The organism is Sorangium sp. So ce1335, from assembly GCF_051521615.1.
Lineage (GTDB): Bacteria > Myxococcota_A > Polyangia > Polyangiales > Polyangiaceae > Sorangium.
This window is the reverse complement of sequence record NZ_CP150363.1, coordinates 11729139-11786809: the sequence shown is the minus strand read 5'-3', so window position 1 is coordinate 11786809 and position 57671 is coordinate 11729139. Positions and strand designations below refer to the sequence as shown.

Here is a 57671-nt window from a genome sequence, read left to right as displayed (position 1 = left end):
CTCCGGTCGTGGAACGCCGGCGCGGGCCTGGACGCAGGGCCGCCGGCGGTGGGTTGGGGCGATCGACACCCGGGCGGGCCGGAGGTTCCTGCCGCGCGGCGCGCGGCGGCCGGTCGCGGCTCGCCGCCGGCGGCGCTGGGCGTGGGCGATGGAAGATGCGCCGTGCGAGACTGAGGCCCATGGAAGGCCTGCCACAGCCCGTGGGTCCGGCGCGCACGGCGCCGCTGATCATCGGCATGCAGAACGACTTCCTCGCGGAGGGGGGCGCGTTCTCGAAGCGGCACTGCGATCCGCACCAGCTCGCGCAGAGCGTGGCCTGGCTGGCGCGCGCCGCGCGCGCGCAGGGGCGCGCCGTCGTGTGGGTGACCGCGGCCTACGGCGAGTTCGACGCGGACCCGGATGCGCTCCGCGGGCAGACGCACACAGGCAGCGCGTGCTGCGCCCGCGGCACGTGGGGCGCCGAGCCGGTCGAGCGCGAGGTCGCGTGGACCACTCGAGCGCCCTCGTCGGTCCTCGACGCCTGAAGGCGAGGCGTCTCGGGCCCCCGGGCGGTTCACCGGCGCCCGACGGCCGCGCGCAGCTCGTCGAGCGACGCGCGGAGCGCGGCGTCGTTCACGGCGATCCCCGTGGCCGCGGGCAGCATCTCGGCGAACATCCGCCCGGCCTCCTCGATGCCGCACACCCTGTGCGGGAATCGCTGGCGGGCGACGAGCGAGAGCCCTGTCACGACGCTGCGCACCGCCGCCGCGCGGAACCCTGCCCCTTCGAGGACGACGGCAGAGCACCGGATGAACGCGCTCGCCTCCGCGAGGAAGCCCGCGAGCGCCTTGCGCGCGGGCGCCGGCGGCAACGAGGCCTCGCCCTCCACGATGGTCAGCAGCCCTATGCCGCGCGGATGTTGCCTTGCGAACGCCGCGCACGCGTCGCTCACGCGGCGCACGGACTCCTCGGTCGTCTCCCGGCGCCAGATCGTACAGAAGATCTGTTGCCAGCTCGCAATGACGTAGTCAGGGCGTCTGACGATCAGGCGCCATGGCTCGACAAGCGAGGTCGTGCTGGCGTTCGACGGCGGTGCGTCCATCTCCATCGTCTCGTCCCCTCCCCCGCCGTGCGAGGCGATCTGCGCGGGCCGCCGGTGCGTGTCGTCCGCGGCGTCGGTCCGTTGAAGCTTCGCCGCCCTCGTGGCGCAGGTCGCCTCGCCGACGGGGACCAGGTGCTCCTGTCGAAGGGCAAAGCCGTCGGGCAGGAGCGGGCGGATCGCGTCGAGCATCGCCGCCGCGGTGGGGAATCGCTCGGAGGGATGGAGCCTGAGCGCGCCGTGCACAACGGCCGCCGCCTCCGGCCCGACCCAGGGCGCGAGCGCCTGGACCGAGAGCGGCGTCTGCGAGCAGATCGCGATGATCAGATCGCCGAAGCCGGTGATGTGCTCGTGCGGGAGCCTCCCCGCCAAAGCGCGGTAGAGCACCAACCCGAGCGACCAGAGGTCGGCGCGGTAGTCGATGTCGCGGAGGTCTCGCGCCTGCTCCGGCGCCATGTAAAGCGGCGAGCCGAGGACCCCGCCGGAGCGGCCGAGGCCCGTTGTCGAGCCGCCCTGGTCTGGCTCTCGCTTGATCTTGGCGATGCCAAAATCGGGGATCTTGACGACGATCTCGCCCTGCCCGCGCCGCGCGAGGAACAGATTGGCCGGCTTGATGTCGCGATGGACGATGCGCGCTTCGTGAGCCTTCTGGAGCCCGAGGCAGACCTGCGCCGCGATGCGAAGGGCGATGTCGGGCTCGAGGCTCCCCACCCTGTCGAGCAGGTGCTGGAGGTCCTCCCCTTCCAGGAGCTCCATGACGATGTAAGGCGCGTCGGTCCCCGGATCCGTCCCTGCGTCGAGCACCCGGACCATGTGCTCGGTGTCGATCGCGCCCATCGCCTTCGCCTCGCGACGGAAGCGCGCCATGCCGCCCTTGTCCTGGTGCAGCAGGGCTCCGTCCATGCACTTCAGCGCGACGCGCTCACCGGTCTTGACGTGCTCGGCCTCGTGGACCGCGCCCATGCCCCCTCGCCCGAGCAAGCGGACGACCCGGTATTTCCCGTCGACGGTCTGCCCGATCAAAGCATCGATAGCGTAGTGGAGCCCGGCGCGCGGAGGCAACCGCCCTGGATCGGCGTGCATCTCCTTCGCGCTTCAGCCGTGCTCCGTGGTCGAGGTCGAACTCGGTGAGCTCCTGCGGCGAGGACCGCACGGAAGCCCCCGTTTGCGATGAACCAAGCTAACCGCCGTTCGTGCCGCGGGCGGCCCTGAGAATGGCGTCCCAGCTCCGGCCGCCGTTCGAGCGCAGGTCGACGCCGACGCCGAGCGACGCGTCGGTGGCCCCTGGATGGCGCCGCCCGAGCGACGCGAACCGCCTCGCGACGCGCCACGTCCGATCGATCCAGCGCAACGGGCCGGATGTCGCGCGGGCGAACCTCTCCCTGGCCTGCCTCAGGCCCGGCCCAGGCCGTGCTTGCGTCTGGAGCCGCGCTCGCGTCGACGAGGCGGGAGCCTCGGTCGCGCGATCCATCGCAGCCTCCGGCCTGTTCATCGGCCAGTGGGTTGGATCGGCGCTGTGCTTGAGCTCGAAGACCGCGTGGTCGATGTAGTTCTGGAGCCACCTCCTCAGGAACGAGCCCACTTTGCTGCGCCCGCGGGGCGCCTGCATGGGCTTGCTCAAGGTCCGGGGCCGCGCCAGCGCCGAGGAGCCCGTCGGCGACCGGGTCGCGAGGCCCGACTCGTCGATGAGGCTCATCGGATCGTGCGCCGCGTAGGCGTACGCGTTGCACTCGAGCAGGCGCGTCACGCAGAGCTCGGGATCCACGAGCGCGTACGGGTCCGGCGTCGCGAAGCTCGCGAGCGACGGGACGTACTCGCGCGCCCCCATGTGCACGAGCCCCGTGTCAGGATCGCGGAGCTGTCCCGTGAACCCGAACACCATCTCGGTGCTGTCGAGCCCGGACGACCTGTCCTCGATGCCCTGAGCGAGCGCGCCGAACGGCGTCGGATCGGCCGAGAGGACGACCTCGCCGCGCTCGTCGACCACCTGCCGCACCGCCCCGAGCTGGTCGTCGACGAGCCCGAAGACGCGCGCCTCGTTGACGAGGAGCGCGACGCGCCGGTCCTGGAGGCGCACGAGGCTCTGGCGCTCCACCCCGTCGTCGCGCGTGGTCCGCGTTGGATACACGACGAGCGACGCCGGGACCTCGCGGTCCCCTTCGCGACGGAGCGCGCGCCTGGAGATCCGCTCGCCGAACGCGTCGTACCCGTAAACGACCGCCCCGCCGTCGACCTCGACGCGCCGGAGGCGCCCCCAGGGGTCGTACGCGGCGCGACGGAGCGGCCCGAAGGAGACGAGCCGCCCGAGCTCGTCCAGCTCGCCCTGGCCCCCGTCTGGCAGCGGCAGCGCGTCGCGCCCCGCCTCACCGACGAAGGGGTGCGCCTCCGTCCCCTCGCCGAACGCGTCGACGTGGCCGGACGGCGTGTACGCGTAGGCGTGGGCCACGCCCGACGCGACCGCCCCGAGGAGCTCGCCGCGCGCGCTGTACATGATCGAGCTGACGCGGGGGGCCTGGCCGCCGGCGTGGCCCGCGGGGGGCGCGGCGTCCCGCGCCGTGACGATGCGCCCGTCCGCGCGGCGCTCGAAGGTGACGTCCTGCAGGGCCCCGCGGTCGCACGGGGCCGGACCGTCGCCGGCACACGCGCGGAGATGGGTGAGCTGCCCCGAGCTCAGGTCGTGGCCGATGTGACGGTGCAGGCGCGCGGGCGGGACGCGGTAGCCCGCGAGCTCGCCGCGGGCGTCGTGAGCGATGTCCGCGAGGAGCGTGACGGCCGCGCGCCCGCCGGCCGACCACGCGATCGACGAGGGGGCGCCGCCCGGCGTTCGCGCGAACTCGAGCGTGTTGCCGAACGGATCGCGGTACGAGGCGAGCGTGCCGTCGAGGCCGTACGAGAGCCGCTCGTCGTAGTCGCGGCGCGCGTCGTCGGCCTCGAAGGTCGTGCGCCGGCCCGTGACGCGACCGTCATGACCGTACTCGAACGCCGTGACCAGGCGGTGCCCGCCCACGCGATCGATCACCGTCGCGCCGACGAGGCGCCCCAGGAGCGCGGGCTCTTCCGGCTCGCCGTCGCGCGCGTCGTAGGCAAGCGTGATCTCGTCCCAGCCCTCCGGGCGCGAGGAGGACGACGCGAACAGGGTGCTCGTGCGATCGAGCGCGTCGTAGGTCGCCTCAATGCTCTCCCGGGCGGTGAACGCGCGATCCCAGGTGCGCTGCTCGGTCACGCGGCCGCGCGCGTCGCGGATCCACAGCCGCGTGACGCCGCCCGGCAGCGACGTCATCGCGACGTCGCCGGCCGAGTCGTACGCCACGCGGCGCGGCGCGGCGGCCCCCGCGAGCGCGATCGAGCGCAGGGCCCCGCGCTCGTCCCGCTCGTAGCGATGCACGTGCCCGAGCTCGTCGACGACGGCGTGGACCTCGTCCTCGTCGCGCGCGATCGTGAGGCGCGCCTCGACGCCCGCTCCCCGCCCTGCGCCGAGGTCCCTCTCGACGCGCTGGCCCCAGGGCTCGTGGGCGATGCGCGTCACGAGGCGGGCCGCGTCGGTGCTGGCGACGGCGCGCCCGAGCCCGTCGACCACGGTGCTCGTCCCGCGCGCCATGCCGTCGGGTGGCGAGGGGAAGCGCCCCTCGCCGAAGGCCGCGCCGATGCCCACCTCGCTGGAATACGGGAGCGCCTCGAAGACGCGGTCGCCGCGGCGACCGTGGCGGGCGAACGAGACGATGCGCGCGCCCCCGGCCTCGTGCGCCACCGCCTCGCCGACGAGCAGGCCGTCGGCGCGGAAGGCGACGAGGCGCTCGACGAGCGCGCCGTCTGCGTCTGCCGCCGCGCGCCGCTCCGTGAGGCGGAGGAGCGCGGGGCCGTCGGCGCGCGCGTCCCGGTACGCGACCCGGACCTCCGCGCCGCTGGAGCGCGCCGCGCGGACAGGGCGGTGGAGGGCGTCGCGCTCGGTGAGCTCCACGTCGCCCTGCGGCGTCCGGACATGCGTGGGCAAGATGCTCCGCGCCGGGACGACGCCCTCGGCGGGCGGGGCGAGCGCGGTCAGCGCGCAGCCCGCCGCGCCGTAGCAGTACTGGGTGGCATGGCCGAGGGCGTTCCGCGTCTCGACCAGCAAGACGCCGGTCGCGTCGTAAACGTTCGTGTCCAGGGGCCCGAGCGCGTCCGAGGTCTCCACCACATTGCCGAAGACGTCATGGCGATACGTCACGACCTGGGTGCGCGGCGCCTCCAGCGGAGCCCGCACCGCCGCGGGCAATGCGGCGAGCGCCTCTGCGTCGATGAGGAGGGGCCGGGTCGCGCGGATCGGCAGTGGAAGGTCGGGGCCATGGTCGTACGATGTCCTGTCCAGCACCCGCCCCGACGCCCCCGAGAGCAGCGACCGCTCCCGCACCGCCGTGAGCACGCCGCGCGCCTCCCAGCCCGCGTCGTAGGTGAAGGTGCTCACGTAGCGCCGCGCCGGCAGCTCCGTCCCGCTCGGCCCGGCGACCGCGGGCGCCGACTCCTCGTGGCGGACGAGCCGGTTGTAGGTCGTGTCGTACGTGAAGGTCTGCGTCACGGTCGCCGCCTCCGCGCACGACCCCGTGGCGCACGCGGGCGGGCAGCCCTTTCCGCTGCACTGCGCGTCCCGCGCGCTCGTCTGCCGCAGAAATGCCGGCGTCTTCGGCCCGGGCGCCGGTGGAACGAGAGCCCACGTCTCCTCGTGGAACCAGAGCAGCGCCTCGATCGCATACGGCTCCTCGCTCCAGGTCTCCGCCGTCTGCGACGCCCCCTCGATGCCGCTCGGCCACGCGCCCGCCGCGATCCGCGCCGCCTGCGCGCTCGTCAGCCGCGGTTCGAAGACCTCCTCCGTGCGCAGCTTGCCGGCGAAGAAGCGCCTCACCGGCGCGGCCACGGACGACACCTGGTAGACGCGCCGGCGAACGACGCTGGCAGAGCTGGCGTCACCCACGTCGAGCTCCTCGCATTGCCCGAAGCCGGCGAAGTCGCGCTCCCGCTCGTTGAAGTACGGCGCGTGGTACTGGAGCTCGCGCACCTGCGGCGCCTCGACGCCCACAGCCGTCAGGTGCCGCTTCACCACCGTCACCGGATACGGCAGCGCCCGCACCCGCGCGTCGTCCCGGCCGAAGCGGCGCGCGTCGCGGATCATCTCGTCCGTGCTCGTCGCGTACTGCACCGCGTGCTTCAGACCGGGGCCCTCCTCCACCTCCGACAGGAGGTCAGGGCCGATGAGGTTCTTCACCCCGTCTCGGTTGAAGTCGATGACCTTGATCCGGCCTCCGCCCGCGCTCGGCTCGTAGACGAGGATCTCCTCCAGGCCGTCGGCGTCGATGTCCAGGACACGGGTGTTCCACTTGTTGTCCGGATCGACCGACACCCCTTCGTCGAGCGGAATCCGCCGCTCCGCGGCGAAGCCTCTCTCCCCCTGCCCCAGCCACGCGCCGAGCTCGTTGGCGGCCGCCGTCACGTTGACAAGGTCCATGTCCCCGTCGCCGTTGACGTCGATCAGCCACATCGCGTTGATGTTCTGGCTCGCCGCGAGCCCGGGCACCGAAACGAACCGGCCCTGCGCGCACACCGGGTCCTTCGCGCTCGGGTCCCCGAACAGGAGCGCTCCCGCCTGGAGCCTCGCCACCGACGACGAGCCTGCCGGGTACGCCGCCACCTGGCCCCGGTTCTCGTACACGCAGATGCCCTTCTCGCCGGCTCCGCTCGACCGGATCACCGCGAAGTCGGTCAGCCCATCGCCGTTCGCGTCCAGGAAGCGATACGCCGGGTTGTCGAGCTCCGTCCCGGCGCCCTGCCGGAACGGGAACGTCAGCCCCACCAGCGGCTTGAACGACAGCGCGCTCGCGCCAGGCTCCGTCACGTTGATGAACGCCGTCCACGTGCTGTCCGTCGACCCGGCCACCGTCGTGAGCAGGTCCGCCTTGCCGTCGGCGTTCAGGTCCACCGCCTGCGTGCGGCCGCGCGCGAACCGCGAGAGCTCGACGTCGACCACCGTGGAGCTCGGCGCCGCGGCGAACGGTCGCTGTCGGTCCGCGCGGCCCGCATGGTGCGCGAGCTCCGTTCGCGTCCCCGATGCAGTCGCCTGCACGAGGTCCGTTCGACCGTCACCGTCGAAGTCGCCCGAGAGAAACACGCTCGTCGACTGCGCCGCCTCGTCGAACCGGGGAACCTCGCGGCGCGACACCCCGCCGATCGTCCGCTCCACCGTCAGCGGCGCGCTGCTCGGCGTGAACAGGCTCGCCTCGGCGAGATCCCCGCTGTTGTACGACGGCACGCTCGTCCCCTCGCGCGCCGAATAGCGCACGATGTCCGCGAGGCCGTCGGAGTTGATGTCGATGAGCTCCGAGCCGCCGCTCGGACCGAAGCCGGAGACGTCCGGCACGTCCATGTCATAGACCAGCTCGTGGCCGGAGACGTCGTCGGCCTCCCACGCCGTGTGCCGGAGCCGGATCAGCGGCTCGGCCGGCGTCAACCGGTCGAAGGGCGCCTGGCTGCGCCCGAACCGATACACGCCCAGAAGCTTGCTCTCGGCGCTGAGCGCGGCCGCCATGCGCCGCCGGTCCGGCTCGAAGTCTTCGCTCGCCAGGGACTGACAATCCGGGTGCGTCACGATCGCCGCGCCGGTCTCGCCGCGCACCGCGTGCACGAAGCACCACGTGTACATCGGCTCGCCGTCGAAGCTCGCCACGAGCTTCGTATACAGCTGCCCCGGCCCCTGCGGATAGCCCATCACGTGGCTCACCCGGCCGTCGGCCCGCGGCACCGACTCCAGCGTGTACACCGAGCGCCCGCCGGCAAACCGCACGCTCCTCAGGTACGAGCGGTCTGCCGCCTTCGTGTACTCGTACGACACCGCGTCGCCCGTCGGCGAGATGGCGTGTACGAGCGGCCACCGCGTCGGGAAGAACCCCGACGCCACCGCCACCCCCTCCGCGACGGTCGGCTCCTCGCTGTAGATCTCCCGCCGGCCGTCCGGATACACCACCTCGAACCCGGCGAACGCCACGCTCTCCAGCGCGCCCGACGCGCCGCGCATCGCCACGGTCCCGCCCTGCGGAACCCGGTAAAGTCGAACGGTCGTCTCCGAGGCGTCGAGCCGGTACTCGATCCTCGTCTTGCCGCTCACCGTCTCCGTCTTCACCCAGACCAGACGCTCGGCGCCGAGCGACAGGCGCGCCGTCACGTCCTGCGAGCTGCTCAGTCGAGCACGGTAGGGCACGCCCCAGTCGGTCGTCATCTCGATCGACGGCACGTCCAGGCTGAACCCCACGCCGAACCCTTGCGAAAGATCGACGGGCGCTTGCGCATACGACAGCGCCACCCCCGCATCGGAGGATGCGCGCGTCGGCAGCGCCGGGAATGGGAGGCTCGCCGAGAGCTCACCGCGATCCGGCGCGACCGCGACGCCGAGCCCCGGCTGCGGCGCAAGCGCCGAGACATCGCTGGGCGACGCGCCCGCCGACGGCGGCGGACGCGAGAGCTCCTCCTCCGAGCTCGTCACGTCGTCCGCGGGGACGTCGCCCCCGCACGCGGCCAGCGCGAAGGCGAGGCCCAACGACCACGAGATTCTTCTTTTCATCGTGCGTCCTCCATCGAGGTGCGCCCCCGCGCGCGCTCGGCACGAGGGGCAGGGAAGCACGAGGCGGATTCGAGTCACGGGGCTCGCCCGCACGGGCAGGCGCGTCCGGGTGACCCGATCCGCCGTCGTGCTCACGCTGTCGTCATCGCTTGCGACCAGGACCCGCGGTCGGCGCCGATGTCACCGGCACCAGCGCGGGTACCGTCGTACGAACCGCGCGATGGGGCGTGCCGGCCCCGGGGCCGGGGGAGCCCCTCGGCCCCCCTGGCGATACGACCGGGCCGGCGACGCGCTCACTCGAACGGATTTGTCGAGTCGACATCCGGCTCGGGGAGGCGCTGCGCGAACGCGTAGGACATCAGACCCCTGATCCTGGGATCGATATTCGCGATGGCCCGAGACAGCGAATCAAATTGATTCACCTCCCGCTGAAATATCTCGACCTCTGCGTGCTGCGCCTGAACGTGCTCACCCAGCGTGAACGTGTTCGACAGACGATTCCTGAAGTCCCTGTTGTCACGAATTTCACGCCTGAGTAGCGTAGCCGGCCGGTCGCTGAGCCCGGCATTGGTAAGCGTATCGAGCCATTGATTTACCTGCCTCACGGCCTCGGCATAGTTGCCATCCTGCGCCAGAGGCGCCAGCTCCGCGTCGAGCCTCTCTCGTTCGTGCGAGCTCCACCCGGACGATGAATCTTGCGAGCGCCGCTTGCCTGAACCATGCCCTCCCGAGCCCTTCTTCGAGCCGCCGCCCGAATTGTGCTTCGACGAGCTCGAGCCGTGGTGACCCGACGATGACGAGCCCTTCTTGTTGCTGCTGCTGTTATTGCCCATGAGGCCCGCTTCGTCGGTGAAGTTGACCGGATCGTGCCCCACGTACGTGTACGGGTGGCACTCCATCAGCCGGTCCACGCAGAACTCCGGTCGCGCGAGCGCATACGGATCCGGCGTCGCGAAGCTCGCCAGCGTCGAGACGTACTCGCGCGCGCCCATGTGCACGAGCCCCGTGTCAGGGTCGCGCAGCTGGCCGGTGAAGCCGAGGACGATCTCCGTGCTGGCGAGGCCCGAGGACGCGTCCCCGGCCCCCCCTGCGAGCGTCCCGAACGGCGTCGGATCGACCGAGAGGACCACCTCGCCACGCTCGTCGACCGCGCGCCGCACGGCCCCGAGCTGATCGTCGACGAGCGCGAGCACGCGCGCCTCGTTGACGACGAGCGCGACGCGCCGATCGCCGAGGCGCACGAGGCTCTGGCGCTCCACGCCGTCGTCGCTCGTCGTCCTCGTGGGATAGACGACGAGCGCCCCCGGCACCTCGCGCTCTCCCTCGCGGCGGAGCGAGCGCTTCGAGACCCGATCGCCGGCGACCTCATAGCCGTAGACGATGGCCCCGCCGTCGACCTCGACGCGCCGGAGGCGCCCCCAGGGGTCGTACTCGGCGTGGCGGAACGACCCGAACGCGACGAGGCGCCCGAACGCATCCAGCTCGCCAGAGCTCCCCTCCGGAAGCGGCAGCCCGCCGCCTGCCGCCTCGACGCCGAACGGGCGCGCCTCAGCCCCCTCGTTCAGCGCGGCGACCTGGCCGGACGGCGTGTACTCGTAGGTGTGGGTCACGCCTGCCACGACAGCCCTGGTCAGCTCGCCTCGGGCGCCGTACTCGTACGACGCGACATCTGATGCCTCTCGCGCGGCGATGATGCGCCCGTCCGCGCGACGGTCGTAGGCGACGTCCTGGAAGGCTCCGCCCGCGCACGACGCATCGCCCGCGCACGCCTTGAGCTGCACGAGCTCCCCCGTGCTCGCGTCATAGGTGAGCTGCCGGTGAAGCCCCGTTTGCGGGATACGGTAGCTCGCGAGATCGCCGCGCGTGCTGTACGTGATGTCCGCGAGGAGCGGGACAGCCGCGCGCCCGCCAGCGGACCACGCGATCGACGAGGGGGCCCCCGATGGATTGCGCGCGAAGGCGAACACGCTGCCAAACGGATCGCGGTAGGAGGCGAGCGTCCCGTCGAGATCGTACGTGAACCGCTCTTCATACTGGCGGCGCGCGTCCTCGGCCTCGAAGGTCACCCGCCGGCCCGTGACCCGACCGTCGCGATCGTAGGCGAACGCCTCGTGCACGCGGTGCCCGCCCACGCGGTCCAGGATCGTCGCCTCACCGAGGCGCCCGATGAGCTCGGGCTGCGCCGGATCCCCGTCGCGGCCGTCGTAGGTGAGCTCGATCTCGTCCCAGCCGCCCGGGCGCGACGACGACGACGTGAAGACGGAGATCGGGCGGTCGAGCGCGTCATAGGTCGTCTCGACGCTCTCCGAGACCTGGAACGCCCGGTCCCAGGTGCGCTGGTCGGTCACGCGCCCGCGCGCGTCACGGATCCACAGCCGCGTGAGGCCACCGGGGAGCGACGTCATCACGACGGTGCCCGTCGAGTCGTGGGCCACGCGGCGCGGCGCCTCGGCGCCCGCGAGCACGATGGCGCGCAGACGCCCGCTCTCGTCCCGCTCGTAACGATGCACCTGCCCGAGCTCGTCGACGATCGCGTAGATCTCGTTGTCGCGCGCGACCTCGCGCCGCGTCTCGCGGCCCGCCCCCTGCCCTGCGCCGAGGTCCCGCTCGATGAGGCGGCCCCAGGGTTCGACGGTGACGCGCGTCACAAGGCCCGTCGCGTCCGTGCGGATCGCTCGGCGCCCGAGCCCGTCGTAGACAGAGGTCTCCCCGCGCGCCGCGCCCTCGGGCGGCGAGGGGAAGCGACCCGCGTCGAACGCCTCATCGACGGACGTTTCGCTGGAGTACGGGAGCGCGTCGAAGATCAGCTCGCCGCGGCGGGCGTGGCGGGTGAACGAGACGATGCGTGTGCCCCCCGCCTCGTGCGCCACCGCCTCGCCGACGGCGAGGCCGTCGGCGCGGAAGGCGGCCAGGCGCTCGACGGGGGCGCGCCCCGCCTCCGCCCCCTTCACGACGATGTGAACCAGCGCGGGCGATTGCGCGCCAGCGTCGCGGTAAGCATAGCGGCTCTCTGCACCGCTGGCGTGCGCCACGCGCACGAGGCGATGGCGGGCGTCAACCTCGTTGAGCACCACGTCGCCCTGCGGCGTCCGGAGGTGCGTCGGCCAGGGGCTCCGCGCCGGGACGACGCCCTCGGCCGCCGGGGCGAGCGCCGTCAGCGCGCAGCCCGTCGTACCGTAGCAGTACTGCGTCGCGTGACCGAGCGCGTTTCGCGTCTCGACCACGAAAACGCCGGTCGGGTCATAGATGTTCGCGATCAGCGGCCCCAGCGCGTCCGAGGCCTCCACCACGTTGCCGAACACGTCGTAGCGGAACGCCTTCGCCTCCGTGCGCGGCGCCTCCAGCGGAGCCCGCACCGCCGCGGGCAGCGCGGCGAGCGCCTCTGCGTCGATGAGGAGAGGCCGGGTCGCGCGGATCGGCAGTGGAAGGTCGGGGCCGTAGTCGTACGATGTCCTGTCGAGCACCCGCCCCGACGCCCCCGAGAGCAGCGACCGCTCCCGCACCGCCGTGAGCACGCCGCGCGCCTCCCAGCCCGCGTCGTACGCGAAGGTGTTCACGTGGCGCCGCGCCGGCACCTGCGTCCCGCTCGGCCCGGCGACCGCGGTCGCCGACTCCTCCTGGCGGACGAGCCGGTTGTAGGTCGTGTCGTACGTGAAGGTCTGCGTCACGGTCGCCGCCTCCGCGCACGGCCCCGCGACGCACGCGGGCGGGCAGCCCGCCTCGCCGCAATGCGCGTCCCGGATGCTCGCCTGTTGCAGGAACGCCGGCGTCTTCGGCCCGGGCGCCGCCGGCACGAGGGCCCACTTCTCCTCGTGCACCGCGAGCAGCGACGCCACCTCGTAGGGCTCCTCGCTCCAGGTCTCCGCCGTCTGCGACACCTCGTCGATGCCGCTCGGCCCGAGGCTCGCGCTCGCCGCGATCCGCGCGGCCTGCGCGCCCGAGAGCCGCGGGTGGAACGACTCCTCGGTGCGCAGCTTGCCGGCGAAGAAGCGCCTCACCGGCGCGGCCGCCGACGCCACGTGATAGACGCGCCGGCGAACGACGCTGGCCGAGCTGTCGTCTCCGTAATCGAGCTCCTCGCTCTGCCCGAAGCCGGCGAAGTCGCGCTCCCGCTCGTTGAAGTACGGCGCGTGGTACTGGAGCTCGCGCACCTGCGGCGCCTCGGCGCCCACCGCCGTCAGGTGCCGCTTCACCACCGTCACCGGATACGGCAGCGCCCGCACCCGCGCGTCGTCCCGGCCGAAGCGGCGCGCGTCGCGGATCAGCTCGTCCGTGCTCGTCGCGTACTGCACCGCGTGCTTCAGGCCTGGGCCCTCCTCCACCTCCGACAGGAGGTCAGGGCCGATGAGGTTCTTCACCCCGTCTCGGTTGAAGTCGATGACCTTGATCCGGCCTCCGCCCGCGCTCGGCTCGTAGACGAGGATCTCCTCCAGGCCGTCGGCGTCGATGTCCAGGACACGGGTGTTCCACTTGTTGTCCGGATCGACCGACACCCCTTCGTCGAGCGGAATCCGCCGCTCCGCGGCGAAGCCCTTCTCCCCTCGTCCGAGCCAGACGCCGAGCTCGTTGGCCACCGCCGTCACGTTGACAAGGTCCATGTCCCCGTCGCCGTTGACGTCGATCAGCCACATCGCGTTGATGTTCTGGCTCGCCGAGAGCCCAGGCACCGACACGAACCGGCCCTGCGCGCACACCGGGTCCTTCGCGCTCGGGTCCCCGAACAGGAGCGCTCCCGCCTGGAGCCTCGCCACCGACGACGAGCCTGCCGGGTACGCCGCCACCTGGCCCCGGTTCTCGTACACGCAGATGCCCTTCTCGCCGGCTCCGCTCGACCGGATCACCGCGAAGTCGGTCAGCCCATCGCCGTTCGCGTCCAGGAAGCGATACGCCGGGTTGTCGAGCTCCGTCCCGGCGCCCTGCCGGAACGGGAACGTCAGCCCTACCAGCGGCTTGAACGACAGCGCGCTCGCGCCAGGCTCCGTCACGTTGATGAACGCCGTCCACGTGCTGTCCGTCGACCCGGCCACCGTCGTGAGCAGGTCCGCCTTGCCGTCGGCGTTCAGGTCCACCGCCTGCGTGCGGCCGCGCGCGAACCGCGAGAGCTCGACGTCGACCACCGTGGAGCTCGGCGCCGCGGCGAACGGTCGCTGTCGGTCCGCGCGGCCCGCATGGTGCGCGAGCTCCGTTCGCGTCCCCGATGCAGTCGCCTGCACGAGGTCCGTCCGACCGTCACCGTCGAAGTCGCCCGAGAGAAACACGCTCGTCGACTGCGCCGCCTCGTCGAACCGGGGAACCTCGCGGCGCGACACCCCGCCGATCGTCCGCTCCACCGTCAGCGGCGCGCTGCTCGGCGTGAACAGGCTCGCCTCGGCGAGATCCCCGCTGTTGTACGACGGAACGCTCGTCCCCTCGCGCGCCGAATAGCGCACGATGTCCGCGAGGCCGTCGGAGTTGATGTCGATGAGCTCCGAGCCGCCGCTCGGACCGAAGCCGGAGACGTCCGGCACGTCCATGTCATAGACCAGCTCGTGGCCGGAGAGGTCGTCGGCGCCCCACGCCGTGTACCGGAGCCGGATCAGCGGCTCGGCCGGCGTCGACCGATCGAAGGGCGCCTGGCTCCGCCCGAACCGGTACACGCCCAGAAGCTTGCTCTCGGCGCTGAGCGCGGCCGCCACGCGCTGCCGGTCCGACGCGAAGTCCTCGCTCGCGAGCGCCTGACAATCCGGGTGCGTCACGATCTCCGCGCCGCGCTCGCCGTGCGCCGCGTGCACGAAGCACCACGTGTGCATCGGCTCGCCGTCGAAGCTCGCCACGAGCTTCGTGTACAGCCGCCCCGGCCCCTGCGGATAGCCCATCACGTGGCTCACCCGGCCGTCGGTCCGCGGCACCGACTCCAGCGTGTACACCGAGCGCCCGCCGGCAAACCGCACGCTCCTGAGATACGAGCGCTCGCCCGCCTTCGTGTACTCGTACGACACCGCGTCGCCCGTCGGCGAGATGGCGTGCACGAGCGGCCACCGCGTCGGGAAGAACCCCGAGGTGACCACCCCCTCCGCGACGGTCGGCTCCTCGCTGTAGATCTCCCGCCGGCCGTCCGGATACACGACCTCGAACCCGGTGAACGCCACGCTCTCCAGCGCGCCCGACGCGCCGCGCATCGCCACGGTCCCGCCCTGCGGATACCGGTAAAGTCGAACGGTCGTCTCCGAGGCGTCGAGCCGGTACTCGATCCTCGTCTTGCCGCTCACCGTCTCCGTCTTCACCCAGACCAGACGCTCGGAGCCCAGGGACAGGCGCGCCGTCACGTCCTGCGAGCTGCTCAGGCGAGCGCGGTAGGGCACGCCCAGGTCGGTCGTCATCTCGATCGACGGCACGCTCAACCTGAACCCCACGCCGAACCCTTCCGAGAGGTCGGCGGCCGCTGCCCCATACGACAGCGCCACCCTCACATCGGAGGATGCGCGCGACGGCAGGGTGGGAAACGGAAGGCTCGCCGAGAGCTCACCGCGATCCGGCGCGACCGTGACGCCGAGCGCCGGCCGCGCCCCCAGCTCTGACAGATCGCTGGGCGACGCTGCCGCCGATGACGGCTGGCTCGAGAGCGCCTCTCCGGCGCTCGTCACGTCGTCCTCTGGGTTGTTGCCTCCGCACGCGATCAGCACGAAGGCCAATCCGCCGGACCATAATCTTCTTCGCTGCATTGCTCGTTCACTCCTTCGGTGAGGGAATCCCCAGAACCTTCTCGACCAGCGCGCGCGCGGCTCCTTCCGCGCCGATGCGCCCGTCGGCAAACTCCACCCAGAGCGGCGCGAGGGCGGCCTCCGTGGCGCGCACGCTCGCCCAGCCCACCGAGACCGCCGGCGCGCGCAGCGCGCCCTCCTGCTCCACCTGCGCGCGCGCCGGCGCCTGCGCGTCGCCGCCCTGCGCGCCCGGCGGCTCCGACAAAGGCAGCTTCCCGAGCGCCGCGAAGACGCGCTTCTGCCCGTCGCCGCGGAGGTAGGCCATCACCCCGTCCGCGGCGCCCGCCTCGCGATCCTTCAGCGCCGGCGCGCGCTCCACGCCGTACGTGCGCCGCACGCTCCTGAGCGGCGGCCCCCCGCGCGAGAGCGACGGCAGCGCCGCCACGCCGAGGCGCTCGCCGAGCGCGCGCCGGAGCTCGGGGATCCGCCACTCGCCGACGACCGCGAACGGGACCTGCCCCTCCGCGAGCAGGCGCGCCGCGCACTCCGACGTGCACGCGTGAGGCGAGAGGCCGTACGTGAAGCGCAGATCGCCGAGGAGCGAGAAGACCTCCTTCGCTGTCGCCGCCGCGTCTCGCGGCGGCGCGGCAGGCCAGAAGACGTCCGAGAAGAACGGGAGGAGGGGATGGGTCTCCTCGGGGAGCGCCAGGCCATACGCCACCTCCCCCTTCGCCTTCATCGCGAGCGCCTGCGTCACGAGATCCGGAAAGCTCCCCGGCGGCTCGGCGACGCGGCCGCGGTCGTAGGCGAGCACCGCGTAGTCCGCGGCGAAGAGCGGCGCGACCTTGTCCGCCTCCGCGGGCTCGAAAGGGCGCAGGACGAGGTGCGCGCCCCGGGCCCCCGAGAGGCCCTCCTCGGCCGCGCGGGGCCTGTAGGTCACGCGCACGCGCACGCCCGGCTGCCCCTCCAGGTAAGGCTTCAAGAGCTCCTCGACGCGCGCCCCGAAGTCAGCGCTCACCGACTGCGCGAGCTCGAGATCGACGCCCCGGTCGACCTCGGCGCGGCGCAGCACGACGACCACGAGCGACAGCGCGAGCGACACGATCCCCACCGCCGCGGCCGCGGCGACGATTCTCTTTCTCTTGGTCATGGTCCTTCTCGCCTTATTCGCCCGTGGGATCCCACAGCGTCGCTGACTCGACGGTGCAGGCTCCCTGCCTCAGGCCATAGGTGATCTCGTCGAACTCCGGCCTGTCGAAGATGATCTTCGCCGTACCTCCCGACAGCCGCGAGGGGCAGCGGAGCACGTGTCCGAAGTTGACGACCCTGGAGTTCACGAAGTTGAGCTGGCCCCTGCCCGCCACGGAGAGCATGACCGACTCACGATCGAAGTAGCCGGGGGTGCTCGTGAACGTGCTGTCGACGGCGAGGAGCCCATCCTCGGACCACGTCGCGCGGTCGTCGCTCCACGCCACCGCCATGGGGCCCGACACGCGCATCCCGACGACGAACGCCTGCACATCGGCGCTGAGCGTCAGCGCGCGGAAGTTCGCGACCGAGCCCCCGAGCCACTGCCCCCGGAGATCCACGAGGTCATCCGCCGTGAGCCCAGGCTGGGCGAGCGACTCGATGCTATGGCCCCCGGCGACCGGCCACGAGACGATGGACACGCGCGCCCGGTCGGCCGACACCCCGTCGGTGAAGGCCCGCACGCTCGAGCTGTGGAGCGCGAGCGTGCCTCCCGAGAACACGATGCCCTTGTAGAACACCGGCGCGGTGTCGCCGCCGATCACCACGTCGCGGACCCGCAGGACGAGCCCTCGCGAAGCGCTGCCCGACGCCTGCACGCCCACGCGCGCGAGCGGCGCCGGCGGGCCCGCCGTGCTCCCCGTGGGGGCGCGCGACACGAGCCGGAGGTGCTCGAGATCGACCGTCATATCGCCCTGCACCAGGATGGCCGGCTGCGCTTCGGTGCACGCCGTGCTCGTGCCGAATCCGCAGGTCGGTTGCGCCACGGTGATGCTCGATCCCTCCGGCTCGCCGACCATGCGCACCTTGCGCATCCGCGCGGGGAGCGCCGCCGTGTCCAGGGTGAACGGCGGACGGCTCACCGTGGCGCGCTTTCCCACGCGGACCTCCAGGGCCTCGGCGTCGACAGCGCAGTTCCGCGTCAGGGTGGCGACGGTCGTTGTCGACAGATCCGCGCCCTCGCGGAGCGTGACCGAGCACGTGCGCTCCGGCACGAGGCACGGAAGCGAGACCGCGCGGGGCGCCGCGCCCTCGCTCTTGCCTGCGTTGTAGGCCGCGATGAGCCGCGTCATCCACGTCCCGCCGCTGTCGCGGCCCGCGAGGCCGAAATGGCGCTCCCAGGTCTCGCCCGCGGCGCAGAGGGGCAGATCCAGGACGACGCCGCCGAGCGGCGCGCGCCGGCTCGTCGTCCCGTCGAGCTCGAGGCGGTCCGTATAGCCCCTTCGCTCCCCGTCCAGGCACCCGCCGGTGCCCGGATCGAGCGCGCCGCTCTCGCACTCGAGATAGCCGTCTATCAGGACCTTGTGCGCCGGGACCCAGCCGGCGGCGCCGCACCGCTCCAGGCACACGTCGAAGAACGGCATGTCGGGCTGGATCTCTTCGTCCTCCGGGACGACGACCGTCGACTCCCAGGAGCTCGGCACGGCGAGGAGCTTCCTCAGGCCGGCGAGCCCCGTCTCGCGCTCGGCGTCGGTGAGGTCGTTGTAGGGCCGCCCGTCGAGCGACTCGACGAAGAACGATGTATCCCCCTTCTTGACGAGCGCCATCCACCGGAACTCCACGCTCGGCAACCACGCCGCGTGGACCTCCCAGCCGTCGTAGGGCTCGGTCGCGCGCTCGTTCGCGCACGAGAGGTGGATCGGCGCGGCGCCCGGCTCGGGCGTCCAGCCCGGGCTCCCCAGGGGAGGGGCCGGCGCGCGCCGCGCGCGCTCGGCGATCCCGAGGTGCTTCATCAGCCCTCCGCAGCGGTTGGGAATGACGAAGTAGCGCCCGGGCCCGCCCTCGGGGGGCTCGCCGTCCAGCCGGTACTCGAGGCGCGACAGCCCGTGCGTCCTCGGCTCCGCGTAGACGTTCGCGTCCGCGGCGATCCGGTCCGGACACGCGATCATCGGCGTCGTCGCGTCGATGACGACGTCGGTCCTCTCGGCGATCGCGCTCCGCCTCACCCCGAAGAGCTCGCGCACGGCGCGCTCCTCGAGGCACCCCTCCAGGCGGAGCACGATCGTCGTCCCGTCCTCCTGCGGCAGCTCGGCGGCGTACCGCATCTCCGAGCCCGCGGCGCCGGTCGCGCGGTAGCGGAACAGCGTCGGCTTCGCGGCGGCGAGGGCGTGCTCGCTCGTGGTCACCAGCTCGCCCGCATCTCCTCCGCACGCGCTCGCAAGGACGGGGACGAGCGCCCACAACCATCTTCGCGTGTTCAACTTGGCCTCGCTACGTGGGATCACGGGTGGAACTCGCTCATGCAGGTGTCGACCGCCCTCGCGGTCATCGCCGTGTTGGAGACGTACGCCGCCGGGAGCCCCACGCCGCTGCACAGCGCGGCGGCCGTCTGCGTGCCGGAGACGACCGTCCCCGCGACGTCCGCCGCGCAGAGCTTGTTCACGTCCTTCACCGGGCGGCCGGCGGTCGCGTCGATCTGGTTGCAGGCGTTCGTGAAGAACGTCCGGTTTCGATTGCGGATCTCGCAGAAGTAGATGCTGCACTGCCGCTTCAGGATGTCGTTCTCCACCGTGGTCCGGTCGGCGAGGAGCGCCATGTCGCGCTTCATGAGATCCAGCTTCTGGAGGAGGGTCATCTCGTTCGGGACCGCCGGCAGCTCGGCGCGCGCGAGCATGTCCCGGAGCCCCTCATGGCTCCTCTGCAGCTCGACGCGGACGTCCTTGCCCTGGTACTCGTAGAGGCCGCTGACCCAGCGATCGACGAAGTCGAGGATCGTCTGGCTCCGCAGCACCGCGCGCTCGTACCCCTCGTGGAGGCGCGTCACCGCCGTGGGGAGCGGCCCCGAGCAGAGCCCCGTGGTCTCGCTCCCCGGGAGGCAGAACATGGATGCCAATCCCTGGTAGGAGCTGACGAGGAGGTCCTTCTTCTGGACGAGGCCGCCGAGCAGCGCCGCCGAGTCCCGGAGCGAGCTGTCGGCCATCTCGATCTTGCGCGCCAGCATCGCCTTGAGCGGCGGGACCGCCCTGTCGCCGGGCGGGGCGTCCTCCGTCGCGGTGCCGAAATAATCCGCGAGGATGTCGCTGGAGACGGCCTCCGCCGCCGCGTCGATGGCCGCCGGCGAGGGCGACGACACGACACCGCACGTCGCGTCGTACCCCCCGTGCAGGTAGTCCGCATAGCACTGCGCCATGCTCTCGGCGTGCCCCGTCAGGCTGAAGTCCGAGGTGTCGTAGCTCATCTCGAGCCCCTCCCACCGCACGCGCGTGAAGCTCGCCTTGGCCATGCCCCGGTGCATGCAGAACGCCTCGCGGGGGGCGAGCCTCGTGGTGAGCTCGCCCTGATACCGATCGTCGAGCTGCGCGAGCTTCTTGCAGTGGAGGAGCCCCTCGAGCAGCGCCGCCGCGTTCCTCTGCGACGGGAGCAGCCCCACGGTCACGGCCTTCTCGAGCTCGTGGAGGCCGTGGTCGACGTCGCCGTCCGGGCGGTGCGCCTCGCACACCCCGTTCAGGAAGTGCACCGGCGCGCGCGGCCCCACCTTGACCTTCAGCTCTCCATCGACCGTCTCGAAGGGATAACCCTGCCGCGGGAGCGCGTCCCATTGCGACGGATCGCAGCGGCCGGACCAGATCTGCGCCCTGAGGTGCGTCTTCCGCTCCTGCAGGTCGCACGACGCGAGGTTGCGCGAGCACTCGTCGTCCACCTGGGCCGCTGCGATCCTCATTCCCGGGATCGTCGCGAACACCGCCGCGACGACCAGCGGGATGCAGGACGCCCAATCCTGTCGAACCATCGGACAGACTCCTTCTCTCGTCAGATGTAACGCTTCAGCTCGCCGGCCCGCGCACGAACGTCAGCGCACCGGCTTGCGCACGAAGATGAACCCGAGCTTCAACGACGGAGCCCCCTCGTTCAGGCAGCGAACCAGGTTCTCGTCGGCGGTGATCTCGTACGTCCCCACGAGCGGGTGCCCCACGAACGGATACGCGTTCTGGATCAGGCCGTCGGTCAGGCGCCGCTCGAGCCCCTCCGCGGTGTACGGGCCGCGACGGAAGCGGAGGTACTCGTCGTTCATGAGATCCATGTCCGAGCCGCCGTACACCGGGATGAGCGCCGTGACCGGCCGCTTCACCAGGAGGCTCGGCACGATCTCGGGGCTGTCCTTCGACAGGCGCGAGAAGACGGTCCCGAACCCGAGGTGGGTCATCTGCACCTGCTGCGAGCGGCACGACGAGCTCGAGACCCCGGCCAGCACGTGCACGAGGCGCATCGGCTCGCGCTCGTTCATCGTCATCTCGTCCCAGAGGACGAAGTTGCCGAGGTTCCGGCTATCCTCCTGCGAGCGCGCGAAGGGCGAGATCTCGAAGCGCGCGCGCCCGTTCTCGAGGAGCTCGGACACGAGCCCGCTCGTCTTCTCCAGCGTGAACTCGGCCACGCTGCCGGCCATCGTCTCGGAGCTCCAGGCGAGCGAAGAGGGCCGGCAGACCTCGCTCGTGCCAAGCGCCCCGCAGTCGCTGAGGAACGAGTCCAGCTCCGCCGCCGTCCCGATGAACGTCCTGTCCGGAGACAGGTGCCCGACGTCACCGGCGAAGTCGCTCAGCACGTTGTAGCGGTTCCGGTACAGGTTGTAGGTGAAGTTGACGTTCTCGACGACGCGCCGCTTGGCCTCGAGGAACTCGCTCGCTCCGCGCGTGAGCTCCGCCTGCATGTTCTCGAAGTCCCAGAAGAGGACCTCGGCGGCCTGGTTCACCGGCGCCATCTCGACGAGCCCCATGATGCGCGTGCGGCTCTCCAGCACCGCGTCGCGCATCTCCCGCTCGATGGCGAGGATCTCGTGCTCGAGATCCTTCGCCTCCTCCACCATCCGGATCTGCCGCCGGAGGTCCTCTATCTGCGCGAAGGTCGCCGCCCTCTCGTCCTCGATGACCGACGCGAGGAACGCCATCTGCCCCTCGGAGATGTTGATGGTGTTCTGCCGGATCTTCTCCCGGATGTCGTTCAGCACCTCGCGCGTCGCGTCGTAGTGCCCCTCCAGATCGTGCACCTTCCCCTGGTAGTGGCTGATCCGGCTTATCTGCGCCTCGATCGACGACTTCATCGCGAGGAGGTTCTGCTTGTCCTGCAGGATCCTGCTCGCCTCGATGTCGAGCTCCCCGAGCGCGAGGGTGAGCCGCTGGATCTCGATCTGGGCCTGCTCGCGCACGTTCTCCTGCTCGTCGATGTCGAAGTCGACGAGCGCCGACTCGTCCGACTTGGTCTGGAGATCGGCCACGAGCGCCGCGCGGTCGGCCTGCAGCTTGGCGACCGTCGCCGCGATCTCGCCCCGGTCCAGCCTGCACTGGATGGCGTGGATCTTCTCGTCGCCGGTGATCTCGACGACCTCCTTGTCGAGCTCCGCGAGCTGGACGGAGATCTCGGCGAGCGCCCGCTTCTTCGTCCACTCCTCGATGAGCTTGTGGATGTCGAGAGCGTTGATCTCCCGCCTGAGCTCCTCGGCCCGGACGTTGAGCTCGTGCCTCTCCTGCGCGATCATCTCCTCGAACTGCAGCTCTCCGAACTGCCACTCGTAGACGTTCGCGGCCGTGTCGGCCGCGACCTTCGCCGCCGCCGCCAGCGCCTCGGCGATGCGGAACGTCTTGACGGGGAAGATGCCCATGATGCCCGTGTCGCCGTCCGGGATGGCCGCGAGGACGCCCGCCGTGGCCGAGAGGGCGAGCGCTGTCCCCTTCAGCGCGTCGAGGCCGTTCTGCTCGGCCATCGCGCGGTCGAGGGCCGCCATGCGCTCTTTGATCTGATCGATCGTCTTCTGCCACATGGCGCGCTGGTGATCGAAGATCTTGAGGTTCTGGTTGTAGAGCTCCTCCGCGACCCGCTTCAGGTTCTCGTCCTTCGTGGAGCAGCTCGTGCCAGAGCCGTCGATGCAGGCCCTGATCTTCTCGATCTCCTCCTTGGTCTTCGTGGAGAGCTCCTTCCGCGCCAGGCAGATCTCGTCGATGAGCTCCGGCTTCGGCGTCTCGACGGGCGGCGGGCTCGTGCACGAGGCCCCGGAGATCGGATCTGCGAACCCCTGCGCCGCCCCGGTGTAGAACGCGAGCTCGGCGTCGATCGAGCAGATCTGGTGCACGACGGGGACGCGCATCGACTCGAACACCGTCTCCTGCGAGGTCCGGAGCCGGCTCGTGATGATCTCGGAGCCCTCGATGCGCTTCTGCTCGAGCGCGATCTGCCGCTCGATCTGCGCCTTGCGGTTGTCGACGATCTGGAGCTCCTTGTCGTCGGAGGCGACGCGGTTCAAGAGCTCGTCGATCTGCAGCTCGAGGCCGTCGCGCTGCATCTCGAAGTTGAACGCGGCGAGCGTCATGTCGATGTTGAACTGGATCTCGGCGATCTGCTCGCGCACCGCGTCCTGGTCGAGCGCGAGGAGATCCTGCTCGCGCTGGCCCCGGAGGAGCACAATCTGGTTCTCGAGCTCCTTCGTCTCGCGCTTCAAGGCCAGCTCGAGCACGCGGATCCTCTGCTGGAGCTCGAACGTCGAGATGTCGCTCTGGAGCGCGCTCAGCTTCTGCTGCACGTCGTTCTTGAGCTGCTCGGCCATGTCCTGGAGCTGCGCCATCTTGTACACCTCGAGCTCGATGGCCCGGGAGTGCTTCATGTTGGCGATGTCGAACTTCTGGTTCTGAAGATCCGTGTATTTCCGCGCCCACGTCTCGAGCAGGTTCTGGATGTTCAGGTCCTGCTGCTCGATCGCGGCCTCCTGCATCCGCAGCTGCTGGCCGATCCGCTCGATGCTGACGAGCGGGAAATCCTCGGGGTCGATGTTGACGTACAGGTAGCCTTTGCGCACCGAGTCGAGGCGGAGCGTCACGTCCTTCTCGATCGTGGCGAGCGTCGCGAGCTCGGCGGTGAAGAGGTCCCGATCGGGGAGCGAGCTCCTGGCCTCGAGGACGAGCCAGAACGCTTGATCGTAATACGTGGCCGCCTTGTAGTACTCGCTCCCTTTGTCCCCGTCCGCCGCGGCCGCGTCGCCGAGCGCCTCGCCGACCAGGTAGCTCATGTGGTCGAGGCGCGCGACGGACGCCTCGCGGTACCAGACGTCGCCCGCCGCCACGAGCAGCTTCGCCTTGAGCCCCACGAGCTGCGCCATCGCCTTGAGATACTGGTTGAAGGCGATGTTCTTCTGCTCCTCGCCCGTCCCCGAGCTCGCCTGCCGCGGGAGGCGCGCGATCCCTTGCTCCACGATCTCGAGCCCCGCCGTGGCCTGCGCGAGGAGCTCCGCGGGGCTCGTCAGCGGATCGTCGGGGGTCGTGGCCCCCTTCGCGTTGAGGAGCGGCAGCCCCGTGGCGCGGAAGCGATAGACGTTCGCGCGCTGGTAAAAGCACTCGGCGTCGCAGACGCGCGCCGTCATGGACTCGGGGCACCTCCCCCTCGCGCCGACGAGCTCCTCGAGCTCGCCGAAGCTGTCCTCGAGGAGCGCCATGTCCGCGCGGTATTGCGCGATCTTGAGCTCCGAGACGAGGCGCCCCACCTCCGCGCGGAGCGCGGTCTCGTTCGCAGGAACGCACTCGACCTCCTCGGCGCGCGCGAGCGAAGGCAACAGCGAGAGACCAAGCGCGAATGAAGACAGCAGTCGTTTCATGGATCGCTCCGGCAAGCTCTGCCGTGGGGCTAAAGGCTGTTGATGTACCCGATGTAAGCCTTCGAGAGCCCCGAGACGCTCTCGACGAAGGCCGTCCGGGCCGGGTCGCTCGCGCCCGCCTCGTCCTTGAGCGCGCCGTACGCCCGCGCCGCCTCGGTCAGGCAGGCGTCGACGCGCGCGGCGTACTCCGCGAAGTTCTCCGGCGTGAGCGCGCCCGGGATCGTCGCGCACACGCCGAGCTTCTCCTGGGTCGCCCAGTCGAGCCCGGGCGTCCCCGCGATCGCGCGGAGGGCCTCCACCACGGCGCCGAGGAGCGCCGCGTGGCGCTCCAGCGTGGCGCGCGCCGCCGCCACGTCGGCGTCGACCCCGGCGGCGCTGGCGTTGCTCCGGATGCGGTCGATCTCGCTGCGCTTCGCGCGGAGGCGCGACATGAGCGGCTGCCCCGGCGGGGTCGTGGCCGGTGCGCGCTCGAGGCCGAGCGTGTCCCGCTCCACGAACTCGTAGAGCGAGGCCGTGTCCTCGACGGTCTTCTTGAGCAGGAAGATCTCGCGCGTCGGGAGCTCGACGGCCGAGTCCCGGAGGGCCGCCGCGTACTGCCGCTCTTTCTCGGCGAGGCTCTGCGTCGTCGCGTCGATCTCCGCCTCGACGCGCGCGCGTATCCGCTCGTCGACGCCGGCGCGGAGCATCGACTCCACCTCGGCTTTGCGCACCGCCTTGCGCATCGCGCAGAGGTTCGCCGGGATCTGGCCGGCGAAGGGCCCGGCGTGGAACGTCCGGGCCTCCTCGAGGAGGGTCTCCCAGCCGGCGCGGACCGACACGGGCAGGAAGAAGTCGGCGCCGAACCCGACATACCGCGCGTGCTCGTTCGCCCGCTGGTACGACAGGCACTTCTCCTCGCGCGTCTGCCCTTCGAGGTACGCGAGGCTATGGGCCACGAAGAGCTCGAGGTGCGCGGTGTTCGCCATCTGCATGACCTCGTCGCTCCGGCCCGCCGGCGCGCCTTCCGGCTCGCGGTAGCTCCCGAGCGCCCCGATGAGCAGCTCGAGGAGCGCGACGCGGCGGTGGAGCTCGCGCGCCGTGGCCGGCTCGAGGCCGGCGACGGGCAGGAGGCGCACGGTCGTCACGGCCCCGGTGACGTCCTCGATCGGCACGAAGTCTTCCTCGATGATCTCGCCGCCCGAGCCGCCGCCGCCCGACGTCGGCGGGCGCAGCTCGGTCGAGGCGAAGGAGAGGAGCGCCGTGTCGAGCGGCCGCCCGCCGGTCGCCCGGCGAAACGCCTCATCGACATCGACGAACGACGGCACGTCGATCGCGGGGCCGCTCGGGGTCGGGAGCGAGGCCGCGTGCGACGCGAGCGACGCGAGCGACGCGAGGGGCACGATGGCCAGGGCGACACGCCAGGTGCGTTTTCTCACGGCGTCCTCCTGCAGTACCAGGCCGGCCTCGACGCATTGCAGTACTTCGCCATCCCTTCCTGCCAGAGCGTCTCGACGTGCGCGGCTGTGCGCGCGAGCTCGTTCCGGTTCGGCTTCGCGAGGGCGTCGTCCAGCGCGGCCCTGCCGGCCCGCTCGGGCGCCTCCATCGCCGTCCAGAAGTTCGTGCCCAGGATCAGCGATGTCGAGACATCCCTGAGCTCGATGACCGTTCGCTCCTTGCGGCTCACGTAATCCTCCATCGACATGCCCCCGATCGCGGCGATGATCTCCGCCTCGATGATCGCGATCTCCCCGCGCTTCTCCGGGAGCAGGAGATCCGTGAAGCGGGTCGTCCTGGCGCCGATCGTGCCGAGGATCTGCGACTTCCACGTCGCGTCGTACACGAAGCTGGGGAACGACTCGTCACCCCCGACGGGCTGCTGTGCCACCTTGACCGCGTCGGCGCCGAAGAGGCCGTTGATGCGGTCGCGGATCCCGAAGAGGTATTGCCGCCCCACGTCGATCTCGGCCAGGTTGAGCCCGTAGCGCGTCTCGACGCTCGACGCCGTCGCGACGAACCCCTTCATCTGGTCGCCGAGCTGCGTCAGCTTCTCGTTGAAGTGGTCGCGGAGCGCGTCCGGCCCCGTCGTCTTGTAGAAGAGCCCCCGCAGGCGCTCCACCGCGTACCGCCGGCCGTAGCGCTCCAGGCTGGCCGGCGTGTGCGACGACTCCTCGCACCCCTTCACCGACTCGAGGGCCGCCAGCATCTTTGTCGCGTGGTACGTGTACTTCATGTCGTCGGACGTGCCGAACGAGTGCTGCTCGCTGTAGAGCACCTGCTGCTCGGTGAGGAACGCCTCGAGCAGCCCGCTCGCGCGGACCGCGGCGTGGCACCGGAGGCTGTCGGCGCCGGTCCGGTTCGAGAGCCCGAAGTAGGCCGTCCCCAGGAAGTACCGCTCCTGCGGCGTGAGCCCGAGGCTCTCCACCTCGATGAGGTCGACGATCTCCTGGTAGCCCCCGCGCGCCGCGAGCGTCTCGTAACACAGGCGCTTGTTCTGCGTGAACACGGGCCCGTCCCAGGCCGCCGCCGCGCACGCCGCAGGCGGGGCCACGTCGGCGCGCGCGGCGCCGGCGGCGCCGACGACGCAGGCGGCGCCGGCGACGATGGCGACGATGCTTTGATGCCTGATCTTCATGGTGTCGCTCCCGTCGGCGCGGTCGCTCAGCGCTCTTTGCGGCAGGCCCCGATGTTCGGCGAGGAACTGCCGTATTGCTCTATGACGCAGATGATGGAGAGGTAGTTCCCGGGGATATGGCTGCCACGGAGCAACTCCCCGATGTAGTCCCTCCAGGCGGCGCTCCCCACGCACGGCTTGCCGGCCCTGTGGCAGGCGCGATCGGTCACGTTTTCGATCTCGTAGAAGCAGCCGTTCGCCTTGTCAGAGCACCTCTTGAGATAGGCCGCGTGCTCCGCCTCCAGCGAGCGTTGTGTGTAGTTCTTGTCCTTGTTCGCGGGGCTGTAAAACTCGCCGGTCCACCACGCGATCCCTTCGGGCGCGGGGCACGCGCCGACGGTCACGGGCGTCTGCCAGCACCCGTAGGCCCAGTCGTAGCTCGCGTTGAGCGCGTCCCGGGACGCGGGCGTCGCGTTCGCCACGCGCTCGTTCACCCACCTGTAGAGCCCGTACCGGGCCGCCTGATCGCCGTTGGCGTTGATCTCGTTCGTGAAGTACGTCCGCTCCTCGCCGAAGACACGCCCGCCGTCCAGGTTCGTGCGGCGCGGGTTGCTCTTCTTCCCGTTGCCGACGGCGCGATTGAGGATGTCGTTGAGCGGGTCGCTGAGGCCGGCGACGACGGTGAAGGCGAGCGACGCCATCGTCTTGGCCTCGGCCTCTCCCGGGTCGCCGCGGTACACCTCCTCGTAGAGCGACGTCGTTGTCTGAAGCTCTGCGTCGCTCGGCTCTCGCCCGAACACCCAGAAGAACAGCTGCGCCATCCTGGCGCGCCCGGGGCCCCAGCACCCGATCTCCAGCATCCGCGTCGGGCTGGCCGGCGCGTTCGGGTCGACGAAGAGATACGGCACGGCCGCCCTCGGGACCGACTGCGCCGCCGGCGCCCCTTCGGCGAAGAAGCTCGCGGCCCTCGGGCACGTGAAGCGGACCAGCGATTTGCCGCCGTCGAGCTGGAAATAGCGCGCCGAGGGCGACTGGTCGGCGGTCTGGAAGACCTTCACGTTCCTGTCGCACGCGAGGTGCGGCTGCCGGTCGGGGTCCGAGGACGTGAAGCGCGGATCGCTCGTCGAGAGCTCCTCCAGCGTCGCGGCGGGGTCGAAGCCGAAGGCCTGCTTCATCATGTCGGCGTTCGAGCCGCAGTCGATCGCGTAGCCCTTCCCGCCGGCGATCAGGTAGGGCGTCACGCGCGTCCTGATCCCGGTGAAGGGATAGCGAACCAGGTAGAGCTCCGCCTCGGCGGTGTAGCTCCTCTCGCTCGCCTGCTGCGGGAGGTCGCGGCGGGCCCGCGGGAGCGCCTTCCCGGTGCTCGAGTGGCAGTTGATGTCCCGCGTGGCGATTCCCTGCGCGTTCCAGACATCGAGGACGGCGCGGTTGACGGGGATGCTCACCTGTTCGAGGTTGCTGCCGTCCGCCTTCGTCCACGACAGCGCCGAGAGCAGGTTGCTGCAGCCGACGCTGTAGATCGTCCCGGGGTCGTCTCGGAGCCGGAGGTAATACTCGGCCTCGCCCTTCCCCAGATCGGCGTCGACGCGCCGGTAGACCTGGAAGATCTGCTGGCGCGTGACGTTGGGATCGGCGTCGCAGCGCAGCGTATGGATGGGGACTGGCCCGCCCGCGTCGCGCTCGAGGTGCATCTGCATCGTATCGAACGAGTCGTAGAAATCGGCCTGGTTCAGATCGAGCGTCCGCGGATACCCGAACCCCTCCAGGATCGGTCCGTAGTTCGATCCGCAGCCGATCTGGAATATGACGTTCGGCTTGTTGTCCTTGAAGCTCACGACGACCGGCACTTCGCGCGGCAGGTCGTCGATGAGGTCCGGATTGTCGTAGACGATGACCTCGGTCACGTTCGCGGCGATGGTCGCCGCCGCGGACGTGTCCGCAGTCGCCTCATCGGCCTCCGACTGCACCTCGCTGGCGCAGCCAGGCACCCAGCCCAGCGCCCAGCACGCCAGCAGCAGACCCCCTCGAACCAGCGACCTGTGTGCTCTTTGGTGGATCATTCCTGTCATGTTCATCCCCGCGCACGCATGGAGGGCGCGCCCGCGCGGCGTGAATCGCTCGATCCGCGCGCTTGCCATGAGCACCAGCGGGCGGGCTCTTCACGACGGTCCCCCGCTTGCTCGCTCCATGAATGCTGCCGGCCAGCGGGTCCTTCACGAAATCGTTGATCGACGACCCGCGCGAATCTGTTCCGCCCGCGGTCCGCGCGATTGTTCGTGAACGAGATCGAGGACTTCGCCTCGTCCGTCGCCTTCTCTCCCACGCGCTGTCATCGTCGAGCCGTGTCGAGGCGAGGTGGCGTGACGGACGAGCTCGGGCGACCGGCGAGGCGCTTTACACGAGGCCGACGCGCCCCTCGGTGTGCTCCAGCAATCCCGTGTTGTTACAAAACGTAACGCGACGCCCGGTCGACGCGGCCGTCGCCCCTTCGGCGAGCGACTCATTCGCTGCGCCGATCCACATACATCTTGATCAACTGAGCGCATTGCGGGAATCTTTGTCGCCATGTCGAAGCTCTCCCGATTGCGCCAGCTCAGTAAATTTCCTGCGTCATCGTCACTCGCGTTCAGCGCGCTGCTGCTGTTAGGCGCGCTACACGTCAGCGGCTGCGGCGACGACGGTGACGGTGGTGGCTCCGGCGGCGGCGGTGGTCAGCCGACGACGGACGCCAGCAGCACGACGGGGAGCGCCTCCTCCAGCGGCAGCGGTACTGGCGGCGGCGGCACCTCGGGGTCGACGAGCGGCACCGGCGACGCGAGCACGAGCACCGCGACCGGCACGGGCGGCGACGGCGCGGGTGGCGGCGGAACGGGCGGCGGCGGAACGGGCGGTGACGGAACGGGCGGTGAGGGACCGATGGTCGAGTCTGGCCTCCCGACGCCCCCCGGCTCCGACAACGTGGCGAAGCCGTCCGGCGCGCCCGGCGGGTTCAAGGTCATCGACTGGGCCGGCTTCGCGGGCGCGGTGTCGTACTCGTTCGACGACTCCAACTCGAGCCAGATCCAGAACTTCGAGACGCTGAACGGGCTCGGCGTGCCGTTCACCTTCTACCTCCAGACCGGCAAGAACGAGTCGAACGATCCGGTGTGGCAACGCGCGCTGGACGCCGGGCACGAGCTCGGCAACCACACGCAGAGACACTCGAGCGAAGACGACGGCTCCGACACCGACGCCGCGACGCGGTTCATCGAGAGCAAGTTCAACATCAAGGTGTACACGATGGCGGCGCCGAACGGCTCGCCGACGTACACGAACCTCGCCAAGACGCGCTTCATGATCAACCGCGGCGTGGCCAACGCCCTGATCGCGCCGAACGACTCGACCGATCCGTTCACGCTTCCCAGCTACATTCCCCCGCAGAACGCCTCCGCGTCGGTGATGAACGAGCAGGTCACGAGCGCGCGGAGCGCCAAGCGGTGGCGCACCTTCTGCATCCACGGCTTCAACGGCGGCAGCGACCAGGCCTATCAGCCCATCCCGCTCCAGGCCTTCGTCGACCACGTGAACCACGTCAAGGGACTCGGCGACGTGTGGATCGACAGCATCCTCAACGTCGGCGCCTACTGGCTCGGCCAGAAGGCGGTCAGCTCCGGCACCAACATGAAGAACGGGGACGAGACGACCATCACCTGGCGGCTCCCCGAGCACTTCCCGACGGGCAAGTACGTCCGCGTGACGGTCACCGGCGGCACGCTCAAGCAGAACGGCGTCGCGCTCCCCTGGAACCCGCACGGCTACTACGAGATGGCGCTCGACCCGAAGTCCGTCACGCTCTCGCCGTGACGTGAGCCGCCCGGAGCCCCGCGCCGCCACCGGCGCGGCTCCGGGCGCAGCCGACCCCGCGTCCGCTCACGCCCCCCGCACCCCGCCCCCGGCCCGCCGCAGCGCGACGCCGCGGCGGCCCCGTCTCCGTCAGAGCGACAAACGGGTTGAACCCGCCTGAAACGAGCAGAACTTCGAACCGCCAAGACGCCAAGGGCGCCAAGACATTGTCTTCTTCTTGGCGTCCTTGGCGTCTTGGCGGTTCATCTCTCGCTCGCTCAACGCGATCGTTGTTCTAGTTCCCCGCGCTCTCTTCCTTCTTCACCGGGGGCAGCGCCGGCATCCCGGGCCGCGGCCGATACCCCGGCTTCCGGTACGACAGGATCGGGATCGCCTCGTTCTTGTACGGCGCTCCCTCGCCCGGCCTCGGGCATTGATCCCGCACCCAGTAGACGTCGAAGGCGATGATCTCGTCCTCCGGCCGCCCGGTGCGCTCCGGGTACCTGAGCAGGTAGTCCTGGAGCCCGGGCTTGCGGAACGCCTTGTTCCTGTCGAGCCGGATCCGGTTGAAATAGTCCTGCCGGATCTGCCCGAGCCCGAGCCCCCGCGCGTCGGAGAGCTCGAGATCCGGCGCCTGCCCCGTGAACGGGTCCACGTGGCGCCCGTCGATGGTGAGGGCGTCGACGGTGAGCGACCCGTCCTCGGTGATCGGGTTGGGCGCGAACATCCCCCACCCCTGGAGCAGGCGCGGATAGACGATCGTCGCCTGCACGAGCTTCGGCTGAGCGTGCTTGAGGAAGGCCGGCACGCTCTTGTTCTCGTTGATCGCCTGGCTGACCGCGCAGAGCCCCAGGTACGCGACGAGCGCCTCCCGCGCGACGACCCTGCCGCGGGCGAGCTTCTCCGAGAGCGGCGACGGGCTCTCCGCCGCCCGCGCGCGCGGCCGCCGCGTCAGCCCGAAGAACCGGGCGATCGCGTCGCGCCGCCGCGACGCGATCCCGAGCAGCGCGCCCGGCGCACCGAGGGCCAGCGCCCAGACGACCGGCCGCGCGAAGCGGCCCCCCGGGAGCGCCTGCAGGATCTCGCGGAGCGCCTCGGCGCCCTGGAACACCCGGCCGCCCGACGGATCGCGCACCACGAACAGCTCCGGCCGCGGCTCCCCGGCCTCGCCGCCCTCCCCGGCCGCCGCCGCGCGCGCCTCCTCGAACCGCAGCAGCTCGAGGCCGTCGAGCCGGACGAAGAGGCGCATCAGGGCGAAGGCGAGCGGCGAGCTGCCGTCATAAACGACGACCCGGGGCGCCGCGCGGCGGCGGTACCAGCGCTCGAGCGCGTCCCAGTGCTGCGCCGTCGGGAGCAGGAACGACCAGCCGATCATGAACCACGAGAAGGGGCCGAGGCGCATCATCACCCCGAACGAGCCGTGGAGCGCCCACATCCCGCCCATGGCGAGCGCGCGCGTGAAGCGGCGCCCGTAGGGCGAGAGGATCCACGGAACGAGCAGCGCCTCGAGGACGAGGACGCCCCAGGTGAGCCCCTTCTTCGTCCAGAGCGGGAGGTACTCCCGCGCGACGACGGCGAGCCCCGTCACCATGCGGTCGAGGTGCAGCACGTAATGCACCGTCTCGCCGCGGCGCCAGATCTGGCCTGATTTGTTGACGACGTTGAAATAGTAGATGGTCGCCAGGTTCAGGATCGCGAGGAGCACGATCCCCGAGACGTACGGCTGCTCGGCCCACGCGGGGCGGCTCCTGTCCGCGAGATCGGCGGCCGTGCGCTCCTGCCGCTCGCGGTAGGAGCGGAGGAGCGCGTCGACGGAGAAGCGCCTGCCGGTCGGCATGAACATGGCCCAGCAGGTGATGAGGTTCACGACGACATAACCGCCGTTCTCGATCATGACCATCCGGTTGTCCCTGCTCGTCACGAGGAGAAAGGACAGGATCGAGAACAGCCGCGTGTGCCAGCCGATGAAGAAGCAGAAGAAGCAGAAGAGGGAGAGCGCGAACGCGACGTGGACCTCTCCGATCGACGAGAACGCGTGATAGAGGCTGAAGTTGAACCCGCTGCTCGGGTGGAAGAGGTGATAGTGGTTCGTGAGCACCCCGTCGTTGCTGTAGATCCAGCCCGCCTCGGCCCAGTGGCGCAGGCAGTCGGCCACCAGCAGGGCGCCGAGCACGAGCCGGAACAGCCCGAGCGTGCGGACGTCGATCGTGCAGTAATGCTCGCGGATCCATCGCCCGACGCGCCGTAAGCGGCCCATGCGAGCGCCTCAGTTCGGCTTGTTCGGGCGCAAGAGGCCGGGCGACAGGGGCGGGATGCGGTCGCCGAGCCGCCCCGCGCCGCCGCGCGAGTGCGAGAACAGCTTGTCCCGCTCGACCTCGCCGGACGCGGCCTCGCCGGGCGCGGGGATCGGCGCGGAGACCCAGTAGGCGTCGAAGCCCGAGAGCGACATCTCGCGCCCCCCGTCGGCCGAGAGCGGGCCACCCTTCGCGAGGTAATCGCGGAACGCCCGCTGGAAATCGACCCACTCCGGCTTGCGGATGCGGTCGAGGTAATCGGACCAGAGCTGGCCGAGCCGCGTCCCCGGCTGCCCCGCGGGCTCTAGCCGCGGCTCCTCGCCGGTGAGCGGGTCGATCGGCTGCGACGCGCGCGTCTGGCCGTCGATCACGAACAGCCCGTTGCTCCGCGGCGGCTCGGGCGCCATCACGTCCCACCGCGCCAGCATGCGCGGCCACGACGCCACGCCCGCGAGCACCGGCCCCTGCGGGATGGCGCCCGCCCCGGGCAGCGGGTTCTCCTTCGCCGTCTGCGCGAGCATCGCGGCGAGCACGACGAGCACCGCCGCCTCCCGCAGCGACCCCAGCGCGAGCCGCGCCGTGCGCACAGCGGGCGCAGGCCGGTCCGGCGCGGCCCCCTCGTCGTCGCCGTCCGCGTGGCTCTCGTCGAACAGCGGGATCCCGCACGCCTGCTTGCCGAGCAGCATGCTGATGTGGTGCCGGCGGGTCGCGACCACCTCGTAGAGCACGTCGAGCACGTGCGAGATGCCGGGCAGCTTGAGCGGCAACGCCAGCCACCCGAACGGCAGCGCCAGGAGCCCCTCGGTCACCGCGGCGCCCTTCCGGTAGACGCGCCCCTTGCGGTCGATCGCCAGCACCGTCTGCTCGACGAGCTCCGCCGTGACCTCCTTCGGCATCTGCACGCGCTCGGTCGCGCCGGTCTGGTTGCGCACGAGCAGCTCGTCGAGCGCGCCGTTGCCCTGGAAGGCCACGTGCCCGCGCAGGTCGAGCCGCTTGATCAGCCGGCACAGCGTGAGACAGAGCCCGCAGTCGGCGTCGTACACGAGCGTCCGCGCCCGCCGCTCGTTCCAGGAGCGCTCGTACACGTCCCAGAGCTCGCCCGGCACGACGAGCGGCGCCGCCGCGGCGAGCGCCCAGCCGAAGAGCCCGAAATCAAAGAAGAATCCGATGATGAGGCCGTGCGCCACCATCAGCGCGGCGGCGAGCCCGCGCGTCCAGCGGAAGAGCGCGGGGAATCCGGGGAAGAAAAGCAGCGCCGGGATGGCGAGCTGCATCGCCCAGGTCCCGAGCGTGAGGCCGCGCAGGGTGCCGAGCGGCACGGCCTCGCGGAGCCAGGCGCCCGCGTCGCTCGCCCAGCGATCGACGTGGAGCGCGTAGTAGAACGCCGTCCCGTCGCGCCACGCCGGGCCGCGCTGCTGGAGCGCCGTGCACAGGTAGATGAGGGCGAGCTGCAGGAGCACGGCCAGCGCGGCGAGCGAGGTCGGCGACCAGCCGGGGAGGCGCTCGGCCGCGATCTCGGCGTCCGGGACCCTCGACCTGTCGTTCAGCTCCGTGTCGCGCTTCTCGTCGCGGAGCGAGAGCGAGGCGCGCAGGCTGTCGATCGAGAGGCGGCTCCCGCACGGCAGGAACGCGGTGAACGCGAGGATCGCGATCGCCGCGTAGTTGCCGGCGTTCTCGAGCAGGATGTTCCGCGACGTCAGGCTGACGAGCACCAGAAGCGACAGGAGGTGGAACACCCGCGTCCGGAAGCCGATGAGGAACAGGGCGTAGACGACGAGCGCGAGCGAGAAGGCGAAGTGCGCCTCTCCCACCGTCGAGAAGGCGTGGAAGAGGCTGAAGACCTCCTGCTTGCCGCGGAGGTTGAAGAGGTGGTTGTGGTTCGGGAGGACGCCCTCGTTCGAGTAGAAGTCCCGTATCCACCGCCACCGCCCGAGGAGGTCGGCGATGAGGACGAGGGCGAAGGTGATACGAAAAAGCCCGAGCGAACGGGCGTCGATCCGCAAGAAATGATCGCGAAGTGATTTCACGGAGAGTCCTCGACCCGGAATCCGTAGTCCGATGCGTGCTCGAGCTCGGGGACGCTCGGCTGGCGCAGGAGCAGGGAGCGCACTGTCCAGAGATCGCCGAAGACGCGGTAGCGCAGCGCGGTCTGGTCGAGGTAGTCGACGCCCGCGGAGCCGCCGGTGCCGGTGCGGCGGCCGATCACCCGCTCGACCATCCGCGCGTGGCGCTGCCGCCAGATGAGCATGGCCTGCTCCATCTCCAGGATGCGGTCGAGCACCTCGCGCGGCCACGCGAGCCTGGGCAGCTCGCGGTAGCTCTCGATGAAGACGATGGCCGCGCGGATGGCCCGGCGCTTCTCGCGGGTCGGCGCGTCGGCGTCCGGGTCGTCCTCGGCGAGCAGGAACGCCTCGGCGGCGGCGTTCTCCGCCTCGTAGCGCGCGCGCAGCCGCTCGACGTCCGCCGGGGTGAGCGCCTTGTCGATGGCGATCTGCACCCGGCGCTCGTTCTCGTCGCGCATCGATCGCATGTAGTTGCGCAGGAAGCGCAGGACCGCGCCCGGCTCGTTCGCGCCGTCGATGGGCGTGCGCGAGAGCCACTCGTAGAGGTAGTGCTTGAGGCTCGGCCCGCTCGCGAGCCGCGCCTCGAGCCGGCGCGTCGCGGACGACGGCGAGCCGTCCGCTGTCTTGAGCGCCTCCTTGTAGCTGCCCTCGCGGCCGAGCGGGATCCGGACCGCGTCGTCGAGGCCGAGGAGGACCTCGATCTCGCGGAGCTGCGCGGACTGGAAGCCGCTCGCGGGGATCAGGCGATCCCGGAAGTCCAGGTAATCGCGCGTGGTGAGCGTCTCCATCACCCGGAAGTGCTGGATGGCCTGCTCGAAGATGGTGACGACCCGCCGGAACGAGCGCGCGGCCGAGGCGAGCTTCTGATCGGGCACGGGGTTCTGGCGGAAGAGCTCGCGCGCCGAGGTGAGCTCGCGGAGGATGAGCTTGAACCAGAGCTCGTAGATCTGGTGGACGACGATGAACAGGGCCTCGTCGTTGCTGACCTTCTGCTCGTCGTCGTCGAATCCGCCCTGGAGCGCGAGCAGCTCCTCGACGTGGATATAATCCCAGTAGTTCATGTGGTTGACGATCGCGGGACCGCCGCCCGGGGTGGCCCGCGCCGCTTGCCCGCTGCGAGCGCCGCGCCGGCTCCCGCGAGCGGCGCGGGGAGTCTACTTCCCGCCCCCCCGGAAACGGAAGCGCGCCGGCACCGTCGGCAAGGAAAGCGCGCCCGGTCCGGGAAGCGGTTTCATCCGACGGGCGCGCCTTCCAGGACCGCGCGGCGCGGGGTGCGCGCTCACGGCGGGCTCGCCGCGCCCGGCGGCGGCGCGGGGTGCGCGCTCACGGCGGGCTCGCCGCGCCTGGCGGCTCGACCGGCGTGCGCCGCACGCCGTCGGGGCCCATGTCGAAGGGCGGCGCGTAGCTCTTGAGCTCGGCCTTCTCGTAGCTCGCGCCGCTCGCGGCCTCGAGGGCCACGACGCCGACGTCCGGGCAGAACGTCGACACGTAGCGCGCGGGCCTGTCGCCGAGGCGCTCTTCCACGGTCTGCACGCACCCGGTGAACCGGCCGGCCGGCACCTCGACGGCGGCGTCGACGGCGGCGATGCGCGCGCGGCCGCCGTGCTCGCCGGTCCACGTGGTGCCCGGCGCGATCGGCTCCTTCAGCACGAACACGCCCGTGTCGCTGCGGACGACGCCCTCGCCGGTGAACTCGAAGCGCTTCACGCCCGAGGGGAACCTGAGCTCGCCGCGGCGCGCGTCGGCGCGGTGCACGCGCGCGACGAGGAGGCCCTGCCCGCCGCCGTCGCCGAGGGTGACGTAGTGGTAGACGTGCCCGTCGACGAGCGGGAAGTACCGCTCGGCCTGCGTGCCCGAGGAGGCGCCCTTCTGCCCGTCGGCCGCCGCGTTCCACGCCGTCGGCGGCGCCGCGTCCGGGGCGCCGGAGCCGCCGCAGCCGAGCAGCGCGAGCGCGAGGGCAGAGAGCGAACGCGCGAGGGAGCTGCGCGCGAGGGAGCTGCGCGCGAGGGAGCTGCGCGCGGCGGGGCGATCTGAGGCGCGCTCGATGTCGGTGCTCACCGCGCCGCCTCCTCGGTCCTCACGGGGCCGTGTGGCTGTGAGACCAGTACCAGAGCGACAGGAATGCGAGCAGCGCCGCGGCCGCGACGAGCAGGGCGACGGCGAGCGGGTCGGGGTCGACCCGGCGCAGCAGCGCCCGCGCCGCGCGGCGGATCTCGTCGCGCTCGCGCTCGTGCTGCTCGTCCAGGTCCTGCGTGGACTTCACCTCGTCGCGAGCGCGGTAGGGGTGGTCTTCCTCCGGAGGCTCGCTGCTCGGCTTGCTGCGCTTGATCTCCTCCGTCAGAAGCCGCCTCGCGCCTTCCCGGACGAGCGCGTAGTCGCCGCGCTCGAACGCCTGCTCGAGGCGCTCGATCTCGGGGTGGCGAGAGCGCGCCGGCGCTGCGTCGCCGGGGCGCGACGCCCCCTTCTCGCCGCGCCGCTTCCCGCGCTTCTTCGGCTGGCGCCGCGGCTCGACGTCGGCCTGCGCGTCCGGCGGCGAGCTCGGATCCGGCTCGGGCCGGGCGTCGGTGTCGGCCTGCTCCGTGTCCGTCACGTACAGCTCTCGGTGGTGATGAAGGCCATGGCCGAACCCCCGCGGCGGAGCCCCGGGCCGGCGCAGGCTACCTCATGCCCGGCCGCGCGCGCCCCGAAAAAGGCCGGATGCGCCGCGGCCCACGCGGCGCCGGCCTGGTACCCCGGTCAGAAATCCTGCCAGGGCCCTGCCTCGCGAGCGGAGAGATCCCAACGCAAAGACGCAAAGGCGCCAAGGCGCAAAACTACAATAATTTCATGCCTTTTTGCGTCTTTGCGCCTTTGCGTTGAAATCTCGCTCCGGATCTGGCCCGGACTCCTGGTGCGTGCGGCCTAGGGCAGCCGGTCTCGCTGCCGGTCGACCTCGGCCGGATCCGGGCGGTCTCTCCAGGGGACCATCGCCTCGCCCTCGCCGTGGACAACGCAGCGGAGCGCCTCGCAGGCGGCCCGGTAGTACGCCTTGCGGCCGCAGCCCACGGCCTTGTACTGGCCGCCGAGCTGCTCCTCGATGCGGACGTCCTTGTCGGGGCAGTCGAGGTCGGACGTCGCGCGCGCCCGGACCATCGGCATCGCGTTCGACGGCACGTTGGCCACGGTGCATGCCGGCGAGAGCGCGCCGGCGACGAGGGCGGCCAGGGGGACGAGGGCGGCGAGGATGGACGGACGCACGGCATGAGCCTAGTGCACGCCTCCGCCCGGCAGCGCGAGAAATGCACCGACAATGGAACCTCGGGGGCCCGTGACGCCCCGTGAAGACGAGCGCGGCCCCCCGACCCCGGTCCCCGCGGCGCCCGCCTGCGCTCGTCGGCCCGCCGGCTCCAGCTCAGAACTGGAAGTACACGAACGGCACGGCGGTCGCGCTCGCCGCCTCGTGGAGCCCGATCGCGACGAGGAACAGCAGCGCGCCCTGCATCGGCGCCGGCGCCGCCATGAACGACGCGCGGGCGCGCTCGTAGAGGCGCTCGGGCACGTAGTGCGACAAGAGCGCGACCCCGAGCAGCGCGAGGAGCACGGGCGGGAGGTTCGGGTGGAACGTGGTCAGCGTGCCGATCTGCCGCAGGATGAGCACGGCCTGCGAGAAGCTCGGCGCGCGGAAGAAGATCCACGCGAAGCAGACGTAGTGGAACGTCAGCAGCACGCAGAGCGCGCGGACGGCGAGCCCGCCCGCGGCCGAGGTGGACGGCGCCGCCCCCGCCGCGGCCGCGCGCCGCTGCCGCGCGCGCTGGAAGGCGCGCGTCACGGCGAGCCCGAGGCCGTGGAGGAAGCCCCAGAACACGAAGGTCCACGACGCCCCGTGCCAGAGGCCGCCGAGCACCATCGTGATCATCAGGTTGCGGTACGTCGCGAGGTCCGAGCCGCGGTTGCCCCCGAGCGGGATGTACAGGTAGTCGCGCAGCCACGTCGACAGCGAGATGTGCCAGCGGCGCCAGAAATCCGCGAGGTTGTGCGCCTTGTACGGCGCGTCGAAGTTCTTCGGGAACCGCACGCCGAGCAGCAGCGCCGAGCCGATCGCGATGTCGGTGTAGCCCGAGAAATCGCAGTAGATCTGCGCGGCGTAGCCGTAGACGCCCGCGAGCACCTCCAGGGCGGAGTAGTTCTCGGGCCGCTCGAAGACGCGATCGACGAGGTTGACCGCGAGCTGGTCGGACAGGATGACCTTCTTCACGAGGCCGACCGCGACGAGGAACAGCCCCTCGCCGCCCTGCTCGCGCGTGAGGCTCGGCGCGCGCTCGAACTGCGGGAGCAGGTCGCGCGGGCGGACGATGGGGCCGGCGACGAGGTGCGGGAAGAAGGCGACGAAGAGCAGGTACCGGAGGTAGCTCCGGTGGGGCGGCAGCTCGCCCCGGTAGACGTCGATGACGTAGCTCATCGACTCGAACGTGAAGAACGAGATGCCCACCGGCGGCAGCAGCACCCGGAACGCGGCGTCCACGCTCGTCGGCTCGCCCGTGAGCAGGGCGTGGAGCGCCGCGGCGTTCTCGATCGCAAAGTTCCAGTACTTGAAGAACCCCAGGAACCCGAGGTTGAGCGCCACGGTGGCGATGAGCATCGCGCGCCGCACCCTGGGCCGCGGCTCGCGGGCGATCGCGCGCGCGAGCAGGAAGTCCACGGTCGACGAGGCGAAGATGAGCGGCAGGTAGCGCCAGTCCCAGGCCGCGTAGAACCCGTAGCTCACGATGAGCAGGAACACGAGGCGCGCGCGGATGCCGGCGAACCGCGCGAGCGCCCACGATCCGACGAAGACGGCGGCGAAGAACTCGGCGTAGCGAAGGGTGTTGAAGAGCACGACGGGTCGGGGCCCGGGCCGGGCGGCCGCGCCCCCGACGGCGGGCGCCCCCCCGGGCGGAGAGGGCGCCCTCTACCACGGCGCGCGCCGCGCGGTTGAGGTTGCGGCGCCGCCCCCTGTTGAACAGCGCCCGGCGCCGTGCCAAGGATGGAGCTGATGCTGGGTCGCCTGATCCTCGGGATTGTGAAGGGGCTCATCGTGGGGGGCTTGCTGGGGTTCGGGCTCGCAAAGCTCGGCTTCGCGGCGCCCATCGCGGTCGTCGCCTACCTGGCCGCGGCGCTCGCCGGGGTGCTCGTCGGGCTCGTCGCGGGCAAGCCCATCTGGGCGAAGGACGCGAAGATCGAGGCGGGGATGAAGGCCTTCGTCGGGGCGCTGCTCGGCGCCGGCCTGATGTACGCCGCGCGCCGGTGGCTGACGATGCCGGTGCCGGTGCCGCTCGGCGAGCTCGGCGGCGCGAACCTGTCGCTCGGCGAGGCGGCGGGGAGCACCGGGACCTTCGGCGGCCTCGCGATCACGTCGCTCGCCGCCATCGCCGCCCTGCTCGGCGGCTTCTACGAGGCGGACAACGACCCCTCGGACGAGGCCACGCCGGGCGCGAAGCCGGAGGCGAAGGCCGCGGCCGGGGGCAACAAGCGCATCGCCGCCTCGCCCGCGGTCGACGATCTCGAGGACGACCTCGACGTCGAGCCCGAGAAGAAGCGCGCCAAGAAGTAGCCCGTGCCGGTCGCGCGGGCGCTCCTCTACGCAGCATCGGCCGGCGCGCTCGCGCTCGTCGCGCGCTCGCTGCTCGTCGCGCCGGTGCCGTTCGCCGTCGCGTGCGCGGCGGTCGCCGGCTACCTCGCGCTCGTGCTGTGCGGGGTCTTCTTCCTCGGGCTCGGCATGTTCGTGGACGTCGTGAAGCGCGGCCCGCCCGGCGCGCGCGGCGTCGCGCTGACGTTCGACGACGGGCCGAGCCCGGAGCACACGCCGCGCGTCCTCGATCTCCTCGACGCGGCGGGCGTCAAGGCGACGTTCTTCGTCATCGGGCGCAAGGCCGAGGCGCACCCCGAGCTCGTGCGCGAGATCGCGGCGCGGGGTCACGCGATCGGGCTGCACAGCCACGCGCACGACCGGCTCTTTTCGCTCCGCTCGGCGCGGTACGTCGAGCGCGACCTCCGGCAGGGCCTCGACGTCATCGAGCGCGCCACCGGCGAGCGCCCCTCTTTGTTCAGACCGCCTGTCGGCCACACGAGCCCGCGCATCGCCCGCGCCGTCGACGCGCTCGACCTCGACGTAATCGGCTGGTCGGCGCGGGGGTTCGACGGGCTGGGCGGGGCGAGCCCGGAGCGGGTGGCGGCGCGGATCATCCCGGGGCTCCGCGACGGGGCCATCGTGCTGCTCCACGATGCGGCCGAGCGCGACGACCACGCGCCCGCGGGGGTGGCGGCGCTGCCGCGCATCCTCGAGGCGATGAGCCGGCGCAACCTGGCCGGGGTCCGCGTCGACGCGTGGCGCGACGAAGGCGCCGGGGACGACGCCCTGGCCTAGACCAATTCTCACAGGTGGCGCTACGCTCCGTGTCCGATGGCTGCGCCGGTGAGTCTGACGCTCTTTGCGCATATCGCGGCGAGGCCGGAGGACGAGCTCGACCTCGCCGAGGCGGCGCTCCTCATCGACGACGCCGCGTACCCGGGCCTCGACATCCCGCACTACCTGGGCGTGCTCGACCGGCTCGGCGGCGAGGCGCGCCGCGCGATCGAGCGGCCGTCGCGCGCGCCCGAGGCGACGCCGGGCAGCGGGCCCATCGAGGCGCTGCTGCGCTGGTTCTACGGCGATCTCGGGTTCCACGGGAACACGGGGGACTACTACGACCCGAAGAACAGCTACCTGCACGAGGTGCTCGATCGCCGGACGGGCATCCCGATCACGCTGGCGGTGGTGCTGATCGAGGTGTGCGGGCGGGCGGGCCTCGAGGCGCAGGGCGTCTCGTTTCCGGGGCATTTCCTCGTGAGGACGCCGGTGCGCGGCGGCGTGCTGCTCATCGACCCGTTCGAGGGCCGCCTGCTCGGCCGGGACGACCTCCGCGCGCTGCACACCCGCGCCACGGGCGCCACGCGCGATCCGGACCCGCGGCTGCTCGTGCCGGCGCAGAAGCGGCAGATCCTCGTGCGCATGCTGAACAACCTGCGATCGATCTACTCGAGCCGATCGGACGCGTCGCGGCTGCGCGGCGTGCTCGAGCGGATGCAGGTGCTCGCGCCGTCCGACGAGCTGCGCAAGGAGCTCGACCAGCTCGGCGGCGAGCGGCCGTGGCCGTCGTCGGGGCGCGAGGTGAACTGACGTGGGCTGACGTCGCGCGGGAGAGCGCGGCGGCGCGGGAAAGCGCGGCGGCACGGGAAAGCGCGGCGGCGCGGGAGAGCGCGACGGCGCGGGAGCGCGACGGCGCGGGAGCGCGACGGCGCGGCTACTCGGGCACGCGCTCGTGCGCGCCGATGTCGATGCCGTCGCCGAGCACGCGCGGCAGGCCGCCGTAATCGGTGAGATCGGTGAGATCGAATGGAGGCAGCGTGGAGGCGCTGCCGCCGAGCGCGTCGGTGCCCGCGTTCGCGGCGGGGCTGTCCGGCGAGAGCGAGAGGTCGCCTGCGCCGACGAGCAGGGGATCCGCCGTCGTGCCGAGCGCCTCGGGGACCGCGCCCGCGCCGCCCCAGAAGACGTTGTGGCTGCCCACGAGGCCGACATCGTCGGCCGGCGTGACGACACCCTCGTCGTGGAAGCAGAAGTACGGCCCGCGGTTCGGGGCGATGATGTTGTTGCGGACGTGGATGGCCTCGCCGCCGGGCACGGGCGAGGTGGCCGGATCCTCGCGGCGGAAGGCGCACTGGGGCTGGTGGAGGGTGTTGTTGAAGAAGAGGACCTCGGCGCCGTGGGTGCTCTCCTTCGGGAGGATGAGCGCGTAGGGGGCGCCGTCGAGCACGTTGTTGAACACCGCGACCCGGCCGATCGGGCTCGTGTTCGACGGAGGGCACGCGTTGCCCGCGAGGTCGAGCAGCGGGGTCGCCCGGACGCGGCTGCCGTGGAGGCGCACGTCGAGCGCCCTCGTGGGGTCGACCCAGACAGGCGCGCTCATGCCCTGGAACTCGCAGAACCCCACCTCGGCGACGGCCCTTGTCGCGTGGCACGTGTGCACGCCCGACGTCTCGATGCCGGTGAACGTCGATCCGAGGACCGTGAGGGCCGCGACGTCATCGCGCAGGTAGATCCCGTCGGCCCCGAGGCGGTCGAAGCCGCAGCCGACCACGCGGAGGCTCTCGGTATCGCGGACGAGACCGCCGACGCCGGCGTCGGTGAGCACCAGGTTGGCGAGGACGACGTGGCCGGCGTCGGCGACGCCGAACGCCACGTGGCGGAAATCCGCGTCCGCCGGCACGTCGAGCAGGCCGAGGCGCGGGCGCTCGCCTGGATGACCGACGACGGCGATGGGGCGATCCGCCGTGCCGGGGCGCGCGAGATCCGTGAGGGGCAGGGCGCACGCGATCGCCTGACCGGCGTCATCGACGCCGCACGTGGAATCGCCCGGGTAGTCGCCCTCCCGGACATAGGCCACATCGCCCGGCGCGAGCACGCTGGCGAGCTTGCCGAGCGAGGCGCAGGGCGCCGCCTCCGCGCAGTCCGGGCTCTCGTCGTCCCCGCCGCTGGCGTCGACGTACCGGATCGACCCGGACCGCACCGTGAACGGGACCGGATCGCTCGCCACGCCGCCGCGCCGCACGACGATGTCCGCGGCGCCCGGGGGCGCCTCGGGGCCGATGCGCACGACGATGACGTCGAGCGCGCGCGCGACGTCGTCGTTCGATGCGCCGTCGCGCGCGAGGACGGGCGCGAGGGGCGCGCCGTCGAAGGTCACCTCGGGCGCGGCGCCGCCTTCCTCGACGAGCCGCACGCCGTACAGGGTGACGTAGGCCCCCGCCGGCCCCGACTCGAGATCGGTGAACAGCACGCGCGGCGCGGTGGGCGGCGCGGGCGCGGCGCCGCCGCCTCCCCCGGTGCCGCCGCCGCCTCCCCCGGTGCCGGCGCCGCCTCCCCCGGTGCCGGCGCCGCCTCCCCCGGTGCCGCTCGCCCCGGCGCCGCTTCCTCCGACGCCGGCGCCGCCCTCTCCGGGATCGCCGCCTCCTCCGCCCTGGCCGCCGACCCCGGCGGGGCGAGGCTTGCCCTCATTCACGCCGAGGATCTCGGCACAACCCATCGTGCCGAGACCGGATACACACAGGGCGAAAGAGGCCGCTCGATGTCCTCGAGATCGACGCATCGCGCCTATTTACCATGCGCGGTGTCTCCGTGTGCCTGACAGAAACCGCTGTTATCCCCCTCCACCCCCCTGTAGCCTCCAGAGAGCGAATGTCCGGAGGAGCGACGGGGAGCGGCATGGCAGGCCTCGAGGTGGCGCCCGGCAGCGTGCTCGCGGGCAAGTACCGCGTCGAGCGGGTGCTCGGGCAGGGGGGAATGGGCCTCGTCGTCGGCGCGTGGCACCTGCACCTCGACGAGCCCGTCGCGATCAAGGTGCTCCGCGACGAGCTCGCCGGCGATGCGGTCATCATCGAGCGGTTCCTGCGCGAGGCGCGCGCGGCCGCGAAGATCAAGAGCCGTCACGTCGTGCGCGTGACCGACGCCGACCGGCTCCCCTCGGGCGCGCCGTACCTCGTGATGGAATGGCTCGACGGCCGCGATCTCGCGTCGATCGTCGAGCGCGAGGGGCCGATGGATCCCCCGCGCGCGGTCCGCCACGTCATCGAGACGTGCGAGGCGCTCGGCGAGGCGCACGCGCTCGGCATCGTCCACCGCGATCTCAAGCCGAGCAACCTGTTCGCGGCGCGCCAGCCGGACGGCTCCACGTGCACGAAGATCCTCGACTTCGGCATCTCCAAGCTGCTCGGCGAGGAGCTGACGCGCACCGAGGTCGCCCTCGGGACGCCGAGCTACATGGCGCCGGAGCAGATGACGTCGGCGCGGAGCGTGGACGCGCGCGCGGACATCTGGGCGCTCGGCGTCATCCTGTACAAGCTCGTCACGGGCACGGTGCCGTTCCGCGCGTCGACGCCGTCCGAGCTCGGCATGAAGGTGCTCTTCGGCGAGCCGACGCCCCCCGAGCAGGCGCGGCCCGATCTGCCGCCGGGGCTGGCGCAGGTGATCCTCCGCTGCCTGCAGCGCGAGCCGGCGCGGCGCTTCGCGACGGCGGCGCAGCTCGCGGCGGCGCTCGCGCCGTTCGCGTCCGCCCAGCCGGCGGTGCCGGAGGGCGCGATGGGAGCGCCGGGCAGGCCACCGGAGGGCGCGGCGCCGGCGCTGGGCGGGCCACCGGAGGGCGCGACGCCCGCGCTCGCGCCGGCCGCGGCGGCGACGCCGCACGTGACGACCGCGAACGGAACGCCGCCGCAGCAGGGCGGGCCGGGTCGGCGGGCGAGCGCGCCGCCCCAGGACGCAACGCCGAGCCCGACGACGGCCGGGGGGCACCCGGCGCGCGGGCCGGGGCGCGCCGTGGTTGCGCTCGCCGCGGTCGCGCTCGCCGCCGGGGCCGTGTTCGCGTTGTGGGCGCGCCGGGCGCCGTCCGGGCCCGGGCCCACCGGCGAGTCGAGCGTCACCGCGGCAGTCCCGGAGCCGGCCGCGGCCGCGTCGGAGCCCGCGCCCACGGCGGACCCGCGCCCGACGCTCACGCCGAGCGCGCCCGCGAGCGCGGCGCCCAGCGCACCGTCGACCGCCGCGCAGCAGGAGCCCGCGGGCGCTGCGCAGCAGGAGCCTGCGGCCCCGGTCGGCGCCCAGCAGGCGCCCGCGACCGCCGCACCGCGCGCGCTCGCGCCCGCTCCGCCGCGAGCCCCCGCGCCCACCGCTTCCGGCGGCCGCCGGGTGGTCGCCCCAGGCGCCACGTCCACGCAGCGTACGCCGCCCGATCCGGCGGAGAATCCGTTCGGAGGGAGGCGCAAGTGACGCAGCGGACGGGACCCCGGTGGCGCACGCGCTCGCAGGTCGCGGCGCTCGCCGCGGCGGGCACGCTCGCGGTGGCGACCGCGCTCGCGGCGGCGCCGGCCGCAGCGCAGCCGGTATCGGCCCAGGATCAGGCTGCCGCGCAGGCGCTCTTCGATGAGGCGCGCGCGCTCGCGGCGGCGGGCCAACATGCCGAGGCGTGCCCCAAGCTCGAGGAGAGCCAGCGGCTCGATCCCTCGATCGGGACACAGTACTACCTCGCCGAGTGCCTCGAGGGGCTGGGCCGCACGGCGAGCGCGTGGACCCTGTACGTGCAGGTCGGGGATCTGGCCGAGGCGGCGGGCCAAAGCGCGCGCGCCAGCTACGCGCGCGAGCGCGCCGAGCTCATCGCGCCGTCGCTCGTGCGCCTTTCGATCCGGATCCCCGACGCGCTCCGGTCGGTGCCGGATCTGCGCGTCGAGCGCGACGGATCGCTCGTCGGCCCGCCGCAATGGGGCGCCGCGGTGCCGGTGGATCCGGGGCGGCACACGATCGTGGTGACGGCGACCGGCAAGAAGCCGTGGCGCCGCGAGGTCGACGCGAGCGCGCCGGGCACGACGGTCGCCCTCGACGTGCCGCCGCTCGAGGAGGCGCCCGGAGCGCCGGCGGCCGCCGCGGCGACGCCGCCTCCCGCGGCGGCGCCGCGCCCCGCGCCGCCCTCCGCGGCCGATGCGGCGCGCTGGCCGGCGCAGCGGGTGCTCGGCCTCGTCGTGGGCGGCGCGGGACTCGCGGCCGCCGCGGTGGGCGCGGGCTTCGGCATCCATGCGATGGCCAAGCGCGACGCGTCGAACGACGGCCACTGCGACGCGCAGGACGTCTGCGATCCCGAGGGGCTCCGTCTGCGGGGAGAGAGCCTCGACGCAGCGCGCGTCTCGACGATCGCGTTCGTCGGCGCGGGGCTCGCCCTCGCCGGCGGCGCGGTCCTGTTCTTCACGGCCCCGTCGCGCAGCGAGCCCGCCGCCGCGCAGGTCGGCGTGTCGATCGGGCCGCTCGGCGCGAGCGTGGTGGGGCGGTTCTGAGGTGATTCGACCATGACGATCCATGTCGTTCGGCAGGGCGAATATCTCGATCAGCTCGCGCACAAGCATGGCTTCGACGCCGAGGAAGTCTGGAATGACGAACGAAACGTCGAGATCCGCGAGCGGCGTCCGGACCCTTCCATGCTCGCGCCGGGTGATCATCTCTGCATCCCTGCGACGGCACGCCCCGGAACGCCGGTCGAAGCGCGCGCGGTCAACCGTTATCGCGCGCGCGTGCCGATGGTGGAGATCGCCATCGCGCTCGGCAGCGGCGGCGTCGCGCTCGCCCACGAGCCCTATGTGATCGAGGGCCTGCCCGGCGGCGCACAGGCAGGACAGACCGACGACCGCGGACAGGTGCGCTTCCGCGCGCCCATCACGACCCAGGAGGTGACGCTGGAGCTCGTCAACCGCGGCGTCGTCCACCCTGTCCGCATCGGCCATCTCGATCCCGTCAACGAGGACAGCGGGGTGCGCCAGCGCCTGCGCCACCTCGGCTATTTCGGGCGCTGGATCGGCCGCGGGGAGCCGCCGCTATCGCACGAGCGCGACGCCCGTGCCATCAGGGCATTTCAGCGGGATCACGGCCTGGAGGTGACGGGGTACGCAGATCGGTCGACGCGCGAGAGGCTCGTCGACGTGCACGGGAGTTGAGGTGATGTCGCACGCAGGCCACGGGTCATGACGCACCGAGCCCCCCTCGCCGTGCGTCGCTGGCCCTACCAGACGACGCGGTTCGACGCGACCTTCGAGGAGATCGGCGCGCGGTATGGAATCTCCTACGGGGAGCTGGTGTCGGAGAACCCAGGCACGCTGGAGCTTTCTTCGGACACGGAGCACCCGGTCCCGCGCGCGGGCATGGTCATCTACCTGCCGCTTCCGCCGTCTGTGATGGATCACGAGTGGGAGCGGTATTCGGTCCGGGCGGGTACGACGCTCGCAGAGGTGGCGCGCACCAGGAACGATACGGCCGTGCGCGCCGCTGCGATCGCGACCGCCCCGCGCGATCGGGATCCCCGGACGGACTACCGGTCCACGGGACCACGAAGTTCCGAATTGACGCCTGAGTTCCTGTGGGAGCACGTTCTCAACTGCCACTTCCGGAACCGCTACCTCGAAGACAACGTGCGCCACGGGTCCATTTCGGCCGACGTGCCGCCGGAGCAGCTCGGCGACGTGCGCTTGAGGGTCGACTCCTTCCTGATGATCCCGTGGCCGCTCCGCGCGATCGGCCGACCCATCCACGCAGCTCCGCTCATCCAGTACGAAGCGAGGCCGTTCGGCAACCCGACGAGCTGCTCGACCTGTGTGTCCGTCGACGATTGGGTGGATGAGCTCTACCTCGACCACCTCATCCCGATGGATGAGCTGATACGATCGCTTCAGCGATGCAATCAGGACTTCAGCGCGGGGGTCATGAGGTACCTCCAGCAGCTGAAGCACCTGCACGTCGCCGAGATCCTCATCCGCGTGATGGGAGAACAGCCCGGCGCGCCGAACGTGGATCCTTTGCTCGATCCGCTCGGCGAGCTCGTCCGAGGGCTCAGCGATGCCTTGGACGACCATCCGACGGTGCGCGCCGTCTTCCCTGGCCTCACCAGCCGCCGCGCCAGGATCGCTGCGGCTCTCTGGTCGAAAGTGCAGTCCCACCGCTTCAACGAGCTCTCGGAGAGGGCGTACATCGAGCACGACGTCGTCGTGAACGAGACCGAGACAGTGCGCGAGCGCATCTGCGGGATCGTGGCCGACGCCTACGCCCAGCTCTCGCAGGTCCCGGAGTTCGAGGAGAGGGTCGGGGAGGTGATCGAGCGCGCGCTCGAGCGCCACATGTCCGACGGACCGGCTGCACGGTCGCGGATCAATCCCGTGCGCGGAGACAACGCGCTCGAGACGCTGATGTCCCTTGCGGCGTCGGACGTCGGACTTCCGTCGGATACGGCAGCGCGCTTCCTCAGCGCCGCCGCCGCGATCGGAGCGATGGGCACCACGATCGTCGGCAACCTGCCGGGCCCGCCATCCGTGGCAGGCGCGATATTGCAGATCACTGGCCTCCGCGATCTACGTCATATCCACGTCGTCCGGCCCGGGATGAGCCTCCCCTTCCGCGAGCCACCCCACGTCACCCGCCGCATCCGCCAGCTCGCAGCGTACGCGCAGCTCGAGGAGAGCCAGTTGCGAGCGGACATCATGGCCGCGCGCAGCCTCGATGACGTCGAGGACATCGCGGACCGGATCAACGGCCGCTTCCAGTCAGGCCGCGGGTGGTGCTCTGCGCTCGCGGTCGTGAGCCTCATCGGCCTGGTCAGCACAGGGCTCAGCATGCCCGACGAGCCGATGTCGTGGTCGTCCGTGAGCTCGTACGTGTACTACGCGCAGCTCGCCTCAGGCGGAGCGAACACGGTGTCGAGCGTCATCGGGATGTTCGTGCGCTTCGGCGAGAGCGGCGGATGGCAACGAATCGCGGGCGCGCTCGGCCACGTGAGCGCGGCGATCATGATCGTCGCGAACGCCGCGAACGCGATATACCTGATCTTCGTGGAGGACCGCGTCGCGGACGGCCTGTTCGCCGCCGCCCTCAGCGTCGGAGGCGCCATGGTGCTCTTCGGCGGACCGGCGGTGGCCCTCGCGGGCGCGGTCGTCATCGCGGGCACGACGATCGCGCAGGTGATCTTTGACATGCTCCAGGACTTGCCCGAGAGTCGCCGCGCCGTTCTCGCCCTGCTCGAGGAATGCAAGGAGCAGTCGTTGGTCGCCCGCGTCCTCAGGCACAATGGGGCGCTCAGAAGGCGCTACGAGGGTTTCGAGCGGCTCGTGCGCGGCAGCGCGGCCTTCGTCCCAGTGTACGTGGGGCTCATCGACTCCACGAATGTCCGGCAGCGACTGAGGGACATGCGCGTCTCGGAGTCGGTCATCGAGGCATTCACGACATACCTCGATCCCCGGAGCATAGCGCTGACGGGAGATCCGCGGGCCTTTGGGCTGTAAAGCGGTCGGTGTCCCTGGTCTGATCGTGCGTGCTCGAACAGCACGCGTCGCCGGACGAGCTACCTGCCGCGACCGACGCTCAATCCCCGATCACCACCGTGCTGCTCGCCACCACCACGCGCCCCACCGGCGCGTCCGCCGGGTCGTTGCACGTCAGCGCCGTGTCCCCGTCGCGCGCCGCCGGCTTGTCGTCGATGAGCACCGTGGCGCTCCCGGTCTGAACCGTCGCCTCGTTCGACGGCGGCCGCTGGAACGTCCCGCTCGGCGCCACGTGCGGCGGCACGTTGTGCGCCTGGCTCCCCTGCACGGCGGCCGCCTGCTCGTCGATGAGCACCGTCGCGCTCAGCCCCGCGTCGATGAGCCCCTCGAACGAGAGCGGCGTCGGCGTGGGCACCGCCCCCGAGGCCGAGGGCACCATGACGATGTGCGTGTCGGTCGCGGAGACGCGATCCCCTTGCTTGGCCGCAGGCTTGCTCATCGCGCTACTCCTGCCTCACGTCGACGAGCCCCGGGAAATAGACCTCGCCGCCGCCCTCGAGCTCCAGCACGGCGCGGCCGTCCTCGTCGAGCACGCCGGCCACCTCCGAGCCGTCCTCGAGCGCGACGCGGAACGGCTGGTTCGGGATCGGCTGGCCGTCCTCGTCGCGGAGCTCGATGACCGTCGGCTCCACCCGGCTCTCCTCCACCGTGTCGCTCGCGCTCTGCGGCGAGTTCAAGAGGATGCGGCTCCCCTCGACCGCCGCCTCGGACGACAGCCCGATCCCGGCCCCCGACGACTTCAGCAGGATCTGGTCGGACACCGCCTGGATCTTGCTGTCGGCCTGCGCGCGCAGCTCGCCTTCCATCAGGCGGATGCGCGCGCGGTCGCCCTGCAGGACGATCTCGGGCGAAGACACCTGGATCTTGCCCGCGGTCATCCGGATCTCGCTCTTGCCGCAGCGCAGGACGATGCCCTGCTCGGCCTCGATCTCGACGGTGTCGCCGGACGAGTGGAGCTTCCCCTCGACGTGGGTGACGTGCGACCGCTTCGCCTCGGCCTTGCCGACGACGCGCACGAAGTTCCCCGCGATGCGCTCGATCACGTCGCTCTTCGCGAGGAGATCGTGCTGCCCCGCGAGCTCGGCGCGCGAGCGGCCGCCCACGTGGACGCTGCGGTCCTGCGCGACGTGCTCGCTCGCGTTCCCCTGCGTCCGCGACGACCGGTTGCCCTCCACGTGGAGGCGATCGTCCTCGTCGACCCGCGTCTCGCGGCTCCGGCGGACGCGCGCGTGCGCCTCGCCGTCGACGCGCAGCCGCTGATCCCGCGCCACCGTCATGAGCTCGTCGCGATCGACGTGCGCGATGCGGTCGTTGCGGACCGCGATCTCGAGGTCCTTCTGGGCGTGCACGTACACGCGCTCCTGCCCGGCCGCGTCCTCGAACCAGAGCTCGTTCGCGCCGCCGGCCCCTGGCGTGCTCTGCGTGCGGATGCCGCTGCGCGTCGCGTTCTGCGGCAGCGGGAACGGCGGCGGGCTCGTGCCGTTGTAGACGCAGCCGAGCACCAGCGGCTTGTCGGGGTCGCCGCCCTCGAAGGTCACGACGACCTCCATCCCCACGCGCGGGATGAACTGCGTGCCCCAGCCGACGCCGGCCCACGGCTGCATCACCCGCACCCAGCACGAGTCGTGGCCGGCGGCGCGGCGCTCGCGGTCCCAGTGGAAGCGCACGCGGATGTGGGCGCCCGGGTCCGTGTGGATCCCGGTCGCGCCGCCGCCCACCACGGTCGCCGTGAGGCAGACCTGCACCGAGCGGCGCGGCGGACGCTCGGGCGGGTACGGCACGTCCGACGGGACGCACTCGAAGCGGTTCGTGTACGTGCGCCCCGTGTGCCCGGGCGACGTCGGGGCCCACCCCTCGTGGACGACGGCGATCGGCACCCAGCCGCGGTTGAGCCGCGCGATCTCGTGGTCCTCGAGCTCGAAGCGGTGCCCGGGGGCGAGCCAGTGGCAGGCGCTCTCGCCGGAGGCGACGTCCCGGCCCCGGCGGGCGCTGCGCAGGATGCGGTCGGGCTCGCCGCGCTCGTGGTGCCAGTCGGGGAACAGGAAGCTGCTGTGGTGCTCGTAGATCTCGCCCGGCCGCTCCACGCCGCCGAGCCCGTCGGCGATCTCCAGCCCGCCCCGGCGCGCCGCCTCGATCCCGTGCTCCGCGAGGCCGCCGAGCGCCCCCGCGGCGTCGGGTTGCTGCAGCGCCTCGGCGCCGACCTGCGCGACGCCGCCGAGCGCCCCTGCGGCGCCGCCCCGCGCGACGTCGCCGAGCGCCCCTGCGGCGCCGGCGAGCAGCGCGCTCTCCCGGGCGTCCCTCGCCGCGCCGAGCACCACGTGCGGCCGCCGCGGATCGTACGAGCGGAATGCGGCGGAGCGCGTCGTGACCTCGCGGCCGCGCGCGAACGCGAGCACGGTGTCCTCGCCCGGCCACTGCAGCGCGCCGGCGTCGGGCCGCACGTGGAGCACCGCGCCCGCCCGCCCCTCGGGCTGCGGGAGCCCCTCCGGCGGCCTCGGGAGCCCCTCCGGCGGCCTCGGGAGCCCGTCCCGGAAGTGGGAGACCGGCATCTCCGGCGCCGGCGCGTCGCCCAGCGTGAGCGGCGGGTACCAGGCCGCGCTGTCGGTGAAGACCATGACCTCGCACGGCCACGGGAGCGCGGCGCCCTCGAGCCACCCGGCAGCGGCGCCGCCCAGCGCGCCCAGCGCGGCGCCTCGCCCTGCGTCCACCGCCGCGCCCAGCGCGCCCAGCGCGGCGCCCTCGGCCTCGCCGCCCAGCGCGAGGCTCCGGGCGTATTCGAAGATCGCCTGGGCGCCGAAGCCGAGCGGCGCGTCCGGATCGCCGGCGCGCTGCTCGAAATGGAAGCCGATGCCGTGCTCGGCGGTCAGCCGCAGGATGAAATCGAGATCCGTCTCCTCGTACTGCGTGCAGTACTCGCGCGCCGGATATCGGCCCTCGAGCCGCCAGCGCGAGGGGATCATGTATTGTCGCAGGATCGCGCGCACCACCTCGTCGACGCGCACGTTCTGGAAGACGCGCGAGTTGCGCCGCAGCCCGAGCAACCAGGCGCGCGGCGCGAGCTTCACCTGGTACTGCGCGGCCCGCGTCGTCTGCGTCCGTCGATACCCGTCCGCGCGCGCCGCGGCGATGATGCCGTGGAACGCCCGCCGCCTGTCGCCGTGGCGGATCTCGAGGCGGGCGGGGCTGCCGGGGGCGCGCTCCTCGAGCGCGACGTCCTCGGCCTCCGTCGTCACGTCGATGGTGAGCTCGTACAGCCCATTGAGCAGCTCCTGGCCGCGGAATGCGTGGACGGTGAGCGGGGCATCGGGCAGATCGCCGACGCGCAACGAAAAGACGTGATCCGGCCGATCGCTCATTCGCGCCGCACGATATCCCAGCGAACGCTCGTTTCGAAGCGCGGACGAAGGCCGCGCCCGCCGTTCCCGCCGGCCCGATTCCGGCCCGATCGCGCGCGCTCCCGGTCAGCGGCCGCCGCGCGCGAGCAAGCCGCGGTAGTGCGCGAGGACCTGCCGGAAACGCTGCGCGGCCGCGGGATCGTGCTGGAAGCGGTGTGCCCACACCCGCTCGACGCCGTCTCGGGCGGATTCAGTGTGGATCCTGTACTTTGCGAGCACCGCCGCGCGCTCGCCGGGGCGCGCTTCGAGCTCCACGCAGAGCGCCGCGTAGTGCTCGAGGGGGAGGTCGACGGGGCGCTCTGCCGCGCCGGGGGTCGATGCCGGCGTCGCGCCGGGCGCCACGGGCCTGCTCTGGGCGCCGGGCGCGCTCTGGGCGCCGGGCGCCTGCGGCGCCGCGGCCGAGGGCGACGATCGGGCGTCGTGGAGGCTCCGCTCGGGATCCCACCCCGTCTGGGCGGCCGCCTTGACGAAGGGCAGCGCGGGGGCGGACGGCTGTGCGGCGACGGCGAGCGTCTTTCGCTCCCCCTCCGCCCTGCCGCGGGGCGCGCCCTTGGGCGGCGGCAGCACCGCGGCCCCCTCCTTGAACGGCAGCGCCGGCGGGAGCGGGCCGTCGGTCGCGGGGAGCGTCTCGTTGATCTCACCGGACGCCGCCGCCGCGCCGGGCGCCGTCGGCGGCGCAGCGCCCAGCGGCGGCGGCGCAGCGCCCAGCGGCGGCGGCGCAGCGCCCAGCGGCGGCGCGGCGTCTAGCGGCGGCGCAGCGCCCAGCGGCGGCGGCGCAGCGCCCAGCGGCGGCGCGGCGTCTAGCGGCGGCGCAGCGCCCAGCGGCGACCGAGATCGCGCCTCGGCGACGAGCTGGTAGGTGGGAATCGCCGGGGGAGGCGCGCTGGCCTGCTCGTTCTTCTCCGGCGGCAGCTCATCGTTCTTCTCCGGCGGCGCCGGGTCGTCGCGCTGCTCCGGCGGCGGGGCGTAGAAGATGGCGTGCGCGCGGTCCACCTGATCCCAGCGCTCGACGCCGTCGCCCGACATCGCCTCGCAGAGCGCGCGCAGCACGTCGCGGACCTTCTGCGCCCGCTCGATGGAGATCTCGCCCTGCTGCCCGAACCGGTCGCGCAGGAAGGCGCGGAGCTGGGCGTCCTCCGTCTGCGCGAGCCGCGGGAACGAGCTGACGACGGCTCGGAGCTTTGTCGGATCCACGGCGCCCCCTCGAGGCCGCGAGTGTCGGGTAAGCCGGAGAGGCCGTCAACCCTCGCGGCCTCCGGAGCCGCCCCGAGCGTTGCGACCGAACAGCGACGTCTCGCCACGAGACGGGAGCTCGTCGAGGAGCTCGATGTGCTGGCGGTGATGGCGAACCGTCTCGAGAAGAGCGAACGCGCAGCGTCGTCGGTGGTCTCTCGGGGCACGCCATCGACCGCTCGCGCCCCGCCCACGATCGGATACCCTCGTGGCCCATGGGTCAACCCGCCGAGGCCTCGCTGACCTTCGAGGAGCTCTACGAGCGCATCCGTGCCCTCCCCGAGCACCTGACCGGCGAGATCCTGGAGCCCGGCGTCCTCCGCACGATGTCGCGGCCCGGCAAGCGCCATCGCCGCGCGGCCAGGCTCTGCCTGCACGGCCTCGTGCCGTTCGACGCGAACGTGGGCGGCACCGGCTGGTGGATCGAGCCCGAGACCGAGATCCGTTTCCCGGGCGGCCGGCTCGTCGTACCCGACCTGTGCGGCTTCCGCGTCGAGCGTGTCCCCGAGCTGCCGGACGAGAATCCGCTGACCGTGCTGCCGGACTGGTGTTGCGAGGTCCTGTCCCCGCGCACGGCGCGTGACGACGTGGCGGTGAAGCTGCCGCTGTACGCCCGGTCTGGTGTCGGCTGGAGCTGGATCGTCGATCCGATGCGCCGGCTCGTCGAGGTGTTCGAGACCGTCGGCGGAAGGCCGGCGCTCACGGCGACCGCGCAGGACGACGCGTGCGCCGTGCTGCCGCCGTTCGACGGCGAGCTCGCGGTCGCCTCGTGGTGGCTGCCGGGCGCCGTCGAGGAGTAGCGCCCAGGCGCGGCGCGGGCGACGCGCGGCTCGAGGGCGGCTCGTCCCACGTGGCCGAGCCGCCGGCCGCTCGAAGGAGGTCGTCGACAGGACCAGCGCTGCCCGACGGGAGCCCGCGGTGATCGATCGGTCCTATCCGCTGGCCGACGCCGCCGGCAGCGACACGACGAACCGCGCCCCGCCCCCTTCGCCGCGCTCGACCCCGATCGCGCCGCCCGCGGCCTCCACGAGCCCACGGCACACGGCGAGCCCGAGCCCCGTCCCCTCGCCGACCTCCTTCGTCGTGATGAACGGCTCGAACAGCGTCTCGCGCACCGCCTCGGCGATCCCCGGCCCGTTGTCCTCGACCTCGATCCGCGCGCCCCCGTCCGCGCCCCGCGACGCGCGCACCCACACGCGCCCGCCGGCGCGCGGCACCGCGTCGGCCGCGTTGAGGAGCAGGTTCAAGAGCACCTGCACGAGCCGCCCGTGCGACAGCGGCACGCGCGGCACGCCGGGCGCGACGTCGCGAAGGAGCTCGACCCCGCGGAACGCCTTCTGCGGCGCCACCAGCGAGAGCACGTCATCGAGCGCGTCCGCCACCGAGCCGGAGGGCGCGTCGCCCGTGTCACCCGCGCCGCCCGCGTCGGGCGCCGCCGGCCGCGCGAAGTCGAGCAGGTCGCGCAAGGTCCTGTGGATGCGCTCCGTCTCCCGCTTCATCCGCTCGACGAAGTCGCGCTCCTCGGCCGGCGTCAGGCCCCCCGCGAGCAGCAGCTCCTGGAGGCCGAGGATCGCCGCGATCGGGTTGCCGATCTCGTGCGCAAGCCCCGCCGCGAGCCGCCCCACCGAGGCGAGCCGCTCCGAGCGGACGAGCCGCTCCTGCGCGCTCTTCAGGTCCGCCGCGTAGCGCTCGACCTCCGCGATCTTCGCCCGCAGCGACTCCTCGTCGGCGCGGAGCCGGCTCGTCATGTGCGCGAGGCTCGCCCCGAGCTCGGCGAGCTCCCGGGCGCCGGCCTGCGGCACCTCGAGGTCGCGCGCGCCGCCGGCCACGCGGCGCGCGGCCCGCGACAGCGCGTCGATCGGCCGCACCGCTAGGCGCGTCATCGCGATGTACGCGAACACGAGCAGCCCGAGCGCCATCACCCCCGTGTAGAGCGCGACGATCCGCACGAGCGGCGCGGCGGGCACGGTCGACGGGTCCGTCGGCACCAGCACCGCGACCGGGCCCGCCGCGCCTCCGCCGCTCGCCGGCGCCGCGCCTCCGCCGCCCGCCGGCGCCGCGCCCTCCGCGCGCGCGTGCTCCGGCACGACCACCAGGATCGCGCCCCCGCGCGCCGTGCGCACCGCCCGCAGCACCTCCGCGCCCGCGTCCACCGATGCGGGCAGCGCGGCCGCGATCTCCGGCTCCCCGGCGCGGTCCACGAGCGCGCCCGCCGCGTCGTAGACGCCGATCGCCGACGCCCCGTCCGGCCCGAGCTGCGCCTCGAGCAGCAGCGACAGCTCCGGCGCGGCCCGGGTCGCCCGCGCCGCGGCGACGTGCCCGGCGATGGCCCGGCCGATCGCGCGGGCGCTCGACGCGCGCACGCCGCCCATCGTGGCCTGCGTGAGGCTCGCGACGGCGAAGAAGAGCGGCACGAACGCCAGCACGAGCAGCGCGCCGAGCGCGAGCAGGAGCTGAAGCCGGATCCCGAGCCGCACGATCTGTCCTGACCCTCCGCGCCATCCTCGCCGAGGTCGCGTCCGATCGCACCCCGCACGCCGGTCGAGGTGTGCCGTGACCGAGCACGCCGGTCGAGGTGTGCCGTAACCGAGTACGCCGGTCGAGGTGTGCCGCAACCGAGCACGCCGGTCGAGGTGTGCCGTAACCGAGTACGCCGGTCGAGGTGTGCCGCAACCAAGAACGAGAACGAGAACGAAAACGAGAAGCTGACAGCGCGCACAACGCGCCTCGCGCGGCCCCGGGCGCCGGAGGCGTGCTGCGGCAAACATGCTAGCCTGGAAGGTGGGTTGTCCGGCGGGTGACCTCCGGGGGCGAGTGATCGACACGCATCGGGAGCCATCGGACGCATACCGGCAGAGCCCGGCCCCTTCCGAGGACGAGCGGGGCGCGCCGGCCGACGACGACGGCGCGCGGGCGCTCCTCGGCGCGGTGGGCGCGCTGCTCTGGGAGGTGCGGGGCGACGCGCTCGACCTGTCGGCGGTGCGCGCGCCGGCGAGGGAGCTGTTCGGGCACGCCGCCGAGCGCTGGGCGGCCGACGAAGGGCTCTTCTGGAGGCAGCAGCACCCCGAGGACCGGCCGAAGCTGCTCGCGCTCGTGCGCAAGGTCCTCGCCGAGGGGGCGACCGAGCGCATCGAGCACCGCTTCCTCGCCGAGGGCGGCCGCACGATCTGGCTGAGCAGCGAGCTCGCCCGCCGCAGGGACCCGACCGGCAGCAGGGCGCCCGC

At 72.1% G+C, this 57671-nt stretch carries 34 protein-coding genes (1 of these 34 only partly in view); 11 read left to right on the top strand and 23 right to left on the bottom strand.

From position 1 onward, the window contains the following. Positions 1 to 179: 179 nt before the first annotated feature. Complete coding sequence (locus tag WMF24_RS44040) at positions 180 to 524, top strand: isochorismatase family protein (protein WP_437733470.1); 345 nt, start codon at positions 180 to 182, stop codon at positions 522 to 524. A 29-nt stretch (positions 525 to 553) separates the two neighbouring features. On the opposite strand, the gene WMF24_RS44035 is transcribed toward WMF24_RS44040, so the two are convergent. The 11 genes from WMF24_RS44035 to WMF24_RS43985 all read right to left on the bottom strand — a co-directional run bounded on the left by WMF24_RS44035 (position 554) and on the right by WMF24_RS43985 (position 29591). Beyond that, complete coding sequence (locus WMF24_RS44035) at positions 554 to 2101, bottom strand: serine/threonine-protein kinase (RefSeq protein ID WP_437733469.1); 1548 nt, start codon at positions 2099 to 2101, stop codon at positions 554 to 556. Positions 2102 to 2258: 157 nt separating this feature from the next. After that, on the bottom strand, positions 2259 to 8660 hold the full coding sequence (locus WMF24_RS44030; protein WP_437733468.1) for a toxin TcdB middle/N-terminal domain-containing protein: 6402 nt from the start codon (positions 8658 to 8660) through the stop codon (positions 2259 to 2261). Positions 8661 to 8953: 293 nt separating this feature from the next. Next, positions 8954 to 15322, bottom strand: a complete 6369-nt coding sequence (locus WMF24_RS44025; RefSeq protein WP_437738928.1) for a toxin TcdB middle/N-terminal domain-containing protein — start codon at positions 15320 to 15322, stop codon at positions 8954 to 8956. Positions 15323 to 15368: 46 nt separating this feature from the next. Next, on the bottom strand, positions 15369 to 16490 hold the full coding sequence (locus tag WMF24_RS44020) for a hypothetical protein (protein ID WP_437733467.1): 1122 nt from the start codon (positions 16488 to 16490) through the stop codon (positions 15369 to 15371). Between the two features lie 13 nt (positions 16491 to 16503). Next, positions 16504 to 18789, bottom strand: a complete 2286-nt coding sequence (locus WMF24_RS44015; protein ID WP_437733466.1) for a hypothetical protein — start codon at positions 18787 to 18789, stop codon at positions 16504 to 16506. 20 nt (positions 18790 to 18809) lie between these two features. After that, positions 18810 to 20318, bottom strand: coding sequence for a hypothetical protein (locus tag WMF24_RS44010; protein WP_437733465.1), 1509 nt, complete (start codon positions 20316 to 20318; stop codon positions 18810 to 18812). Between the two features lie 60 nt (positions 20319 to 20378). Next, on the bottom strand, positions 20379 to 24161 hold the full coding sequence (locus tag WMF24_RS44005; protein ID WP_437733464.1) for a hypothetical protein: 3783 nt from the start codon (positions 24159 to 24161) through the stop codon (positions 20379 to 20381). Positions 24162 to 24190: 29 nt separating this feature from the next. Continuing rightward, positions 24191 to 25576 (bottom strand): hypothetical protein, encoded by a 1386-nt coding sequence (locus WMF24_RS44000; protein WP_437733463.1) that lies wholly within the window; start codon positions 25574 to 25576, stop codon positions 24191 to 24193. Next, positions 25573 to 26772, bottom strand: a complete 1200-nt coding sequence (locus WMF24_RS43995; RefSeq protein WP_437733462.1) for a hypothetical protein — start codon at positions 26770 to 26772, stop codon at positions 25573 to 25575. Before WMF24_RS43995 ends, WMF24_RS44000 begins: the two co-directional genes overlap by 4 nt. A 26-nt stretch (positions 26773 to 26798) precedes the next feature. Then, entirely contained in the window at positions 26799 to 28811 is a 2013-nt protein-coding gene (locus tag WMF24_RS43990; protein WP_437733461.1) for a hypothetical protein, read from the bottom strand. A 651-nt stretch (positions 28812 to 29462) separates the two neighbouring features. Further along, positions 29463 to 29591: a hypothetical protein gene (locus tag WMF24_RS43985; protein ID WP_437733460.1), complete on the bottom strand. Its 129-nt coding sequence runs from the start codon at positions 29589 to 29591 to the stop codon at positions 29463 to 29465. A gap of 76 nt (positions 29592 to 29667) precedes the next feature. Between WMF24_RS43985 and WMF24_RS43980 the strand changes: the two genes are divergently transcribed. Beyond that, positions 29668 to 30594, top strand: coding sequence for a polysaccharide deacetylase family protein (locus WMF24_RS43980; RefSeq protein ID WP_437733459.1), 927 nt, complete (start codon positions 29668 to 29670; stop codon positions 30592 to 30594). A gap of 274 nt (positions 30595 to 30868) precedes the next feature. On the opposite strand, the gene WMF24_RS43975 is transcribed toward WMF24_RS43980, so the two are convergent. The 7 genes from WMF24_RS43975 to WMF24_RS43945 all read right to left on the bottom strand — a co-directional run bounded on the left by WMF24_RS43975 (position 30869) and on the right by WMF24_RS43945 (position 39785). Next, complete coding sequence (locus WMF24_RS43975) at positions 30869 to 32830, bottom strand: hypothetical protein (RefSeq protein WP_437733458.1); 1962 nt, start codon at positions 32828 to 32830, stop codon at positions 30869 to 30871. 9 nt (positions 32831 to 32839) lie between these two features. Next, positions 32840 to 34894 (bottom strand): DCC1-like thiol-disulfide oxidoreductase family protein, encoded by a 2055-nt coding sequence (locus WMF24_RS43970; protein ID WP_437733457.1) that lies wholly within the window; start codon positions 34892 to 34894, stop codon positions 32840 to 32842. Then, on the bottom strand, positions 34891 to 35991 hold the full coding sequence (locus tag WMF24_RS43965) for a tryptophan 2,3-dioxygenase family protein (RefSeq protein ID WP_437733456.1): 1101 nt from the start codon (positions 35989 to 35991) through the stop codon (positions 34891 to 34893). Before WMF24_RS43965 ends, WMF24_RS43970 begins: the two co-directional genes overlap by 4 nt. A 262-nt stretch (positions 35992 to 36253) precedes the next feature. After that, entirely contained in the window at positions 36254 to 36988 is a 735-nt protein-coding gene (locus WMF24_RS43960) for a hypothetical protein (RefSeq protein WP_437733455.1), read from the bottom strand. 19 nt (positions 36989 to 37007) lie between these two features. After that, positions 37008 to 37520, bottom strand: coding sequence for a hypothetical protein (locus tag WMF24_RS43955; RefSeq protein WP_437733454.1), 513 nt, complete (start codon positions 37518 to 37520; stop codon positions 37008 to 37010). 311 nt (positions 37521 to 37831) lie between these two features. Further along, on the bottom strand, positions 37832 to 38167 hold the full coding sequence (locus WMF24_RS43950) for a hypothetical protein (RefSeq protein ID WP_437733453.1): 336 nt from the start codon (positions 38165 to 38167) through the stop codon (positions 37832 to 37834). Between the two features lie 154 nt (positions 38168 to 38321). Next, positions 38322 to 39785, bottom strand: a complete 1464-nt coding sequence (locus tag WMF24_RS43945) for an MBOAT family O-acyltransferase (protein WP_437733452.1) — start codon at positions 39783 to 39785, stop codon at positions 38322 to 38324. A 156-nt stretch (positions 39786 to 39941) separates the two neighbouring features. Between WMF24_RS43945 and WMF24_RS43940 the strand changes: the two genes are divergently transcribed. From WMF24_RS43940 to WMF24_RS43930, 3 genes are read left to right on the top strand one after another with little or no spacing between them, the layout of a single operon-like run. Then, on the top strand, positions 39942 to 40499 hold the full coding sequence (locus WMF24_RS43940; RefSeq protein WP_437733451.1) for a hypothetical protein: 558 nt from the start codon (positions 39942 to 39944) through the stop codon (positions 40497 to 40499). Positions 40500 to 40502: 3 nt separating this feature from the next. Continuing rightward, on the top strand, positions 40503 to 41312 hold the full coding sequence (locus WMF24_RS43935) for a polysaccharide deacetylase family protein (RefSeq protein ID WP_437733450.1): 810 nt from the start codon (positions 40503 to 40505) through the stop codon (positions 41310 to 41312). A 48-nt stretch (positions 41313 to 41360) separates the two neighbouring features. Then, positions 41361 to 42104 (top strand): SirB1 family protein, encoded by a 744-nt coding sequence (locus tag WMF24_RS43930; protein WP_437733449.1) that lies wholly within the window; start codon positions 41361 to 41363, stop codon positions 42102 to 42104. Positions 42105 to 42228: 124 nt separating this feature from the next. Here the strand turns inward: WMF24_RS43930 and WMF24_RS43925 are convergent, their stop codons facing one another. Further along, positions 42229 to 44007: a hypothetical protein gene (locus WMF24_RS43925; RefSeq protein ID WP_437733448.1), complete on the bottom strand. Its 1779-nt coding sequence runs from the start codon at positions 44005 to 44007 to the stop codon at positions 42229 to 42231. Between the two features lie 179 nt (positions 44008 to 44186). Here WMF24_RS43925 and WMF24_RS43920 point away from each other — a divergent pair, with 179 nt between their 5' ends. The 4 genes from WMF24_RS43920 to WMF24_RS43905 are packed head-to-tail and all read left to right on the top strand — an operon-like array spanning position 44187 to position 49780. After that, entirely contained in the window at positions 44187 to 45740 is a 1554-nt protein-coding gene (locus tag WMF24_RS43920; protein ID WP_437733447.1) for a serine/threonine-protein kinase, read from the top strand. Next, entirely contained in the window at positions 45737 to 46795 is a 1059-nt protein-coding gene (locus WMF24_RS43915) for a hypothetical protein (protein WP_437733446.1), read from the top strand. The genes WMF24_RS43920 and WMF24_RS43915 overlap by 4 nt, the downstream gene beginning before the upstream one ends. 12 nt (positions 46796 to 46807) lie before the next feature. Next, the gene (locus tag WMF24_RS43910) at positions 46808 to 47449 is read left to right on the top strand and encodes a peptidoglycan-binding domain-containing protein (RefSeq protein ID WP_437733445.1); all 642 of its coding nucleotides are present in this window, start codon (positions 46808 to 46810) and stop codon (positions 47447 to 47449) included. Positions 47450 to 47476: 27 nt separating this feature from the next. Next, on the top strand, positions 47477 to 49780 hold the full coding sequence (locus WMF24_RS43905; RefSeq protein WP_437733444.1) for a hypothetical protein: 2304 nt from the start codon (positions 47477 to 47479) through the stop codon (positions 49778 to 49780). A 79-nt stretch (positions 49781 to 49859) separates the two neighbouring features. Here WMF24_RS43905 and WMF24_RS43900 read toward each other — a convergent pair whose 3' ends face one another. The 3 genes from WMF24_RS43900 to WMF24_RS43890 all read right to left on the bottom strand — a co-directional run bounded on the left by WMF24_RS43900 (position 49860) and on the right by WMF24_RS43890 (position 54408). Beyond that, positions 49860 to 50258 carry a PAAR domain-containing protein gene (locus WMF24_RS43900; protein WP_437733443.1) on the bottom strand — a complete coding sequence of 133 codons (399 nt, stop codon included), beginning with the start codon at positions 50256 to 50258 and terminating at the stop codon, positions 49860 to 49862. Between the two features lie 4 nt (positions 50259 to 50262). After that, positions 50263 to 53175, bottom strand: a complete 2913-nt coding sequence (gene tssI, locus WMF24_RS43895; protein WP_437733442.1) for a type VI secretion system tip protein TssI/VgrG — start codon at positions 53173 to 53175, stop codon at positions 50263 to 50265. 105 nt (positions 53176 to 53280) lie between these two features. After that, positions 53281 to 54408 (bottom strand): hypothetical protein, encoded by a 1128-nt coding sequence (locus WMF24_RS43890; protein WP_437733441.1) that lies wholly within the window; start codon positions 54406 to 54408, stop codon positions 53281 to 53283. Between the two features lie 254 nt (positions 54409 to 54662). Between WMF24_RS43890 and WMF24_RS43885 the strand changes: the two genes are divergently transcribed. Continuing rightward, complete coding sequence (locus WMF24_RS43885) at positions 54663 to 55247, top strand: Uma2 family endonuclease (RefSeq protein ID WP_437733440.1); 585 nt, start codon at positions 54663 to 54665, stop codon at positions 55245 to 55247. A 132-nt stretch (positions 55248 to 55379) separates the two neighbouring features. Here WMF24_RS43885 and WMF24_RS43880 read toward each other — a convergent pair whose 3' ends face one another. Then, positions 55380 to 56924 carry an ATP-binding protein gene (locus tag WMF24_RS43880; protein WP_437733439.1) on the bottom strand — a complete coding sequence of 515 codons (1545 nt, stop codon included), beginning with the start codon at positions 56922 to 56924 and terminating at the stop codon, positions 55380 to 55382. A 337-nt stretch (positions 56925 to 57261) separates the two neighbouring features. Between WMF24_RS43880 and WMF24_RS43875 the strand changes: the two genes are divergently transcribed. Beyond that, positions 57262 to 57671, top strand: the start of a protein-coding gene (locus tag WMF24_RS43875; RefSeq protein WP_437733438.1) for a PAS domain S-box protein. Its footprint extends 2137 nt past the window's final position; the window shows 410 of its 2547 coding nt (coding positions 1–410); its start codon is at positions 57262 to 57264; its stop codon lies off the right edge, out of view.

Coding starts and splice junctions, on each gene's coding strand:
- WMF24_RS43990 (WP_437733461.1), bottom strand. CDS start 28,811: ATGATCCACCAAAGAGCACACAGGTCGCTGGTTCGAGGGGGTCTGCTG.
- WMF24_RS43925 (WP_437733448.1), bottom strand. CDS start 44,007: ATGGGTTGTGCCGAGATCCTCGGCGTGAATGAGGGCAAGCCTCGCCCC.
- WMF24_RS44020 (WP_437733467.1), bottom strand. CDS start 16,490: ATGACCAAGAGAAAGAGAATCGTCGCCGCGGCCGCGGCGGTGGGGATC.
- WMF24_RS43940 (WP_437733451.1), top strand. CDS start 39,942: ATGCTGGGTCGCCTGATCCTCGGGATTGTGAAGGGGCTCATCGTGGGG.
- tssI (WP_437733442.1), bottom strand. CDS start 53,175: ATGAGCGATCGGCCGGATCACGTCTTTTCGTTGCGCGTCGGCGATCTG.
- WMF24_RS44005 (WP_437733464.1), bottom strand. CDS start 24,161: ATGAAACGACTGCTGTCTTCATTCGCGCTTGGTCTCTCGCTGTTGCCT.
- WMF24_RS44010 (WP_437733465.1), bottom strand. CDS start 20,318: ATGGTTCGACAGGATTGGGCGTCCTGCATCCCGCTGGTCGTCGCGGCG.
- WMF24_RS43885 (WP_437733440.1), top strand. CDS start 54,663: ATGGGTCAACCCGCCGAGGCCTCGCTGACCTTCGAGGAGCTCTACGAG.
- WMF24_RS44030 (WP_437733468.1), bottom strand. CDS start 8,660: ATGAAAAGAAGAATCTCGTGGTCGTTGGGCCTCGCCTTCGCGCTGGCC.
- WMF24_RS43910 (WP_437733445.1), top strand. CDS start 46,808: ATGACGATCCATGTCGTTCGGCAGGGCGAATATCTCGATCAGCTCGCG.
- WMF24_RS43905 (WP_437733444.1), top strand. CDS start 47,477: ATGACGCACCGAGCCCCCCTCGCCGTGCGTCGCTGGCCCTACCAGACG.
- WMF24_RS44040 (WP_437733470.1), top strand. CDS start 180: ATGGAAGGCCTGCCACAGCCCGTGGGTCCGGCGCGCACGGCGCCGCTG.
- WMF24_RS43965 (WP_437733456.1), bottom strand. CDS start 35,991: ATGAACTACTGGGATTATATCCACGTCGAGGAGCTGCTCGCGCTCCAG.
- WMF24_RS43920 (WP_437733447.1), top strand. CDS start 44,187: ATGGCAGGCCTCGAGGTGGCGCCCGGCAGCGTGCTCGCGGGCAAGTAC.
- WMF24_RS43980 (WP_437733459.1), top strand. CDS start 29,668: ATGGTCGAGTCTGGCCTCCCGACGCCCCCCGGCTCCGACAACGTGGCG.
- WMF24_RS43900 (WP_437733443.1), bottom strand. CDS start 50,258: ATGAGCAAGCCTGCGGCCAAGCAAGGGGATCGCGTCTCCGCGACCGAC.
- WMF24_RS43995 (WP_437733462.1), bottom strand. CDS start 26,772: ATGAAGATCAGGCATCAAAGCATCGTCGCCATCGTCGCCGGCGCCGCC.
- WMF24_RS43975 (WP_437733458.1), bottom strand. CDS start 32,830: ATGGGCCGCTTACGGCGCGTCGGGCGATGGATCCGCGAGCATTACTGC.